The sequence below is a fragment of the Bordetella sputigena genome, assembly GCF_965137885.1.
GTDB classification, from domain to species: domain Bacteria; phylum Pseudomonadota; class Gammaproteobacteria; order Burkholderiales; family Burkholderiaceae_B; genus Bordetella_C; species Bordetella_C sputigena.
On the sequence record NZ_CBCSCA010000002.1, the window covers coordinates 1 to 56,732 of the forward strand.

At 66.1% G+C, this 56,732-nt stretch carries 52 protein-coding genes (1 of these 52 running past the window's edge); 27 read left to right on the forward strand and 25 right to left on the reverse strand.

Features of this window, described 5'->3' with window-relative positions:
* The first annotated feature begins 2,880 nt into the window (after positions 1-2,880).
* Positions 2,881-3,192: a helix-turn-helix domain-containing protein gene (locus ACNA0R_RS03210; RefSeq protein WP_415824474.1), complete on the forward strand. Its 312-nt coding sequence runs from the start codon at positions 2,881-2,883 to the stop codon at positions 3,190-3,192.
* The gene (locus ACNA0R_RS03215) at positions 3,189-4,415 is read left to right on the forward strand and encodes a type II toxin-antitoxin system HipA family toxin (protein ID WP_415824475.1); all 1,227 of its coding nucleotides are present in this window, start codon (positions 3,189-3,191) and stop codon (positions 4,413-4,415) included. The genes ACNA0R_RS03210 and ACNA0R_RS03215 overlap by 4 nt, the downstream gene beginning before the upstream one ends.
* Before the next feature lie 43 nt (positions 4,416-4,458).
* Here ACNA0R_RS03215 and ACNA0R_RS03220 read toward each other — a convergent pair whose 3' ends face one another.
* The 5 genes from ACNA0R_RS03220 to ACNA0R_RS03240 form a co-directional block, all read right to left on the reverse strand.
* Positions 4,459-5,223, reverse strand: coding sequence for a hypothetical protein (locus ACNA0R_RS03220; RefSeq protein ID WP_415824476.1), 765 nt, complete (start codon positions 5,221-5,223; stop codon positions 4,459-4,461).
* Positions 5,224-5,342: 119 nt separating this feature from the next.
* Entirely contained in the window at positions 5,343-6,494 is a 1,152-nt protein-coding gene (locus ACNA0R_RS03225) for a VWA domain-containing protein (RefSeq protein WP_415824477.1), read from the reverse strand.
* A gap of 12 nt (positions 6,495-6,506) precedes the next feature.
* Positions 6,507-7,544, reverse strand: a complete 1,038-nt coding sequence (locus ACNA0R_RS03230) for a DUF58 domain-containing protein (protein ID WP_415824478.1) — start codon at positions 7,542-7,544, stop codon at positions 6,507-6,509.
* Positions 7,522-8,535: an AAA family ATPase gene (locus tag ACNA0R_RS03235; protein WP_415824479.1), complete on the reverse strand. Its 1,014-nt coding sequence runs from the start codon at positions 8,533-8,535 to the stop codon at positions 7,522-7,524. The genes ACNA0R_RS03230 and ACNA0R_RS03235 overlap by 23 nt, the downstream gene beginning before the upstream one ends.
* Before the next feature lie 12 nt (positions 8,536-8,547).
* Positions 8,548-9,627 carry a S1C family serine protease gene (locus ACNA0R_RS03240; protein WP_415824480.1) on the reverse strand — a complete coding sequence of 360 codons (1,080 nt, stop codon included), beginning with the start codon at positions 9,625-9,627 and terminating at the stop codon, positions 8,548-8,550.
* Positions 9,628-9,700: 73 nt separating this feature from the next.
* On the opposite strand from ACNA0R_RS03240, the gene ACNA0R_RS03245 reads away from it, so the two are divergent.
* Positions 9,701-10,765, forward strand: coding sequence for a VWA domain-containing protein (locus ACNA0R_RS03245; RefSeq protein WP_415824481.1), 1,065 nt, complete (start codon positions 9,701-9,703; stop codon positions 10,763-10,765).
* 55 nt (positions 10,766-10,820) lie between these two features.
* On the opposite strand, the gene ACNA0R_RS03250 is transcribed toward ACNA0R_RS03245, so the two are convergent.
* The gene (locus tag ACNA0R_RS03250; protein ID WP_415824482.1) at positions 10,821-11,786 is read right to left on the reverse strand and encodes a bestrophin family protein; all 966 of its coding nucleotides are present in this window, start codon (positions 11,784-11,786) and stop codon (positions 10,821-10,823) included.
* Positions 11,787-11,965: 179 nt separating this feature from the next.
* Between ACNA0R_RS03250 and ACNA0R_RS03255 the strand changes: the two genes are divergently transcribed.
* From ACNA0R_RS03255 to ACNA0R_RS03265, 3 genes are all read left to right on the forward strand, one after another.
* On the forward strand, positions 11,966-12,418 hold the full coding sequence (locus ACNA0R_RS03255; protein ID WP_415824483.1) for a hypothetical protein: 453 nt from the start codon (positions 11,966-11,968) through the stop codon (positions 12,416-12,418).
* Between the two features lie 142 nt (positions 12,419-12,560).
* On the forward strand, positions 12,561-14,660 hold the full coding sequence (locus ACNA0R_RS03260; protein WP_415824484.1) for a TonB-dependent receptor: 2,100 nt from the start codon (positions 12,561-12,563) through the stop codon (positions 14,658-14,660).
* Between the two features lie 242 nt (positions 14,661-14,902).
* The gene (locus tag ACNA0R_RS03265; protein WP_415824485.1) at positions 14,903-15,490 is read left to right on the forward strand and encodes a C40 family peptidase; all 588 of its coding nucleotides are present in this window, start codon (positions 14,903-14,905) and stop codon (positions 15,488-15,490) included.
* An 88-nt stretch (positions 15,491-15,578) separates the two neighbouring features.
* On the opposite strand, the gene ACNA0R_RS03270 is transcribed toward ACNA0R_RS03265, so the two are convergent.
* On the reverse strand, positions 15,579-16,352 hold the full coding sequence (locus tag ACNA0R_RS03270; RefSeq protein ID WP_415824486.1) for an SDR family oxidoreductase: 774 nt from the start codon (positions 16,350-16,352) through the stop codon (positions 15,579-15,581).
* A 215-nt stretch (positions 16,353-16,567) separates the two neighbouring features.
* Here ACNA0R_RS03270 and gmk point away from each other — a divergent pair, with 215 nt between their 5' ends.
* From gmk to ACNA0R_RS03285, 3 genes are read left to right on the forward strand one after another with little or no spacing between them, the layout of a single operon-like run.
* Complete coding sequence (gene gmk, locus ACNA0R_RS03275) at positions 16,568-17,173, forward strand: guanylate kinase (protein WP_415824487.1); 606 nt, start codon at positions 16,568-16,570, stop codon at positions 17,171-17,173.
* Positions 17,174-17,229: 56 nt separating this feature from the next.
* Positions 17,230-17,433 (forward strand): DNA-directed RNA polymerase subunit omega, encoded by a 204-nt coding sequence (rpoZ, locus tag ACNA0R_RS03280; RefSeq protein ID WP_415824488.1) that lies wholly within the window; start codon positions 17,230-17,232, stop codon positions 17,431-17,433.
* A gap of 20 nt (positions 17,434-17,453) precedes the next feature.
* Positions 17,454-19,754, forward strand: a complete 2,301-nt coding sequence (locus ACNA0R_RS03285) for a RelA/SpoT family protein (protein ID WP_415824489.1) — start codon at positions 17,454-17,456, stop codon at positions 19,752-19,754.
* 36 nt (positions 19,755-19,790) lie between these two features.
* On the opposite strand, the gene ACNA0R_RS03290 is transcribed toward ACNA0R_RS03285, so the two are convergent.
* The 11 genes from ACNA0R_RS03290 to mltG form a co-directional block, all read right to left on the reverse strand.
* On the reverse strand, positions 19,791-20,327 hold the full coding sequence (locus tag ACNA0R_RS03290) for a putative adhesin (protein WP_415824490.1): 537 nt from the start codon (positions 20,325-20,327) through the stop codon (positions 19,791-19,793).
* 405 nt (positions 20,328-20,732) lie between these two features.
* Entirely contained in the window at positions 20,733-21,461 is a 729-nt protein-coding gene (gene glnQ, locus ACNA0R_RS03295) for a glutamine ABC transporter ATP-binding protein GlnQ (protein WP_415824491.1), read from the reverse strand.
* Positions 21,458-22,117 carry a glutamine ABC transporter permease GlnP gene (gene glnP, locus ACNA0R_RS03300; protein ID WP_415824492.1) on the reverse strand — a complete coding sequence of 220 codons (660 nt, stop codon included), beginning with the start codon at positions 22,115-22,117 and terminating at the stop codon, positions 21,458-21,460. Before glnP ends, glnQ begins: the two co-directional genes overlap by 4 nt.
* A gap of 152 nt (positions 22,118-22,269) precedes the next feature.
* Entirely contained in the window at positions 22,270-23,034 is a 765-nt protein-coding gene (glnH, locus tag ACNA0R_RS03305) for a glutamine ABC transporter substrate-binding protein GlnH (RefSeq protein ID WP_415824493.1), read from the reverse strand.
* A gap of 132 nt (positions 23,035-23,166) precedes the next feature.
* Positions 23,167-26,790, reverse strand: a complete 3,624-nt coding sequence (locus ACNA0R_RS03310; protein WP_415824494.1) for a hydantoinase B/oxoprolinase family protein — start codon at positions 26,788-26,790, stop codon at positions 23,167-23,169.
* Positions 26,791-26,943: 153 nt separating this feature from the next.
* A complete protein-coding gene (locus ACNA0R_RS03315; protein ID WP_415824495.1) occupies positions 26,944-27,465 on the reverse strand; it encodes a winged helix DNA-binding protein in 522 nt (173 codons plus the stop codon).
* A gap of 246 nt (positions 27,466-27,711) precedes the next feature.
* Positions 27,712-28,566, reverse strand: coding sequence for an ankyrin repeat domain-containing protein (locus ACNA0R_RS03320; RefSeq protein WP_415824496.1), 855 nt, complete (start codon positions 28,564-28,566; stop codon positions 27,712-27,714).
* Between the two features lie 123 nt (positions 28,567-28,689).
* Positions 28,690-29,460, reverse strand: a complete 771-nt coding sequence (locus ACNA0R_RS03325; protein ID WP_415824497.1) for a TatD family hydrolase — start codon at positions 29,458-29,460, stop codon at positions 28,690-28,692.
* A 3-nt stretch (positions 29,461-29,463) separates the two neighbouring features.
* Positions 29,464-30,522 (reverse strand): DNA polymerase III subunit delta', encoded by a 1,059-nt coding sequence (gene holB / locus ACNA0R_RS03330; RefSeq protein WP_415824499.1) that lies wholly within the window; start codon positions 30,520-30,522, stop codon positions 29,464-29,466.
* On the reverse strand, positions 30,519-31,145 hold the full coding sequence (tmk, locus tag ACNA0R_RS03335) for a dTMP kinase (protein ID WP_415824500.1): 627 nt from the start codon (positions 31,143-31,145) through the stop codon (positions 30,519-30,521). The genes holB and tmk overlap by 4 nt, the downstream gene beginning before the upstream one ends.
* Positions 31,142-32,164 carry an endolytic transglycosylase MltG gene (gene mltG / locus ACNA0R_RS03340; RefSeq protein ID WP_415825008.1) on the reverse strand — a complete coding sequence of 341 codons (1,023 nt, stop codon included), beginning with the start codon at positions 32,162-32,164 and terminating at the stop codon, positions 31,142-31,144. The genes tmk and mltG overlap by 4 nt, the downstream gene beginning before the upstream one ends.
* A gap of 276 nt (positions 32,165-32,440) precedes the next feature.
* Between mltG and ygfZ the strand changes: the two genes are divergently transcribed.
* Positions 32,441-33,439 (forward strand): CAF17-like 4Fe-4S cluster assembly/insertion protein YgfZ, encoded by a 999-nt coding sequence (gene ygfZ, locus ACNA0R_RS03345; protein WP_415824501.1) that lies wholly within the window; start codon positions 32,441-32,443, stop codon positions 33,437-33,439.
* Between the two features lie 62 nt (positions 33,440-33,501).
* Here the strand turns inward: ygfZ and proC are convergent, their stop codons facing one another.
* Positions 33,502-34,335 carry a pyrroline-5-carboxylate reductase gene (proC, locus tag ACNA0R_RS03350; RefSeq protein ID WP_415824502.1) on the reverse strand — a complete coding sequence of 278 codons (834 nt, stop codon included), beginning with the start codon at positions 34,333-34,335 and terminating at the stop codon, positions 33,502-33,504.
* 178 nt (positions 34,336-34,513) lie between these two features.
* On the opposite strand from proC, the gene ugpB reads away from it, so the two are divergent.
* The 4 genes from ugpB to ACNA0R_RS03370 all read left to right on the forward strand — a co-directional run bounded on the left by ugpB (position 34,514) and on the right by ACNA0R_RS03370 (position 38,852).
* A complete protein-coding gene (gene ugpB, locus ACNA0R_RS03355; protein WP_415824503.1) occupies positions 34,514-35,827 on the forward strand; it encodes a sn-glycerol-3-phosphate ABC transporter substrate-binding protein UgpB in 1,314 nt (437 codons plus the stop codon).
* A gap of 162 nt (positions 35,828-35,989) precedes the next feature.
* On the forward strand, positions 35,990-36,871 hold the full coding sequence (ugpA, locus tag ACNA0R_RS03360; protein ID WP_415824504.1) for a sn-glycerol-3-phosphate ABC transporter permease UgpA: 882 nt from the start codon (positions 35,990-35,992) through the stop codon (positions 36,869-36,871).
* 12 nt (positions 36,872-36,883) lie between these two features.
* Complete coding sequence (gene ugpE, locus ACNA0R_RS03365; RefSeq protein WP_415824505.1) at positions 36,884-37,735, forward strand: sn-glycerol-3-phosphate ABC transporter permease UgpE; 852 nt, start codon at positions 36,884-36,886, stop codon at positions 37,733-37,735.
* Between the two features lie 28 nt (positions 37,736-37,763).
* Complete coding sequence (locus ACNA0R_RS03370; protein WP_415824506.1) at positions 37,764-38,852, forward strand: sn-glycerol-3-phosphate import ATP-binding protein UgpC; 1,089 nt, start codon at positions 37,764-37,766, stop codon at positions 38,850-38,852.
* 111 nt (positions 38,853-38,963) lie between these two features.
* On the opposite strand, the gene kefC is transcribed toward ACNA0R_RS03370, so the two are convergent.
* Positions 38,964-40,805, reverse strand: coding sequence for a glutathione-regulated potassium-efflux system protein KefC (gene kefC, locus ACNA0R_RS03375; RefSeq protein ID WP_415824507.1), 1,842 nt, complete (start codon positions 40,803-40,805; stop codon positions 38,964-38,966).
* Complete coding sequence (gene kefF / locus ACNA0R_RS03380) at positions 40,798-41,352, reverse strand: glutathione-regulated potassium-efflux system oxidoreductase KefF (protein WP_415824508.1); 555 nt, start codon at positions 41,350-41,352, stop codon at positions 40,798-40,800. Before kefF ends, kefC begins: the two co-directional genes overlap by 8 nt.
* A 78-nt stretch (positions 41,353-41,430) precedes the next feature.
* Between kefF and rocF the strand changes: the two genes are divergently transcribed.
* The 5 genes from rocF (at position 41,431) to ACNA0R_RS03405 (ending at position 46,015) form a co-directional block, all read left to right on the forward strand.
* On the forward strand, positions 41,431-42,348 hold the full coding sequence (gene rocF / locus ACNA0R_RS03385; RefSeq protein WP_415824509.1) for an arginase: 918 nt from the start codon (positions 41,431-41,433) through the stop codon (positions 42,346-42,348).
* Between the two features lie 136 nt (positions 42,349-42,484).
* The gene (locus tag ACNA0R_RS03390) at positions 42,485-42,889 is read left to right on the forward strand and encodes a DoxX family protein (protein ID WP_415824510.1); all 405 of its coding nucleotides are present in this window, start codon (positions 42,485-42,487) and stop codon (positions 42,887-42,889) included.
* 271 nt (positions 42,890-43,160) lie between these two features.
* The gene (locus tag ACNA0R_RS03395) at positions 43,161-43,301 is read left to right on the forward strand and encodes a hypothetical protein (protein ID WP_179283369.1); all 141 of its coding nucleotides are present in this window, start codon (positions 43,161-43,163) and stop codon (positions 43,299-43,301) included.
* Positions 43,302-43,474: 173 nt separating this feature from the next.
* Complete coding sequence (locus ACNA0R_RS03400) at positions 43,475-45,424, forward strand: YXWGXW repeat-containing protein (protein WP_415824511.1); 1,950 nt, start codon at positions 43,475-43,477, stop codon at positions 45,422-45,424.
* Between the two features lie 42 nt (positions 45,425-45,466).
* Entirely contained in the window at positions 45,467-46,015 is a 549-nt protein-coding gene (locus ACNA0R_RS03405; protein ID WP_415824512.1) for a peroxiredoxin, read from the forward strand.
* Between the two features lies 1 nt (position 46,016).
* On the opposite strand, the gene arsC is transcribed toward ACNA0R_RS03405, so the two are convergent.
* From arsC to ACNA0R_RS03420, 3 genes are all read right to left on the reverse strand, one after another.
* Positions 46,017-46,370, reverse strand: coding sequence for an arsenate reductase (glutaredoxin) (gene arsC / locus ACNA0R_RS03410; protein WP_415824513.1), 354 nt, complete (start codon positions 46,368-46,370; stop codon positions 46,017-46,019).
* 88 nt (positions 46,371-46,458) lie between these two features.
* Positions 46,459-47,907, reverse strand: a complete 1,449-nt coding sequence (locus ACNA0R_RS03415; RefSeq protein WP_415824514.1) for a CoA transferase — start codon at positions 47,905-47,907, stop codon at positions 46,459-46,461.
* Between the two features lie 405 nt (positions 47,908-48,312).
* Complete coding sequence (locus ACNA0R_RS03420) at positions 48,313-48,633, reverse strand: tetratricopeptide repeat protein (protein ID WP_415824515.1); 321 nt, start codon at positions 48,631-48,633, stop codon at positions 48,313-48,315.
* Positions 48,634-48,733: 100 nt separating this feature from the next.
* On the opposite strand from ACNA0R_RS03420, the gene ACNA0R_RS03425 reads away from it, so the two are divergent.
* Together ACNA0R_RS03425 and ACNA0R_RS03430 are read left to right on the forward strand one after the other, a co-directional pair.
* Positions 48,734-49,219, forward strand: coding sequence for a glutathione peroxidase (locus ACNA0R_RS03425; protein ID WP_415825009.1), 486 nt, complete (start codon positions 48,734-48,736; stop codon positions 49,217-49,219).
* A gap of 60 nt (positions 49,220-49,279) precedes the next feature.
* A complete protein-coding gene (locus tag ACNA0R_RS03430) occupies positions 49,280-50,938 on the forward strand; it encodes an amidase (RefSeq protein WP_415824516.1) in 1,659 nt (552 codons plus the stop codon).
* 41 nt (positions 50,939-50,979) lie between these two features.
* Here the strand turns inward: ACNA0R_RS03430 and ACNA0R_RS03435 are convergent, their stop codons facing one another.
* Positions 50,980-51,447, reverse strand: coding sequence for an Lrp/AsnC family transcriptional regulator (locus tag ACNA0R_RS03435; RefSeq protein WP_415824517.1), 468 nt, complete (start codon positions 51,445-51,447; stop codon positions 50,980-50,982).
* A gap of 192 nt (positions 51,448-51,639) precedes the next feature.
* On the opposite strand from ACNA0R_RS03435, the gene ACNA0R_RS03440 reads away from it, so the two are divergent.
* From ACNA0R_RS03440 to ACNA0R_RS03465, 6 genes are all read left to right on the forward strand, one after another.
* Positions 51,640-52,548 carry a DMT family transporter gene (locus ACNA0R_RS03440; protein ID WP_415824518.1) on the forward strand — a complete coding sequence of 303 codons (909 nt, stop codon included), beginning with the start codon at positions 51,640-51,642 and terminating at the stop codon, positions 52,546-52,548.
* Between the two features lie 126 nt (positions 52,549-52,674).
* Positions 52,675-52,950, forward strand: a complete 276-nt coding sequence (locus ACNA0R_RS03445; protein ID WP_415824519.1) for a biotin--protein ligase — start codon at positions 52,675-52,677, stop codon at positions 52,948-52,950.
* Positions 52,947-53,723: a lipoate--protein ligase family protein gene (locus ACNA0R_RS03450; RefSeq protein WP_415824520.1), complete on the forward strand. Its 777-nt coding sequence runs from the start codon at positions 52,947-52,949 to the stop codon at positions 53,721-53,723. Before ACNA0R_RS03445 ends, ACNA0R_RS03450 begins: the two co-directional genes overlap by 4 nt.
* Positions 53,724-53,869: 146 nt before the next feature.
* A complete protein-coding gene (locus ACNA0R_RS03455; protein WP_415825010.1) occupies positions 53,870-54,661 on the forward strand; it encodes an RsiV family protein in 792 nt (263 codons plus the stop codon).
* 302 nt (positions 54,662-54,963) lie between these two features.
* Complete coding sequence (locus tag ACNA0R_RS03460) at positions 54,964-56,391, forward strand: aldehyde dehydrogenase family protein (protein ID WP_415824521.1); 1,428 nt, start codon at positions 54,964-54,966, stop codon at positions 56,389-56,391.
* 2 nt (positions 56,392-56,393) lie between these two features.
* Positions 56,394-56,732: the beginning of an alpha/beta hydrolase gene (locus ACNA0R_RS03465; RefSeq protein WP_415824522.1), read on the forward strand. It continues 582 nt past the right edge of the window; the window shows 339 of its 921 coding nt (coding positions 1-339); the start codon lies at positions 56,394-56,396; its stop codon lies off the right edge, out of view.

The window sequence follows — 56,732 nt, forward strand, 5'->3', positions numbered from 1 at the left end:
CGATGGCGCCGCCNCCACCGCCGCCGGGAACGGGCGGCGCCATGCCGTTGGCCGGTGGATCCTGCACGTTCGGGTTGTCGTTGTTGTTATTGTTGTTGTCCTCCACCGTGTACGGATGCGTGACCGTATTGAAATACCGCCCGTCCACATACTCATCGACCGTGAATGCGCGCGCGCCCTCTTCCAGCACCATCACCTGGCAGCGCCACGTGCCATTCGCCGACACCGTGACCGGCCCGCTGGTGCATAGCGCCGCGTCCTTCACCAGCGCCGCCGGCGGCAGCGTCGGCGATGATCCCTTGTCGCTGATCTTCAGCGTCGCTCCGGGCTGGCCCGTGCCCGTCGCGACCAACAAGCCCTTCTCCTCGGTCGCGCCGCTTTGCGGCGTAGTCACATCCGCCAATGCGGCGATCTTGAATTCGCGCGTCAGCGACTGATACACCTTCGTGGCGTCGTTCGGATCACGCAGCTCCGCGAGCAACCAGTAGGTCGCCTGCGCCTTATTGCCAAAATCAGGACATTTCCACGAACCATCGTCCGCAACATTCGTGTCGCAGGTGTATCCGCCCTCGATCTTCCGCTTGTCTTTATCGACCTGGTCGACATGGGCCTTGAGCCTTGGACTACCGGTGCCCGATACATTGACATCCTCGTCCGGCTTATAGGCGCCGTCGCTTGCGGCGCGCGGCGCGCTAATGGAAAACTCCGTACCGGGTTGTAGATATACGAATACCTGGTCGGAATCGATCGGCAGCCCATTGGTAAACTGCCGCACGCGCAGAGGCGTGGAACTCCTGATGTTCAGCATTGCGGCATAGTTCGCCGGGTCCTTAATGTGAGCGAGTGCTGCAAGGCGCGCGGACACCTCCACAGCGGAATCGGCCCCCGAATCGCCGTCGAGCTTCACCGGAGACCACGCGGCCACTATGCTGTTGTCCTGCGGCGTGATTATTTTTACCGGCGTAATGTCCCGGCTGTCGGCAAGATAATCGGTCTGCTCCGTCCGGGACACAATCTGGCCCGCTCCTGTAGCCAAGCGTTGGCGTGCCGTCAACCAGTATGCATCTCCATCAGACCCGATCTGGAACGGGCAAGTCCACATCCACATATCGGTTGGCGCAGTATCTCTACATGCCCACGCGGAACTACCGCTGCTCTTCTTCGTGCTGATGATATTGAGCGAAGACGTGGCGGCGCCGGTTCCTCGAACGGTAAAGTCTCGCACCACGAGATGCCGGCCCTCGGTTGCATAATTGCCAGAAGTGGCGGTCGGCGCGGAGAACTGCACAACACCCGAATCACCGTAGAACAGGTGCACCAGGTCCACCGCCAGATAAGGCGGACCTTCTATCGAAGCCTGAATATATGTCCCTTCAGCCGGACTTCCAGGCCGCGGCATCGAAGGCGCGACTATCCAGCACTCCCAATGGCCCATAGCGTCGGCCTGTACCACACCGCCGGGCCCCAGGCACCACAGGTCGTCCATCCAGACGTGCAATGTCGCGCCAGGCGGGCCCATGCCTCGCACATCCAGGTAGGCAGGCTGCCCGACAGCGATATATCGTCCCGGGGCAGGCTCGGTAATGAAAACGCTCGAAGCTTTTCTCTGCACCCAGTACGGATTCACCAATGACGCCTCGACCGAGGCGATCTGGGCATTTGTTAGATCTGGCCGCACCCCCGTAGAAGATATCAGCGCGAGACTGTAAAGATCGTGGTAGACGATGGGCCCACCGGACCCGCCGGCCACGATTCCCGATGTGGCCGGTCCCTCCATGCCGATACCGTCGCCGCTCAATGCGTCAAAGATCTTTCCCAAGAACGTTATAGTCATTTTCCCTCGGGTCAGAAAATAAGGCACTCTGTCCGGCAAAGAAAAGCCGTATCCGTACACCTGAACGCTTCCCACCTCAAGCGGCCGCTCAAGGGGCAATTCACCGCGCGCCAACGGCCATATATTGCTTAGGTTGGTTAGGTCATCTTTGGGTTCGCTTATCAATAACAGCACATCGCTCCCATAGCCATCCTGCTGGGGCTGCCGGCATATCGAAGAAACCAATGTGTTGTGCCGACGCCTATCCGTCCGATAGTCGATACGAATATTCCTTATCTTCGGGTTCGACTGGGCATCCACGCAGGCATCTTGGGACGCCGGAATCTGGATGTCCGATGGCAAACAGTGATACGCCGTAAGAACATAGTCACGCGTCTTGGACGAATCGTGGCTGTCAGCGGCCTGCCATGCAACGAAGCCGGTACATGAAAATATCCAGCTTCCGGTAGACTGGGGATCGGCTACTTCGATGCCGACTATGCCCGCGCCCTTCTCTTCTGGTACAAGCGGCTCGCGTAATGGAGGAGGACCGAAGCGTGCAGGCCATCGCTCGCCGGACATGATGTGGCCGGGGCTCGGGATACTGCCGGGCGCGGCCGTGGATGCGACGACCGATCCCGCCACCATGATCAGCGCCATGGCCAGACACGCGCGCGCAACCAGGCGCCTTTGGCACCATGCCCCAGTCCAGCGACAACACATGCGTGTGCGCAATCCGACTCCCTACGATATGCAAACGAAATGCGAGGCGCTGCGATGACCTTGCATTGTTTCGGCAACAAGTACCTGGGGTATGCATCCGCTGCGCTGTATGTACCAACATATCGGAACGGGCCGATCACCGGTTTTAGTTGGCGGAAAAATGTTTTGATTTACGTTGCATCCCACTGACTGAAGCATCGACCCTAGGGGTTGCGCGTGCGGTGCTACGCATCCCGGCTCGCGAAGACATTCCGACGGCACACAGAAAACTGACCTTGCCCCCGCCACTAAAGATTCATTAAAATATTCATTAACATTGATTTAGCCAGATAAATCACATTATTATGACTTTTAAATTGGCCACCACAGGAGAGATTCTGCACGCTTTAGGCCTTCGCCTGCGCGCGCAGCGGCTGGCTCAAAGCCTGTCCCAGCGGGAGCTGGCCGAAATGGCGGGATTGTCCTTGGGGGCGCTGCGCAAGCTGGAAGACAGCGGCCTGTCCTCCATGGAAACCATGGTGCGCACGGTGCAGGCATTGGGACTTGCGGGCGATCTGGAAGAGCTGTTCACGCTCAAGCGGCAGTCCATCGCCCAGATGGAACAAGCCGAACTCGCCAGCCAACGGCAACGCGCGCCGCGCCGCGGACGCCCATGAAGCGACTGACTATTCACTACTGCGGTTGGGGCGAGGAATGGCCTCTGGGACGGCTGGCCGACGATGGGACCACGCTGCTGTTCGAGTATTCCTCCGAAGCATTGGCGCAGGGCCTCGAATTGTCGCCCTTGCATCTGAAGTTGCGCGCGCCAGCCTACGGCGGCTTCCCACCGTACCTGCATCGCTTGCCTGGCCTGATCGCCGACAGTCTTCCCGATGGGTGGGGTCTGCTGCTGATGGACAGGCTGTTTCGGCAGCGGGGGATGCGTCATCCGGGACCGCTGGACCGCCTCGCCTTCATTGGCGACCGCGCCATGGGGGCCCTGCGTTTCGCTCCTGCGGAGGAACCCGAGGCGCACGCACCGGACTGGAATCTGCTTGCCCTGGCCCAGGAAAGCCAGCGTGCATTGAGCGGAGAAGCCGGCGTTGCCTTGCGCGAACTGGTGCTGACAGGGGGTTCACCACAAGGCGCGCGCCCCAAGGCATTGGTTCAGTACGATGCCGCGACTGGGCACATAAGCACGCGTGGGGATGCCCCGGGCGAACCCTGGCTCGTGAAGTTTCCCGCCCAGGACGAACACAAGGAAGTCTGCGCCATAGAACAGTTGTATGCGGAATTGGCTAAAGCATGCGGCCTGGATGTTCCGGACAGCGCCTGGTTCGACTTGTCGCCCAAACTGGCGGCATTCGGCACGGCCCGCTTCGATCGCCTACAGGCGCTGCGTGTGCCCGTGCACAGCCTGGCCGGCCTGCTGCAAGTCGATTTCCGTCTTCCCGGCAGCGCGGATTACACCGCTTTCCTGCGAGCCACCCGGTTGCTGACCCATGATGAACGCGAAGTTCGCCAGGCGTATGCGCGAGCAGTCTTCAATGTGGTTTTCCACAATCGTGACGATCACCCCAAGAATTTTGCGTGGCGGCTCGGCAAAAACCGGCGGTGGCGCGTGGCGCCGGCTTTTGATTTGACTTTCAGTGTAGGGCCGATGGGCCAGCACCATATGGACATTTGCGGCGAAGGCGATGCCATCGAGCGCGGCCATCTGCTGCGTCTGGCCGCGGATGGTGGCTTACCGCTGAAAGCGGCCGGAGCCATCATCGACCAAACATTGGAACAGGCTGGGACGTTCGAGCGTCGGGCAGCGGATTTTCCCATCCGCCGATTGACGGTGCGGCAAATGAAGGTGGCGATCGAATCCTGCCGTCGGCGTCTCGCGGCGGAATGATTACCGGGTTCGATTGGCGTGATGTATTTCAGTCCGGCAAGCGTCAGTTAAAGGTCACCACGCCATAGACAGTGATGGTGTGCTCGTTGATCTTCTGCCCGCCGTAATACTCCGTGGCCATCACCGTGCCCGGGTCGCTCTTGCAGGCGCTGTGGTTGCGCGTGCAGTGCTGCGCATCGTTGATCGGCGGCGGCGGCGTAAAGATCGCGCCGGTGTTCCAGTTCCCGCCCTCGTCCACGTCCACCGTCACCGGACCGCCCTGCCGGCCCTTCTGCGACACCGTGACCTGGCCGCCCGCCGCGGCCGTACCCATCACCGGGTACAGCCGCCCGCCGTTGGTGCGCAACTCCGCGCCGTCCTGCGGGAAGGTAATCAAGGCCGCCGGCGCCGGTCCGGCCACCAGCGTGAAGTTCCTCGGCGGCGTCTGGCCCGTCTGCTCGCTGCCCGCGTATTGCGTCGCCACCGCCGCGCGCGCGCCCGGCGGGTTCGGATCTTCATTGGCGGTGTAAATCAACGACCATGTCCCGTCGCCCAACACCGGCGCCGAGCGCGGCGAGATCCCCGCGATCTCCACCTTCACCGTGTCCCCCGCCGTGCCCGTGCCGCTGATCGTGTATGGCAGATACACGTTCTCGCCTTCCAGCGGCGCATCGATCGCCACGCTCACCGTGCCACCCACGTGGTACGGCACCGGCGTGGAGCTGCCCAGGCTCTGCGTGCCCCCGTACTGCGTGGCCTGGATCGTGAAGTCCCCTCGCGTGGGCGTGCCATCGCCATACACCTGGAACCACACGCCCTGTTCGCTCACCGGGATGTTCGCGTAGGTCGGCAGCCCCGCCCCAAGGCAAAAAAGCCCCTCTTGGGGGCCAGCAAGCCGGGTTACTGGCGCGGCGTGGGGACTTTTTTGTGTCGTGCTCGATCGGCTTCTTAAAGCACGCGTCCAAACCACCATAAGGAAATCAAGCCCGCGCACGTGGCCAGTATCGCCCCCAATGCGGCGAACAAGGCCGTGATCTCGACCATGTCCTGCTTGTCGAAGGCCAGCCGCGCGCTGAGTATGCCGTAGACCTTCTTCAGCCCTTCCGCGTCTTCCGCGCGAAAGTATTCGCCGCCGGTGACATCGGCGACTTTCTTCAATACGGCCTCGTCCAGGCGCACGCGAGAGGACCAGCCGTCGACGGTGATGACCACGCCTTCCGGCGTGCCTATGCCGACCGTGTAGATGCGCACGCCATGCTCGGCCGCGACCTGGGCGGCCTGGATCGCTTCCGGGCCGGTGTTGCTTTCGCCGTCGGACAGCAGCACGATGGCGCCGGAATTGTCGGGCGCGGATCCGGCATTGGGGCCTTCTCGGGGCAGCGCCTGGCCATTGGCGGCCCCATTGGAGGCGCCATTGGACGTCCCATTGGACGCCTGACCCGCCGTACCACGGGCCGCATTGCGCGGCCCCTCCGCCCGCAGCGCGGGCTTGTCCTTGTCTTCCTTCATGCTCTCATTCATGAAACGATCAACATCGATGCCCGCCTTGGGCAGCAGCGTCACTAGCGCGATGATGAGTCCGTTGCCCAGCGCCGTGCCGCGCTGCGGCTGCAGGCGATCCAGCGCGGCGGCGACGTCTTCCTTGCGGCGGCTGGGCGCCTGCGCCACCGACGCCGTACCTGCCACGGCGACGACGCCGATGCTGACGTCCGCCGGCTGCGCCTCGACGAACAGCTTGGCCGCCTGCCGCGCGGCCTGGATGCGGTTGGGCTTGATGTCCTCGGCCCGCATGCTGCCGGAAGCATCCATGGCCAGGATGATGGTCTGCAGCCGCGACGGCAGCATCATCAAGGCCTGCGGCCGCGCCACCGCCAGCAGGAATGACGTCACCGCCAGCAGGATCAGCACGGCGGGAAAATGCCGCCGCCATCCCGCGCCGCCCTGGGCGCGCAGCCCGCTGATCCGCAATGCCGGATAGCGCGCCGCCGCGCGGCGCCGGCGCCTATCGTGCCACACGTAAAGCACAACCAGTAGCGGGACGAGGACCAGCAGCCACAGCATGCGCGGCCACATAAAGCTGATGGTGGGCAGGGCGTTCATGGCGGCTCAGGCCTACGACCGATCGGGCGGGACGGCGCCATCGCCGCCCGGGCGGCGGCGATGCTGGGCGAACTTCAGCAACGCCAGGTCCAGCCGCTCATCCGTGGCCAGCGACAGGCAGGCCACGCCGGCACGCGCGTAAGCGTCGCGCAGCTCGGCTTCGCGCACGGCGGCGGCCTCGATGAAACGCTTGCGGAATGCCGCATCGTGGGTATCCACCAGCAATTGCTCGCCGGTTTCCGCGTCCTGCAGCACGACCAGCCCCAGATCGGGCAAGGCCGATTCCAAGGGATCGACCAGGCGCACGGCAACCACGTCGTGCTGCCGCGCCAGCAATCCCAGCGATGTTTCCCAACCGGGCGCGCTGATGAAGTCGGAGACGACGAACACGGCGGAACGCCGGCTGACCACGCCGCGCGCATGACCGAGCAGATCGGCCAGGCGCGTCTCGCCCCGCGCCGCCGCGGGAGCCGCATGCATGCGGTCGAGCAGATGCAGCAGATGCCGCCTGCCCGCCCTGGCGGGCACGACCGACGGCCGCGCGCCTTGCGCACCGGTATAGAGCATGGCGCCCACGCGGTTGCCGTGGCGTGTCAGCAGACGTGCCATGACCGCGGTGAAATCGCCCAGCAAGGTTCGCTTGCGCACGTCGCCCGAACCGAAATCCACCGACCCGCTCAAGTCCAGCAAGAACCAGGCGGCGATCTCGCGGTCTTCCTGGAACTCGCGCACATAAGGCGTCTGCAGCCGCGCCGTCACATTCCAATCGATGTAGCGCACGTCGTCGCCGGGCTGGTACTCCCGCAGGTCGGCGAAGTCGATGCCGAAGCCGCGAAACAGCGTGCGGTAATCGCCTTGCAGCAAACCATCCAGACGGCGGATCACCGTCCACTCCAGGCGCCGCACCAGCGCGTCCGCGCGCCGCGTGCGAGCGGCGGACGCGGACGCGCCGTCGTCCGGCGCGCCGCCGGATGCGCCATCCCCCGGCGCGTCCGACGCCGCGCCATCGACGCCCTGGGCGCGCCGGCTAGGCTTCCGCCACCCGAACATGGGATTCCAAGGGGCGCTCGGGCGCCGGCATGGCCTGCAGAATACGCACGATCAGTTGATCGGCGGTAACGCCGTCGGATAAGGCTTCGTAGGAAAGCACCAAACGATGGCGCAGGACGTCGGGCACCAGGTCGATCACGTCCTCCGGCAGCGCGTAATCCCGGCCCCGCAGAAAGGCCAGCGCGCGCGCGCCTTCGATCAGCCCTATGCTGGCGCGCGGGCTCGCGCCGAACGACACGTAGCGGTCCATGCCCGCGAGGCCGAAGCGCCCTGGCGTACGCGTGGCGGCAACGACTCTTACCGCGTACTGGATCAAGCCGGGATCCACATACACGCGGCGGCATTCTTCCTGCAGGCGCGCCAGCTGCGCCGGCGTCGCGACGGGGTTCACGCCTATCGACGATCCGGTGAAGCGGTTGACGATGACGACCTCTTCCTCTTCGGTCGGATAGCCGACCAGGACCTTCATCATGAAGCGGTCGATCTGCGCTTCGGGCAAGGGGTAGGTGCCTTCGGTTTCGATCGGGTTTTGCGTGGCCATCACCAGAAAAGGCGCGGGCACCGGGTGCGTCTCGCCCGCGATCGTCACCTGCCTTTCCTGCATGACTTCGAGCAGCGCGCTCTGCACCTTGGCCGGCGCGCGATTGATCTCGTCGGCCAGCAGCAGATTGGCGAACACCGGCCCGAGCACGGTGGAAAACTCGCCGGTCCGCTGGTTGTACATTCGCGTGCCGACCAGGTCCGCCGGCAGCAGGTCGGGCGTGAACTGAATGCGCTTGAAGGAGCCGCGCATGGTGCGGGCCAGGGTATTGACCGTCAGCGTCTTGGCCAGGCCCGGCACGCCTTCCACCAGCAGATGACCGCGCGCCAGGATGGCGACCAGCACCCGCTCCAGGAAGTGGTCCTGGCCGACGACCACGCGCTTCACCTCGTACAGCAGGCGCTCCATCAGATTGGCGCTGTCCGCCGCGCCCATGGGTTGGTCGTTCATATGCCTCCGCGTCTAGAAGGGAGAAATGCCGACGGCGCTGCCCGCGCTTTCTATCGTCGTGGCAAAGCCGATGCCGAGGAAAGTCTTGCTGTTGGTGGGATTGAGGATGGCAGTCACGATGCCCACCACCTCGCCATCCATATTGACCAGCGGTCCGCCGGAGTTGCCGGGGTTGGCGGCCGCGTCGAACTGGATCAGGTGATCGAGATCCTGCTTGCTTTCGGGGGATACGAACTGGCGGTTCAGTCCCGAGACCACGCCGGCCGATACCGACGGGCCGATGCCGAAGGGGAAGCCGACCGCGACGACTTCGTCGCCCGGCGCCAGATTGCGGCTGGAGCCGAGGGTGGCGGCGGGCAGATCATCCGGCAGCGATGCCGCGCGGATGACGGCCAGGTCTTTTTCGGGCTGGGCGCCCACCACCGTGGCGTCCGATTCGTGGCCGTCATAGAACCGGACCTTGAGACGACGGGCGCCGGCGATGACGTGGAAGTTGGTCAGGATGATGCCCTGGTCGGTAATGACCACGCCGGAGCCGATGTTGACCGCCTCCTCCTTGTCTTCCGGGTCGTCCTTGTCGCCTGGCTTGTCGGTGCCTGGCTTGTCGGTGCCTGGCTTGTCGGTGCCTGGCTTGTCGCCTTTCGGAGCCGCGCTCGGCGGGGCGGCATCCGCGCGCCGGCTGTCGGCGCGGCCGGCGTCCGGGTTGCTCGCCGGGCCATTGGCCGGAGCGTTCGCCGGACCGTTCGCAGCCGGGTTGTTGCCGTCCGGTTTGCCGGCCTCGGGCCTCTTCGCGTCCTGCTGGCCCTGCGGCTTCGCGGCATCCGCCGACTTATCGTCCGGCGCCGCGCCGGTTTTCTCGTCGACCTGCGGATAGCCGATGATTTCGACCACGGACGGCCGCACGGCGTCCGCCGCGCGCGCCGTACGCGAAGGCAGGCTTTTGGTTTCCAGGGTGTGCAGGACAGCGGCGTCGATGTCCTTCTGCGTCAACACACGAAGCTTGGGCTGCATCAGCCAGGCTGTGCCCAGGCCGGCCACGAAAACCGCCGCGACCGCCGCCGCTACCCATCCGTATATCGCAACCCTTTTCATCGTTGCCACCGGAATTCCGCCTCGTCGTGGAAGTACAGTACCATCGTCGCATCCATGCGCCAAGGAGAACTGTATGAGGTTTCTCTGGCCCGAATTGCTCTGGCTGCTATTGGTGCTGCCCTTGCTTGCCGCCGCTTACTTCTACGTGCTGGCGCGGCGCAAGAAAGCCGCCGTGATCTACCCCAGCCTTGCCATCGCGCGCACCGCAATGGGGCCTGGCCAGCGGCTTCGAAGACACGTCCCTCCTTTCCTGTTCTGGCTGGCGCTGGGCGCCGCCCTGCTCGCATGCGCGCGTCCCAGCGCGACCGTCACGCTACCCGCCGACACGCTGACGCTGGTGCTGACGATGGACGTATCGCGCAGCATGGAAGCCGCCGACGTGCAACCGACGCGGCTGAGCGCCGCGCAAGACGCCGCGCGCGGTTTCATCAAGGACCTGCCGGCCAGCGTACGCCTGGGCATCGTCGCCTTTGCCGCGGCGGCCACCGTGGTGCAGCCGCCCACCGACAATCGCCAGGACATGCTGGATGCGATCGACCGGTTCGAATTGCAACGCGGCACGGCGACGGGCAGCGGCCTGATCGTGGCGCTGGCCACGTTGTTTCCCGAAGAGCGGATGGAGTTCGATTCCCTGCTGCTGAACGACCCGGCGTCGCGCTTCGGCCCCTACGCGGCGCCCCTGGGCAGCGCGGGCGCGGCGAACGACGCGCTCAAGCGCGAGCAGGAGCGCCCCGCCAGGGAGCCGGGCTCATACCGCAACGGCGCGATCATCCTGCTCAGCGATGGCCGCCGCACGACCGGACCCGATCCCATGGAAATCGCCCGCATGGCGGCCAAGCGCGGCGTACGCATCTACACCGTGGGCTTCGGCACGCAGCAAGGCGCCAGCATCGGCGGCGAAGGCTGGTCATATTTCATGCAGCTGGACGAGACCACGCTGCGTGCCGTGGCGAAACTGACGGGCGGCGAATACTTCCAGGCGGGTTCGGCCGCGGACTTGAGCCAGGTGTACAGCAAGCTGAGCACGCGGTTCTCGCTGGAGCGGCGCGAGACGGAGATCAGCGCCTTGCTGGCAGCGGCGGCGGGCGTGCTACTGGCCATCGCATGCATACTTTCGGTGCTGTGGTTCCGGCGATGATCCGCCGTCGTATCGTGGCCCGGGCTTGAGAGGCGGCCCAGAACGGGATCGAGGGCTAGTCCAGGCGGTAGCGCGCGTCCGGCACCGGCACGGGACGCAGATCGGTATCGCCCACCGCTTCCCGCATGGAGCGTTCGATATGGATGGCCAGGGCGTCCAGCGGCAGGTCGTTGGCATCCTGCCCGAAGGGATCTTCCAGCTCGCCGGCGATGGTGTGCAGCGCCAGGAAAGCGTAGGAGATGAATACCGCGATGATAGGCGTCGCCCAGCCTACGCTTTCCACCAGCCCCAAGGGCAGCAGCACGCAGTAGAAATAGGTGGTCCGGTGCAGCAGGACTTCATAGGGATACGGTACCGGCGTGGTTCTGATGCGCTCGCAGGCGCCGGCCGCCTGGGTCAGCGTGTCGATATGCGCCAGCGCCGCGGCCAGCAGGACGTCGCCGATACGCCGCTCATGATGCCAGGCGACGATCCGCCGCTGCACCAGCGCCAATAAGCCATACGGGCGATAGGCCAGGCCCAGGATTTCGCGGGCCTGCGTCTCGCCGACGAGCGTGCGCAGGACTTCGGCGGGATCCGAGTCGCGCAGTTGGTGCTTGAGAACTTGCACGAAGGCGGTGAGCAGCGCGACGACCTGGCGGGCATCCTGCGTCGCGCCACCGGCGTGCGCCTGGGTATCGGCCGCGGCCGTCGGAACACCGGCAGGCCCGGGCACCGTGACCGCAAAGCGCACCAGATCGCGCGTGGTCGCCGTGAGCGTTCCCCACTGTTTGCGTCCTTCCCAATACCGTTCGTAGCAGGCGTTATTGCGGAAGCTGGCGAAGATGGCCAGCGCCACCCCGATCAGGGAAAACGGCACCGGACTCAGGGCGAACAGGAATGCGTCGCTGCTTCGATATCCCCACAGGGCCGCGAGCGAAAGCACGAAGATGATGGCCAATGGGGCCAGGATGGTGTTCTGCACTGAGTTTTCCCAGGCGAACAACATGCGGAACCAGCCGGTTTTAGGGCGCACGATCATGGGGTCGCATCATACCGCCGGTCGTGCCGGGTGCGAGGGCCGTTTCATATTTCACCCGAATCCTATTTGAAATAATATATCATTACAAAAAGGGTGAAAAAACCGCGCCGAGGCTTCCGTCCCAAAGGGCGCGGCCAGCCGCCTGGAAGCCCTCCAGCGGCCAGGCGAACACCCTCTTCATGTCGAACCGGGGAAAGCAGTTGTCGCAGGTGCACCGTCCTTTCACGTCCCTAGCAAGGCGTCCGACCGTACGCGTCGCCGCCCTGCTATGGCTATGGCTGACGGTGATGTTCGGGCCCGTGGGCGCGACCTTGCATGCCATGTCGCACCTGGCGTTGGCCGCGGAAACGCGCATAGCCTCGCCCGGCATGAAGGGGGATCACGAATTCGATCGCGATGCCGCGCCGGATCGGGACGACGACCGCCATGGCGCGGCGGCGCACTGCCATGTGTGCGATGAATGGCAGTTCCTGGATAAGGTCCTGCCCGGCGCGACATGGGCGCAGGCTGCCCCCGCGGCGGCGGATTCTCCCGGTCCTTTGCCGCTGGCAATGCGCCTGGCCACCGAGACGCCGTGGATCCTGGCGCGAGCGCCGCCGGGGCGCGAACCCCGCTTCGCCGCTTCGCATTGAACGCCGAGGCCTGAGCCGTCGAGCCCGCGGCCCGAGGGCTCGGGCGTCAGGCCCGAGCTCGAACCCGAGCCGTCTCACATATCGCCCTCTCACCTGACCGCCTTGCGGTCCGGCGCGTCCTCTCTTCGTCCACGAAAACATAATGTCCCAACATTCCCACGCCTTTCCGCTCGCCTTGTCGCTAAGCGCCACGCTCGCCATTTGCGCCGCGTCCGCCGCGCGCGCCCAGGACGCCGGCGCTCCGTCGCCGAGCGCCAACCCGAGCGCACCACCGCCCACCGTGACCCTGCCCACGGTCATCACGACCGGCAACCCGCTGGGCAGCGCCGAGATCGCGGCGCCGACCACCGTGCTGGAAGGCACCGGGCTGGATCTGCGGCGCGCCGACACCCTGGGCCAGACGCTGAACGGCCTGCCCGGCATATCCACCACCACCTATGGTCCGATGGTGGGACGTCCCATCATTCGCGGCATGGATGGCGACCGCATCCGCATCATGAACAACGGCCTGGGCTCGGTGGATGCCTCATCGCTGTCCTTCGATCACGCCGTGCCGCTGGATCCGATGAGCGCCAGCCGCATCGAAATCGTCCGCGGTCCGGCGGCGCTGCTCTACGGTGGCAACGCGGTGGGCGGCGTGGTCAACGTCATCGACGACCGCATCCCGACCGAACCGGTGCAGGGCATCCATGGGCAGATGCAAGGCGATTGGGGCGGCGCCAACGACAGCCGTTCGGGCGCGGTCCAGCTGGAAGGCGGCGACGGCAAGTTCGCGATCCGCGCCGACGCCTTCGGCCGCACGACGGACGAGCTGCGCATTCCCGGCTACGCCCGATCGTCCGCCTTGCGCGCGCAGGACAATCCGGACATGGACCAGCCGCGCGGCCACCTGCCCAACAGCGATGGCTCCGTGCATGGCGGCGGCGTGGGAATGGCGTGGACCGGAGACAGCGGCTATGCGGGGATCTCCTATAGCGGCTACGACTCCGACTACGGCTCGGTGGCCGAAGACGCCGTTCGCTTGAAAATGCGCCAGGAACGCTTTGGCGCCACCGGCAAGATCGACGACCTGGATGGCCCGTTCAAAAGCCTGAAGTTCGACTTCGCGTACACCGACTACAAGCATCGGGAAGTGGACGACGGCGTCACCGGGACCGTGTTCAAGAACCATGGCTACGAAGCCCGCGTCGAGGCGCAGCATCGCGATCTGGGTCCGCTGCATGGCGCGCTCGGCCTGCAGGTCAGCCAGACGCGTTTTTCCGCGCTGGGCGACGAAAGCCTGGTGCCGACCACCGCCACCGATTCCTTCGCGCTATTCGACGTCGAGCAGTGGGACGTGACGGACAGGCTGAACCTGAGCCTGGGCGGCCGCGTCGAATACACCCGGCTGTCGCCGTCGGCCGGCGGCATCGAAAAATTCGACGCGGCCTCCAAACGCGACTTCACCGCCGGCAGCCTGGCGCTGGGCGCGGTTTACAAGCTCGACAGCGTCTGGTCGCTGGCGGCCAATGCTTCCTACACCGAACGCGCGCCTACCTTCTATGAGCTTTACGCCAATGGCCCCCATGATGCGACCGGGCAATACCTGATAGGCGACCCCTCGCTATCCAAGGAACGTTCGTTCTCCGGCGACCTGGGGCTGCGGTTCAAGAGCGGCCCGCACCATGGCAGCGTCGGCGTGTTCTACAGCCACTTCCGCAACTACATTACAGAAGTGAATACGGGGCTGTTCGCCGACGATGAAGGCGAAATCGTCCCGCGCGGCACGGACGATGCGCTGTCGCAGGCCGTCTATCGCGGCGTGCCGGCGGACTTCTACGGCTTCGAGGCGGAAAGCACCTTCCGCGTGCTGGATCATGGCGCGCACACGCTGGATCTGCTGCTGTCCGGCGACTACACCAATGCCCGCAACAGCGACACCGGCGAGCCGCTGCCCCGCATCCCGCCGCTGCGCCTGGGCTTCGGCCTGGACTACAGCCATGGCGCCTGGGGCGCCGGCGTCTCGTTCACCAAGGCTTTTGCCCAGCATCGCCATCCGGACAATGACGACAGTACCGACGGCTACTACAAGCTGGACGCGGACCTGACTTATTCGTTCAAGGTCGACAAGACGCAATGGCAGGCCTACCTGCGCGGCACCAACCTGACGAACCAGGAAATCCGCTATGCGACGTCGGTGCTGCGGGACGTCGCGCCGGAAGGCGGACGCGCGGTGATGGTGGGGCTGCGCGCCAGTTTCTGAGGATTTGTCATGCGCCGGGGCCGGTTGCCTACGCACATCGCCCCGGCGGCTGTTACGGCCCGATTTCACCCTCCCACAGGGATGTCACTAATTGCCGCCAGGATGCGCGAGATAGCAAGATCTTCCCCGCAGATGTAAGAAATATTTCCGTTATATAATCCGATTCGCGAACTATTTCCGCATCCGCCGGCTTGAACGCAGTTGAAGCCACGCCATTCCACTCCGATTTCCTGTAGTGATCCATGACGCCGCCGACGAGACGCTCTACCTTTTCCCGCGCTTTTCTTCCCGCTGCCCTACTGACCATCGCCCTCTCCAGCCTGCCCGGCACCGCCGGCGCGATGATTTCGTCAGACGCCCTGGCTACACTGAAGGGCCTTTCCCCCACCGATCTTCCTACCGTCCCCTCGCTGCGCGACCGCGTGGTTGCCGCCGGGCTGGACGCACTGGGCACCCGCTACCGCTACGGCGGCGACGATCCGGACACCGGTTTCGATTGCAGCGGCCTGGTCAGCTTCATCTATAAGGAAGTGGCCGGCATGGATCTGCCGCGCCGCGCGCGCGACCAGCGCGCCGAAGGCCGCGCGGTGAAGACCGCCCAGTTGCAGCCCGGCGACCTGGTGTTCTTTGGCATCCGCCGCCAGAACCAGACGTCGCACGTCGGCATCTATATCGGCAACAACGAATTCGTGCACGCGCCAACGCGTGGCGAAAAAGTCCGTATCGATACGCTGGACAGCGCCTACTGGTCCAAGCGCTTCAATGGCGCGCGCCGCTATATCACCCCTGGCAATGCCGGCGGTGTGACCGTGGCATCGAACTCCCGATAGCGCCGCGCCGGACGCGCCGCCGCCGCACAGCCGCGGCGGCGTGCCCGATCGCGCACACGGCCGCCGGCCCGGCTCAGCCCGGTCGTCGTCAGCCTCTGCCCAGGAAAGGCATCTTGGTCGCCATGATGGTCATGAATTGCACGTTGGCATCCAGCGGCAGCGCCGCCATGGCCGCCACGGCGTCGCCCACGTGGGCCACGTCCATGCGCGGCTCCGGCCGCACCGTATGGTCCGGTTGCAGTACCCCCGCGACCATGCGGTCGGTCATGGGCGTCGCCGCGTTGCCGATATCGATCTGCCCGCAGGCGATGTCGTACTGACGGCAATCCAGCGAGATGGATTTGGTCAGGCCGGTCACCGCGTGCTTGGTCGACGTATAGGCAATGGAATACGGCCGCGGCGTGTGCGCCGAGATAGAACCATTGTTGATGATGCGGCCGCCGCGCGGCTGCTGGTCCTTCATGATCCGTATCGCCGCCTGCGCGCACAGGAACATGCCGGTCAGGTTGGTATCGACCACGCTGCGCCAGGTCTCCACCGGCAGTTCCTCGATGGGGACAGCGGGTGCGCCGCGGCCGGCATTGTTGAACAGCACGTCCAGGCGGCCATGGGCCGACCTGGTCTGATCAAACAGATTGCGCACCGAGTCTTCGCTGCAGACGTCCGTCGGCACCGCCAGGGCGCGCTCCGCGTCGGCGCCGGCCGCCGCGCGGGTTTCTTCCAGCGGTTCCGCGCGCCGTCCGGCCAGGACTACCCGATAGCCTTCGGCCAGCAACTGCAGCGCAACGGCCCTGCCTATGCCGCTACCCGCGCCCGTGACCACCGCAACCTTGCCCTCGCCGCGCCTGCCGTTCGGATTCATCCTAGTCTCCTGTAGGAAAATACCGCGCATCCTACTCCATGGCGCCGCACTGCGACGATTTGTTATCCTTTACGTCCCGTCCGCAGACCGCCTGCCCCGGGCCCGCCACCAGCGCCAGCCGCGCCGGCCGGCCCAGGCGGCGCGCCCGAGCCACCGAACCGTCGACTGAAATGCCCGCCTCCGCCGGAAATCCTGCCTCGCCTGGAAACGTTTTTATGGTCGTCGCGCCCAGCGGCGCCGGCAAATCCAGCCTGGTACGCGAATTGTTGCAACGTGACCCGGCGATCCGCCTGTCGGTTTCGTGCACGACCCGCCCGCCGCGGCCGGGAGAGCAGGACGGCCGCGAGTACCGCTTCGTCAGCGTCGCGGAATTCGACCGCATGCGCGAAGACAACGCCCTGCTGGAATGGGCGGAGGTCCATGGGAACTTCTACGGAACGCCGGTGGATGGCATTGCGCGGAGCACCCGCGACGGCCATGACGTGCTGCTGGAGATCGATTGGCAGGGAGCGCGCCAGGTGCGGCAGCGGTTTCCGGGCGCCATCGGCATTTTCATATTGCCGCCGTCCATCGACGAACTGGAAAGCCGCCTGAAGGCGCGCGGCCAGGATTCGGATTCGGTGATCGCGCGCCGGCTGCTGGCCGCCGGGGGCGAAATCGCCCATGCGCCTGAGTGCGAATATGTTATTATTAATCAAGAATTTAGCGTCGCATTGCAAGAACTAACGCAGATTGTCAATGCGGCCAGGTTGCGCTTCTCCTCTCAAGCCGTCCGCCACGCTCAGCTTTTTTCCCAACTGGGTATCTCGGCGCCCCACTGAGTCCAGGGCGCAGCCTTCGGTATTTCATCAATTTGTCGTATTTCAGGTGACCCACTATGGCTCGCATTACCGTTGAAGATTGTCTGACCAACATTCCGAATCGTTTCACGCTGACCCTGGCTGCCACCTACCGCGCGCGCGAACTGGCTCAAGGCCACGCTCCCCGCCTGGATAGCAAAAACAAGCCGACGGTGACCGCGCTCCGCGAAATCGCCAGGGGGATGACCGGCGCTGAAATGCTGCGGAAAGTGCCGACCTGATCGCGGCCGGGAGGTGGCGCATGGCCTTCCCCGCACTGAAATACGCCTCTACCGGTCTGCTGGCCGCGCTGCGCGCGGGCTCGCGCCTGGGCCGGCGGCCCGGCCGCAAATCCGGTAAAACCGCGCCCTCTCCCATCGCGGCGGCAATTCAGCAGGCCGCGGAAACCCCGGCGTCCCCGCCTGTCGCATCGCTGGCGCCGCTGACTGAAATCATCGGCACGTACCTGGAACCCAAGGACGTGGAACGGGTACGCGAAGCCTATCGCTTCGCCGACCAGGCGCACCTGGGCCAGTTCCGCGCCAGCGGCGCGCCGTACATTTCCCACCCCATCGCCGTCACCGAAATCTGCGCGGGCTGGAAGCTGGACGCCAATGCGCTGTCCGCGGCCCTGCTGCACGACGTCATGGAAGACCAGGGCGTCACCAAGCACGAGCTGGCCGAACGCTTCAGTCCCGAAGTCGCCGAACTGGTGGACGGCCTGTCCAAGCTGGACCGGCTGGATTTCGCCACCAAGGCCGAACAGCAGGCGGAAAGCTTCCGCAAGATGCTGCTGGCCATGGCGCGCGACGTCCGCGTCATCCTGATCAAGCTGGCCGACCGGGTGCACAACATGCGCACCCTGGACGCCGTGGCGCCGGAAAAGCGGCGCCGCATCGCCCGCGAAACGCTGGACATCTACGCGCCGATCGCCCACCGCCTGGGCCTGAATCTGCTGTTTCGCGAACTGCAGGATCTGTGCTTCGCGGCGATGTATCCCAATCGCTACCAGGTGCTGTACAAGGCCGTTCTGGCCGCGCGCGGCAACCGCCGGGAAGTGATCAGCAAAATCGAGGACGCCGTGCGCGCCGCCCTGCCCGCCGCCGGCATCGAGGCGGAAGTCAGCGGCCGCGAAAAAACCCTGTACGGCATCTACCGGAAAATGGTGGACCAGAAAAAGACTTTCTCGGAAGTCCTGGACATCTACGGGTTTCGCGTGATCGTGCACACCCTGCCCGAATGCTATCTGGCCTTGGGCACGCTGCATCAGCTGTATCGACCGGTGCCGGGCAAGTTCAAGGACTACATCGCCATTCCCAAGGTGAACGGCTACCAGTCGCTGCACACGACGCTGGTCGGCCCCTACGGCACGCCGGTGGAGTTCCAGTTCCGCACCCGCGACATGCACCACGTGGCGGAAGAAGGCGTGGCCTCGCATTGGCTGTACAAGAGCGCCGATGTGTCGCTGAACGACTTGCAGAAGCGCACGCACCAGTGGCTGCAATCGCTGCTGGACATTCAAAGCCAGACCGGCGACTCCAGCGAATTCCTGGAACACGTCAAGGTGGACCTGTTCCCGGATGCCGTCTATGTGTTCACGCCGCATGGCAAGATCATTTCGCTGCCGCGCGGCGCGACGCCCGTGGACTTCGCCTACGCCATCCATACCGACATCGGCAACCAGGCGGTGGCGGCCAAGGTCAACAACGAGTTCATTCCCCTGCGCACGGAGCTCTCCAGCGGCGATACGGTGGAAATCATTACGTCACCGGCGTCGCGGCCCAATGCGCAGTGGCTGAATTACGTACGCACCGGACGCGCGCGGTCCGAAATCCGCCATTACCTGCGTACGGTCAAGTATGCCGAGTCGGTGGCCTTTGGCGAACGGCTGCTGACGCAGGCGCTGCAGGAGCTGCATCTATCGTTGCCGCCGGCCGACGATCCCGAATGGGAAAAGCTGGCGCGCAGCACCGGCGCCAGTTCGCGCGACGAAATCCTGGCCGATATCGGCCTGGGCAAGCGGCTGGCGGCCGTGGTGGCACGGCGCTTCGCGCCGGAACATGAATTGATCGCCACCACCGCGGCCGCGGTGGACGAGATCACCGCCGCACGCAGCGCCCCCATCCTGATCCAGGGCAACGAAGGCCAGGCCGTGCAACTGGCGCCATGCTGCGGCCCCCTGCCCGGTGACCCCATCATCGCCGGCATGCGGCTGGGACATGGGCTGGTCGTACACACCGCCGATTGCCCCGTCGCGGCACGCCAACGGGCGCGCGAACCGGAACGCTGGATCAATGTCGCGTGGGATACGCAGACCGCCAAGCATTTGTCCACCCGCCTGGACATCGTTACCCGCAACGAACGCGGCGTGCTGGGCAGGCTGGCCGCGGAGATCACGGCCACGGATGCCAACATCGTGCATGTGACCATGCACGACGACGCCGTGGCCACGGTGTCGCTGCACGTGACCGTGCAGGTGGATAGCCGCAAGCACCTGGCGCAGGTGATACGGGCCATACGACACGTGCCGCAGGTACAAAAAATCGTCCGGGTAAAGGGCTGACGCCACGCCGTGGAATGGGCTGCCGGCCCGGCCACATCATCGGACCACGTACGCGGGCCTGACGAACTGCTCCAACGAAGGATGGCGCCTGAGATCGCTGGCGCGCAGCGAGCGGCAGAAAAAGCAATGTATCCGGGAATACCGGTGCCCCTTGGCAACCAGGTGGGTGATCAGCTCGGATAGCAATATATGCTCGTACGGGCCGTCGTCGTCCAGCTGTTCTATGGTCACAAGGTCATAGCCTGACAGACACTCGATGATGTGGTTATAGGTTTCGCCCTTTCCTTTCCCGGGCCGCACCTGGATCTTGCTCAGCTCGTAATCCAGGTAGGCCTGGCCGGCCGACCTGATTTCATAGGGATGGGAGGCGACGTTCTCCCTTATGAAGGCCTGGTCGACCAGATGGGTGTTGATGGCCGCGTAATCGGGCCCATAAAAATGCAGGGCCATGCGGGACGGAACGATATGCCTGCGGTTATCGCCCACGACGTGACTGCCGTGCGAGGAAATCACCAGCTCCGAGTTTTTCCGGCCCTGCCAAAGCACATAGCGGCCGTAATGCGTGCTGGACACATATTTCTTCTCTTCGCGCGCGGGCGCCGGCGCAGCGGGAAAATGGGTGCTGGCCGCGGGCCGGCGCGCGATGGGCGCGAGCGGCGCGATCGGACGGGGCCGGGGCGCGATGGAAGGCGCGGGCGGCTGCGGATACCGTTGGGGGCGTGGCGCGGCGGATGAGGGGAAAGCGCTGGTCAGGCGCGGCTTGAAGACAAAATTCCCGGGCATTTCGAAAGCGATCCGTATAAGCAATGGAAGCGCTTATATTGCTGGGCCTTCACATTCTTCAAAATGCGAAGATTCTGGGATATGCCTTCGATACGCCGGCGGCCGGGGATCTCCGCCGAAGAGGCCCCACGCTCGCCGGGTAAAGCAGCTTGCCGCCCCCGGCCTGCCCGAGACGGCGGATCGTGTGCGCCGGCGTCAGGCGACGTGCTGAAGAAAATCCTTCAGGCGCTGGCTGGGCGGATCGGACAACAGCGTTTCCGGCGATCCGTCATGGGCCACCTTGCCACCATCGATGAACAGCAGGCGGCTGCCGACGCGGCGGGCAAACTCCATTTCGTGGGTGACGACCACCATGGTCATGCCCTCTTCCGCCAGGTCGCGCATCACCTTCAGGACCTCGTGCCGCAGCTCCGGATCCAGCGCCGAGGTCGGCTCGTCGAACAGCATCAGCTTGGGCTTGATCGCCAGCGCCCGCGCGATGGCCACGCGCTGCTGCTGGCCGCCGGAAAGCTCGGACGGATAATGGCCCATGCGCTGGTCCAAGCCTACCTTGGCCAGCAGCGCCTCGGCTTCCATCCGCGCCTGCGCGCGCGCGGTGCCGCGCGTATGGACCGGGCCGAACATGACGTTTTCCAGCGCGGTCATCTGCGGGAACAGATTGAATTGCTGGAAGACCATGCCCGCCTCGCGGCGGATCTCCCGTATCTGGGCGGCGTCGCCCTTGACGCTGAGGCCGTCGACCAACAGGTCGCCGTCCTCGATCGTTTCCAGCACATTGATACAGCGCAGGAAGGTGGACTTGCCGGAGCCCGAAGGGCCCACCACTACGACGACCTCGCCGGCCTCGATATTCAGCGTAATGCCGTTCAGGACGGTGGACGCGCCGAAGCGCTTGATGACGTTCTTGAATTCAACCATGCTCATAGGATGCGCATCCTCTTTTCGGCGATTCGCAGGCCCACGGCCATCAGGCCGGTGATGATGAGGTAAATCACCGCGACGGCGGACCAGATTTCGACAGCGCGGAAGTTGCTGGCCATGATCTCCTGCCCCTGGCGGGTCAGTTCGGCCACCCCGATCACGATGAACAGCGAAGAGTCCTTCAGGCTGATGATGCACTGGTTGCCCAGCGGCGGAATCATGCGGCGCACCGCCACGGGCCCGATGATGTGGATAAGGATCTTGTGGAACGGCAGCCCCATGGCCTGGCCGGCTTCCCTGAGCCCCTTGGGCACGGACAACAAAGCACCACGGACGATCTCGGCGATATAGGCGCCGGAGTTGATCATCAGCGTGATGATGGCGGCCAGTTCGGCGTCGATGCGCAGGCCGCTGGCGATCAGCGGCAGCGCGAAGTAGATGAACATGACCTGCACCACGATGGGCGTGCCGCGGATCACAGCGACGTACACCAGCGCGATGGTGGCAAAAAAGCGCGGCGCATAGGCGCGGGTGACGCCGGCCAGCGCGCCCAGCAGAAAGCCGCCGATCAGCCCCCAGGCGGTGATCTTGATCGTCATCACCGTTCCGTCGAGCAAATTGGGCAAGGCGGCCCAGATCACGGACCAATCGAAATTCACATGTTTCCCCTGAGATAGGAACCCGCGCCCGGGATCGGCGTAGCGATCGTGGCAGGCGGCGCAGCCGCGGCGGGTGAATCGGAAGAATCAGCGGATCGCCGGAATGATGCGCGAGCAAGAGCAAGGCGCCCGGCGACCGCCAGGATGGTGGCTTATTGCGGCTTCTTGCCGAACCACTTGGTGTAGATGGCGTCGTATTCGCCGTTGGATTTCAGGGTGGCCAGCGCCTTGTTCACCTCGGCAACCAGCGGGCTACCCTTGGGGAAGGCGATACCGTAGAAATCGCCGCTCTTGACGTTGCCGACGACCTTGACGCGGCCCTTGCCGGCGGTGTTGGCGTAGTACTGGACGTTGGGCGTGTCGTGCACCGCGGCGTCGACGCGGCCGGTGGCCAGTTCCAGATAGGCGTTGTCGATGTTCGGGAACAGCTTCAGCTTGGCGGAGGGGACGTTCTTCTGCATGTAGTCCACCGTGGCCGTGCCCGTCTTGACGGCGACGGTCTTGCCGGCCAGATCGGCGGCGCTCTTGATGTTGCTGTTGTCGGCGTTGACCAGGATGGACAAGCCGCTTTCGTAATACGGATCGGAGAAGTCGATCACCTGCTTGCGGTCGTCGCGGATGGTGATGCCGGCAAGCGCGACGTCGATGTTCTTGGTCTGCAGGCCCGGAATGATGCCGTTGAAGTCCATGGGCTGCAGCTTGTACTTCAGGTTCAGTTGCTTGGCGATGGCAGCCCAGAGATCGACGTCGAAGCCCGTGTAGGTATTGCCCTGCTTGAACTCGAACGGGACGAAGGCCGTATCCGTGGCAACCACCAGCTGCCTGTCGCTGCCGCTTTGCGCGGCGGCGGGCGTGGTCATCGCAAACCAGGCAACCGACACCCCCGCCATCATCGCGGCGAATTTCTTATTGAGCATGTTCGACTCTCCTTTGTTGAGCTGCGCCCGGGATACGGGCTGCGGGGCGTGCCGCGGGTTGGCGGCACGCCGAAGGGAAGGATGTTAACGCAGCACAACGGGCTGTAACCGCCCGGAGTCGTTCCGGCCCCGTTAAATTTTGCCGAAACCCCCTCCTCCCGGGGTTTCGACGACGAAGATATCGCCGGCCTGGAGTTCGGTGCTGTCCTGCGGGCCCAGCGGGTCGATACGGCCATCGGCCCGCTCGACGTAGTTGCGCCCCATCTGGCCCGGTTCGCCGCCGTGCAGGCCGAACGGCGCGTAGCGGCGGTTGTTGGACAGGATCGCCGCCGTCATCGGCTCCAGGAAGCGCAGCCTGCGGATGCCGCCGTCGCCGCCGCGATAGCGCCCGTTGCCGCCGGATCCGTGGCGGATCTCGTACGACTCCAGGCGCACCGGGAAACGCAGCTCCAGGACTTCCGGGTCGGTCAGGCGCGAGTTCGTCATGTGCGCCTGCACCACCGACTGCCCGGCGAAGCCGTGGCTGGTATCGGCGGGGGCATCCACGCGCGCGGGCCCGGCGCCGGTGCCGCCGGAGATGGTCTCGTAGTACTGGTAGCGGGCGTTGCCGAAGGTCAGATTGTTCATGGTGCCCTGGCTGGCGGCCAGCACGCCGAGGGCGCCGTACAGGGCGTTGACGATGCACATGGACGTCTCGACGTTGCCCGCCACCACCGACGCGGGCGGATTCGGACGCAGCATGGAGCCCTGCGGCACGATGATCTCCAGCGGCTTCAGGCCGCCGGCGTTCAGCGGGATCTCGTCATCCACCAGCGTGCGGAAGACATACAGCACGGCCGCGACCGCGATCGCGCCGGGAGCGTTGAAATTGTTGTCCAGCTGCGGCGACGTCCCGGTGAAGTCCACCACCGCGCTGCGCGCCGCCTGGTCCACCCGCACCGCGACGCGTATCACCGCCCCGTTATCCAGCGGGTATTCGTAGCTGCCGTCCTTCAGTACCGAAATGACGCGCCGCACGGCCTCCTCGGCGTTGTCCTGCACGTGCCCCATATAGGCGCGCACGACATCCAGCCCGAAGTGGTCGCACATGCGCAGCAGCTCCTGCACGCCTTTTTCATTGGCGGCGATCTGCGCCCGCATGTCGGCGATGTTCTGGTCGGGATTGCGCGCCGGCCACTTGCCCGAACCCAGGATGGCGCGCGCTTCCTGTTCGCGGAACTCGCCGTCGCGCACCAGTTGAAAATTCGTGAACAGGACGCCTTCGTCTTCAACGGTGCGCGAATCGGGCGGCATGGATCCGGGAGTCGTGCCGCCGATGTCCGCGTGATGGCCGCGCGATCCGACGTAGAACAGGATTTCACGGCCGGCACGATCGAATACCGGTGTGATGATGGTGACGTCGGGAAGATGGGTGCCGCCATGATAGGGATCGTTGACGACATAGGCGTCGCCCGGCTTCATGCGCCCCGCATTCGCCTCCATCACGGTGCGGATGGACTCGCCCATGGATCCGAGGTGCACCGGCATGTGCGGCGCATTGGCGATCAGGTTGCCCCGGTCGTCGAAGATGGCGCAGGAGAAATCCAGCCGTTCCTTGATGTTGACCGAATACGCGGTGTTCTGCAGGCGATAGCCCATCTGCTCCGCGATGGACATGAACAGATTGTTGAACACCTCCAGCATGACGGGGTCGGCCTCGGTGCCCACCGCGCGACGCTGCGGCCGGGCCTCGACACGGCGCAAGACCAGATGATCGCGCGGCGTCAGTTCGGCGCGCCAGCCCGGCTCGACCACCGTGGTCTGGTTTTTCTCCGAAATGATGGCGGGGCCGTCGACCTCGTCGCCCGGCGTCATATCGTCGCGTACATACAGCGGCGTGTCGCGCCAGGCGCCGCCGCTGTACATGTGGACCACGCGGCGCGCCTGCAGGGGGCCGGCGCGCCGCGCGGGCACGGGGGCTTCCGTCACGGGCTCGCCGCCGCCGGTGGCCTCCACCGAAATGGTTTCGACGACCAATTCGCGTCCGGGCATCAGGAAGGAATAGCGCTGGCGATAGGCGGCCTCGAAATCGGCGCGCGCCTGGGCGGTCGACGTGAACGGGACCTCCAGCGCGGTATCGGTGCCGCGATACTTCAGGTGCAGGCGGCGCTGGACGGCAATCGCATCCTCCGCGACGTGCTGGCGCCGCAGCTCGGCGACGGCGTCTCCGGCCAGCGCATCCAGATCTTCGGCCAGGACGGCGAACAGCGTCTCGTCCAGCACTTTTTCGACGGTCTTCTGGCGCATCTCGGTCTGGTCGGCCAGACCCATGCCGTAAGCCGACAGCACGCCGGCCAAGGGATGCGCGAATACCGTGGTCATGCCCAGGGCATCGGCCACCAGGCAGGCGTGCTGGCCGCCGGCGCCGCCGAAGACCGTCAACGCGTATTCCGTCACGTCATGGCCGCGCTGCACGGAAATGCGCTTGATGGCTTCGGCCATATTGCCCACGGCGATTTCCAGGAAGCCTTCCGCCAGCTGCTCGGGCGTCATGTCGCGCCCGGCTTCCGCCTTGACCCGCGCGGCCATTGCGCGAAAGCCCTGCTCCGCGGCGTCGCGATCCAGCGGCTGGTCGGCCCGCGGACCGAAAACCTTGGGGAAGAAGTCCGGCTGGATCTTGCCCAGCAGCACATTGCAGTCCGTCACGGCCAAGGGTCCGCCGCGCCGATAGCAGGCCGGGCCGGGATTGGCGCCGGCCGAATCCGGCCCGACGCGCAGGCGCGCGCCGTCGAAGTGCAGGATGGATCCCCCGCCGGCGGCCACCGTATGGATACTCATCATGGGCGCGCGCATGCGCACGCCGGCCACGCGGGTTTCGAATTCGCGTTCGAATTCGCCGGCATAGTGCGACACGTCGGTGGACGTCCCGCCCATATCGAAGCCGATGATTTGCTTGAAGCCGGCCAGTTCGCTGGTGCGCACCATGCCGACGATGCCGCCGGCCGGGCCGGACAGGATGGCGTCCTTGCCGCGGAAGCGATGAGCGTCGGTCAAGCCGCCGCTGGACTGCATGAACATCAGGCGGATGCCCGGCAATTCGCCGGCGACCTGCTCCACGTAGCGGCGCAGGATGGGCGACAGGTAGGCGTCGACCACCGTGGTGTCGCCGCGCGAGACGAATTTGATCAGCGGGCTGACCTCGTGCGATACCGAGATCTGGGTGTAGCCGATCTCGCGCGCCAGCTCGGCGGCGCGCTGTTCATGGCGCGGCTCGCGCCAGGCGTGCATGAACACGATGGCGGCGGCCCGTATGCCTTCGTCGTAGCGGGCTTGCAGGTCGCGCCGCAGCGCGGCTTCGTCCAGCGGGGTAACGATGTCGCCATTCGCGGCGATCCGCTCGGCCGCTTCGACGACGCCGTCATAGAGCATCTCCGGCAGCACGACGTTGCGGTCGAACAGCCGGGGGCGGTTCTGGTAGGCAATGCGCAGGCCATCGCGGAAGCCGCGCGTGGTCACCAGCAGCGTCCGTTCGCCCTTGCGTTCCAGCAAGGCGTTGGTGGCCACCGTGGTGCCCATCTTGACGCAGTCGACCTGATCGGCCGGCACCGGTTCACCCGGCGCCAGGCCCAGCAGCCTGCGTATGCCGGCCACCGCCGCATCGCGATATTGCTCGGGGTTTTCGGAGAGCATCTTGATGGTGGTGGTCGAACCGTCGGGACGACGACCCACGATGTCCGTGAACGTGCCGCCACGGTCTACCCAGAATTGCCACTTCATAGCGAGTCCTATGCTGTTTGGCCGGGACGGTGCCCGCCGCCAGGATTGAAACGGTGAGAAGGATGCGGAGCCCACGGCGCCGCGTATGCGTCCATGCCGGATCGCGCGTCCGATTCGTGCCGCCGGACGACGGCAGACCGGCCGCGATCCGGGTTAAAGCGAGGTGGCCGCGCGCGCGGCCTGGTCGTATACCCCCGACAGCCCGCGCAGCAGGTTGGCCAGGTCCTGCGAGAATTCCAGGCCGCTGCTGGCCGCGGGCAAGCCGTCGATCAGGCAGCGTTCGCGCACTTCGACATAGCGGCCGATGACTTCGCTGCCCTTGGCCGTCACGGAATAGATCACTTCCTTGCCGCTGCGCTGGCCCTGCACCACGCCCAGCCGCTCCAGCTTCTTGAGCGAGTAGTTGACGATGTGCGTGTCTTCGATGTTCAGCGTGAAGCAGATGTCCGCCAGCTTTTTGCCGCGCTGCCGGTGATACACATGATGCAGGACGATCACGTCGATCGCGGTCAGGTCGGGCAGGCCGGCCGCCGCCATGCAGCGCACGATCCAGCGGTTGAAGGCGTGCCCGGCGATCATCAGGCCGAACTCGACGGCCGACAGATCGGGCGCGCGGTCCGATACCAGATGGGAGGAGGCCGCGATCAGCGGCTTGGGGGCTTGGGAGGCGCTCATATGCAGGCCTGTAAAAGGACGGAACGACGCCCCGCGGCGATGGAGTCCATACAGAGCCGGCCAAGTGGCCGGGCAACCTGCGCACGCATGCACGCCGCGATGCGATCACGGCGTGATATTAGTATTTCGTTGATAATTTATCAACGAAATATCAAACAAATCGGGTTTACCCTAGACCCGCCGGCATATCCCCGCCGGCTCATCGGTCCGCACCGAGCCGTCGATGAGCGGCGACGACGTCGCGCCTTACTTGCGCGTTCCGCCGTCCGGGTCCAGCCGTATCCCTTCGACGCCCTTCAGGGTGGGCGGTGCCGGATCGGGCGCCGGAGGCCGCGGCGCCGTTGCCGGGACAGCCGTAGCGGGCGCGGCCGGCGCAGGAGGCGTGGGGGGCACGGCGTCGTTCGGGGAAGCCGGGCCGCCCTTTGCGCGCAGCTGCGCCAGCCGGGCGGACGCCGCCTGCCGCAAATCAGCCGCCAGGTCCTGGTGCTTGGCCGATTCCGCCCATGCCGCCGCATCCAGCCCCTGCGAATTACGCATCGTCGCGTCCGCGCCGGCTTTCAGCAGCAGGTCCACCATGTCGCGGCTGCCGGAAAGGCCCGCCATCATCAGGGGTGTTGTCCCATCGGGACCGGGCGCGTTGACGATGGCCTTGTGGCCAAGCAGCAGCCTGGCCATGTCCATCTGGCCCTTGGAGGCGGCGTAGTGCAACGGCGTCCAACCCAGCCGGTTGACCTGGGCGCCGCGGGCGATCAAGAACTTGGCCCGGTCGAGCTGGCCCTGGATCGCCAGGTACATCAACGGGGTTTCGTCGTGATCGTTGGCGACATTGACGTCGGTACGCTTGTCGGCGGCGAGCACGTCGTACACATGCCAGGCGCCATCGCGCACCGCCTGCATGATGGCGGGCTGGCCCTTGATGCGGGTGTTCGGATTCCAGCCCTGCGCCAACAGGGCGCGCATGTCGTCGGCACGATCGTTGGCGACGATCACGGGGGCGTTGGCGGGGTTTTCCGCGTGCGATGCAGCGGGCGCGGCCATGGCGATCAGCATCGCCGCGCAAACCGCGGCCGAGCGCCGGTGCGAAATAAACTTTCTTTTCATATCAGCTCCTTACCTGGGTATTTGAAGGTCGCCTCTTAACTTACGACAGGTCCCGCCCGGCCATCCGGCGCCTGGCGTCGCGGCGAGGCGGCCTGCCTGGCCCAAGCTCGAGCCAATTCGAGCTTAACGCTCTATCTTGCTGAAAAGACGGAAGAAATTTTCGGTGGAAGCGTGCGCGACGTCGGCGACCGCCACCCCTTTGAGGTCGGCGATCTTTTCCGCGACGTGGATGACCTTGGACGGGTCGTTCAGCTTGCCACGATAGGGCACCGGCGCCAGATAGGGTGAATCGGTTTCTATCAGCAGGCGGTCCAGCGGCAGGCGGGACGCGACGTCGTGCAGGACGGCGGCGTTCTTGAATGTGACGATGCCAGAGAGCGAGATATGAAAATTCAGATCGATCGCGGCCTGCGCGACCTCCCAGGTCTCGGTGAAACAGTGCATCACGCCGCCGACGTCTTCCGCCCTTTCCTCGCGCAGGATGCGCAAGGTGTCTTCCGCGGACGAGCGCGTGTGGATGATCAGCGGCAGGCCGGCGTCACGCGCCGCGCGGATATGGGTGCGGAAGCGGTCGCGCTGCCAGTCCAGGGGCTCGCTGAGCCGGTAATAGTCCAGGCCGGTCTCGCCGATCGCGACCACCTTGGGGTCGGCGGCCAGCGCCACCAATTCGTCGGACGACGGGTCCTGGGTAGCCTCGTAATCCGGATGCACGCCCACCGACGCCCATAGGTTGCGATGCGGCCGGACCAGCGCCATCAGCCCGGGCCAGTCGGGCATGGCCACGCTGACGACCAGGGCGTGGGTCACCTGGTTGGCGGCCATGCGGTCCAGGATGTCGGGCAGGTTTTCGGCCAGCTCGGGAAAGTTCAGGTGGCAATGGGAATCGACGTACATGGCTCAAGCCTGGCAGGAAAGCACCACGCGCTGCAAGGCGGCGTGGGCGAATAATTTGGCATTCAGGGGATGGCCGGCCAAGGCGCGCTGGCGGGTCAGCCAGCGGGCGGTCTCGGCCAGTTTGGCGGCGTCGGCGCGTGCCGCCGTTCGCGCCGACGTGGCCGCCAGCGCCGGGAAATAGCGCGATGGGGCGCCCGCGCCGTTCAGCATCAGATCCACGTAATAGCGTTGCAGCGCGTCAATCCATTGGGCCGCCGGCAATTTGTCCAACTGGTCGGCCAGCGCGCCGATGTCGGGCGATTGCCCTTGCGCCAGCGGCCCGGCCAACTGTTCCAGCCAGGGCGGGCAGGCGCTTTCCTCGGTCTGGGAAAGGCGCAGCGCGCCCAAGGGCGCGCCGCCGGCGGCCGCCATCCAGGAAGCGGCATCGCGCACGCCCTGCTCCTGCAGCCATTGCAGCGCCCGATCCGGCGCCGGCGTGGCCAGGGGCAGGCGCCGGCAGCGCGACAGCAGGGTCGGCAACAGGCGGTCCGGCGCGTCGGCCACCAGCAGAAAAACGGTGTGCGCCGGGGGCTCCTCCAGCACCTTGAGCAAGGCGTTGGCGGAAATCACGTTCAAGGCCTGCGCCGGGTACAGCAGCGCCACCCGCCAGCCGCCGCGGTGCGTGGCCGTGTTGAACCAGGACTCCAGCCCGCGGATCTGATCCACCCGGATGTCCTTGGACGGCGCCCGCTTGGTTCCGGCGCCGGCTCCGGCGGGGGCTTCGCCGTCTTCCGATTCGGCGGCCGCTTCGGCGCCCTCTTCCAGCGCGACGGCCTCGGGGCGGATGCGCCGCAGGTCGGGATGGTTGCCACTGGCGACCCAGGCGCAGGCGGCGCATGCGCCACAGGCCAGTCCGTCCCTGGGCGATTCGCACAACAGGCTGGCGGCGGCGGCCGCGGCGAATTGCAGCTTGCCGATGCCGGCCACCCCATGGATCAGCCAGGCGTGGGCGAAACGCTCGCGCTGGGCCAGCCAGGCGCGCGCGGCGTCGGTCTGCCAGGGCAGGAATTGCGCCAGGCTCATCGTGCCCCGTCCACCAGGGCGCGGATCTCGCTTTCGAGCTGCGCGCGTATCGCCGGAATATCGCGGGCGCCGTCGACGATATGGATGCGCGCCGGATACCGCGCGGCGCGCGCCAGATAGACGTCACGGGTGCGCTGGAAAAAGGCCGCGCCTTCGCTTTCGAAACGGTCCGGACTGCGGGCATCGGCCAGCCGCGCGCGGGCGATTTCCAGCGGCACATCGAACAGCCAGGTGCGATCGGGCTGCAGATCGGGATGCACCCACTGCTCCAGCACCGCCACGCGTTCCACGCCCAGTTGCCGGCCACCGCCCTGGTAGGCATAGGTGGCGTCGGTGAACCGGTCGCATACCACCCAGTCGCCGCGCGCCAGGGCCGGCTCGATGACCTGCCGCACATGCTCGCAGCGCGAGGCGAACATCACCAGCGTTTCGGTCTCCAGGGACATGGGCTCGTGCAGCACCAGGTCGCGCAGACGCTCGCCCAGGGCGGTGCCGCCGGGTTCGCGCGTCGTGACCACCGACAGCCCGTGGCCGCGCAGCGTCGCCGCCAGCCAATCCGTGTGGGTGCTTTTGCCGGCGCCGTCCACGCCTTCCAGGGTGATGAATTTGCCGCGTATCGTCATGGCGCGCGATCCTTGCCCAATATGTAGCGCGAGACGTTGCGATTGTGGTCGGACAGCGTCGCGGAAAACTCGCTGGTGCCATTGCCCCGCGAGACGAAGTACAGGAAATTGTGATGCGCCGGACGCACGGCGGCCAGCAGCGCGGCGCGGCCCGGGCTGGAGATGGGCGTGGGCGGCAGGCCGGGCCGGGTGTAGGTATTCCACGGGGTATCGGTCTGCAGATCGCGGCGCCGGATACGGCCTTGATAGGTGTCGCCCATGCCGTAGATGACGGTGGGATCGGTCTGCAGCGGCATGCCCTCGCGCAGCCGGTTCATGAAAACGCCCGCGATGCGGGTCCGATCCGCCGTATCGCCGGTTTCCTTTTCGATGATCGATGCCAGGATCAGGGCTTCGTACGGGGTGGCCAGCGGCACGTCGGGGTTGCGTTCCGCCCACGTGCGGGCCAGGATGCGCTGCCCTTCCTGGTAGGCGCGCCGCAGCAGGTCGAAGTCGGTGCTGCCGGGCGAGAACACATAGGTGTCCGGGAAGATCAGGCCTTCCATGCTGGGCGCGTCCGAGCCCAGGCGGCGCAGGATTTCGGCGTCGTCGACACCGCCCAGGGTCTGCTTGACGTCGGGGTTCTCGCGCAAGGCCTGGCGGATCTGCTTGTAGGTCCAGCCTTCCACGAAGGTGATCTGGCGCATGGTCATGTCGCCGCGCGCCAGGCGTTCCAGCAGGCGCCACGGGGTGTCGCCCTGGATGGCCTGGTAGCCGCCGGCCTTGATGAGCTTGTCGCGTTCGCTCAGGCGCGCCATCCAGACGAAGCCGTCTTCCCACACCGGTACGCCCGCGGCGTTCAGGATGCGCGCGACCATGCGCGGGCTGCTGCCGGGGTCGACCACGAAGTCCACGCGTTCGGCGGGCAGGCGCAGGCTATGGTGCATCCAATACCACGCGCCGGCGCAAGCCGCGGCCGCGGCCAGCACGAGGACGAGCAAAAACGCGAGAAAGAAGGTTAAGGCGGATCGCTTCTTCATGAGACCCAGCAGTTTAAAGGATTCGTCCGTGGGCATCCTGCCGGCCGTGCCGGCGGCGACGCGGCGCGGCGGCGGCGGTTTTTCCACGCGTTCCACGACGGCCGCCGGCCCGGCGTGAGACCGCCGCTACGCCAGCAGGGCGGCGCCGGCGACGATGCCCCTGTCGCGCACGCGCCCGGCGCCCGGCGCGCAAGCCGCGAGCGGTATCATCGATGCTTTCGGCGCTCCGCGGCCGCACGGCCGCCCTGCTCCGCACCCCATGTTTCGCCGCCTGCCATGACCGACTCGTCCACCGTCACCCTGCCGCCTTCTTCTGTCATCGCCAACTATGCCGAACTGCCCGAGCTGCGGCTGATCTGCGCCGGCGGCGCGGACGCCATCGATTTTCTCCACGGCCAATTGACGCAGGACGTCCAGGGACTGGGCGATGACGCGGCGGCGCTGGCGGGCTACTGCACCGCGAAGGGCCGTTTGCTGGCGACCCTGGTCATGTGGCGTCCGGCCGTCGCGGCGGACGATGCCGCCGCGACGCGCTGGCAGGCCCTGGTGCGCGCCGACGCCGCCGAAGCGCTGCTGAAGCGCCTGCGCATGTTCGTGCTGCGCGCCAAGGTTACGTTGTCGGCCACGCCGGCGCACGTCGCCGGCGTGTGGACGGAGGGCGACCCGGCCGCGCTGGAAGCCGCGGCTGGCGGCGCCCTGCCGCGGCAGTCGTGGCGGCGCGCGGAACTGGCCAGCGGAACATGGATCGCGGCCCCGTCCGCGCATGGCCTGCGCTGGTGGTGGATCGCGACGGAGGAGCAGCGCCATACCAGCCCGGCCTTGCGGGACGTGCTGGCGGCTGGCGGCGCGCAGCACTGGCGCGCCGATGAGCTGGCCGCGGGGTTGCCCTGGGTAGGCACGCCGACGCAGGACCTTTTCATCCCCCAGATGGTGAATCTGGATCTGATCGGGGGCGTCAGCTTTACCAAGGGCTGTTATCCCGGGCAGGAAGTCGTGGCCCGCAGCCATTATCGCGGCACCGTGAAGCGACGCATGGCTTACGGGGTCGTGGCCGGGCAGGCCGGCTCCGCCATCGCCCCGGGCGCGGATGTGTACGACGCGAGGGACGCGGGCGAGCCCTGTGGCAGGGTGGTGGACGCGGCGGGCGAACCGGATGCCGCGGTCCTGTTCGAGACGACCTTGAGCAGCCTGTCGGCCGGCGATCTGCGACTGGGTAGCGCGGACGGGCCGGCGATCCAGGTGCGGCCGCTGCCCTATCCGCTGGAACCGGCCTAGGCTGGAGCCGACCTCGCTGCGCGCGGCCGGTGCGGGTGCGGCCGGCCAGGCAGCCAGCCAGCCTAGGCCTTGCCGAACTCGTCCGCCAGTTCGCGCGAACGCTGGGCGGCGGCCTGCATCGCCCGGCTTACCAGCCCCATGAAGTCGCCTTCCTCGAATACCTTCAAGGCGGCGGCCGTCGTGCCGCCCTTGGACGTCACCCGGTCACGCAGCACGGCCGGCGGATCGTCGGACTCCCGCGCCAGGCGCACGGCGCCGTACAAAGTAGCCAGCGCCAGCTCGCGCGCCTGCCTGGCGTCCAGGCCGACCTGCTGGCCGCCTTCGATCAGCGCCTCTATAAATCTGAAGACATAGGCCGGCCCGCTGCCGGACAGCGCGGTAACGGCATCGATGGCGGCATCGTCGGCCACCCATACCACCCGGCCCACCGAAGCCAGCATGGATTCGGCCAGGCGCCGTTCCTGATCCGTAACGCCCGGCATCGCCAGCATGCCGGTCACGCCTTCGCCGACCAGCGCCGGCGTATTGGGCATGCACCGCACCAGCTTGGGCCAGGGCGCGCCAGCCCCCAGCCATCCCGCCAGCACGTCGCCGCGTATGCCGGCCGCCACGCTGACGACCAGCGTGCCGTCGCGCAGGAACGGCCGCGATGCCTCCACCGCATCGCGCATGAACTGCGGCTTGACCGCATAGAACCAGACCTGGCACTGCGCCAGCCGGTCGTCCGGCCGCGTCGCCGCCGTGGCGCCGCGCGCCGTCCACGCCGCATGCGCGTCCGTATTGATATCGATGACGTGGAAGTTTTCCGGCGGGCAGATCTTGCCGGCCATGCCGGCGCCCAGGGCCGAAGCCATATTCCCGCCGCCGATGAAAGCAATGTGCAGATTTGTGTCCATGGGAAGGATTGTAGACGGCCGTTCCGTTGAGCATGCCAGTAAAGCGTAGGAGAAGTCCTATTTGACAGTGAGGGGACGCGGTGTAACAGTCACGAGTTCGTCACAAACAATTCATATGGTGTCGGGCTGCTTGCCCCTATCCGGGCTACAGCCATCGCAATCCACGGAGGAAACATCCATGCGATCCCATCGCCTCGCGCTCGTCGCGGCGTCCCTGCTTACCGCCTTTGCCGCCGCGTCGGCGAACGCGGCCACCGAAATCCAGTTCTGGCACTCCATGGAAGGCGCGCTGGGCGACCGCGTCAACGAACTCGTCAACGACTTCAACAAGAAGAACCCGGATTACCAGGTCAAGGCGGTCTACAAAGGCAACTACGGCGAATCCATGAACGCCGGCATCGCCGCCTTCCGCGCCGGCAATGCGCCGGACATCCTGCAGGTGTTCGAAGTCGGCACCGCGACCATGATGTACGCCAAGGGCGCCATCAAGCCGGTGCAACAGATGTCCGAGGAAGCGGGCGACCCCATCGATCCCAAGGATTTCATCGGCGCGGTGGCAGGCTACTACTCGTCGCCGGACGGCAAGCTGGTCTCGATGCCGTTCAATAGCTCCACCGTGGTGTTCTACTACAACAAGGACGCCTTCCAGAAAGCCGGCCTGGATCCGGAAAAGCCGCCCAAGACCTGGCAGGAACTGGCCGACGACACCAAGAAGCTGAAGGCCGCCGGCCAGGAATGCGGATACACCACCTCCTGGCCGTCGTGGACGCAGCTGGAAACCTTCTCGGCCTGGCATAACGTGCCCTACGCCACCAAGGACAACGGCTTCGGCGGCCTGGACGCGCGCCTGGCGATCGATTCGCCGTTGCACGTCCGCCATCTGGAATTCCTGGCCAATCTGGCCAAGGACGGCGAGTTCATGTACGGCGGCCGTGGCGACGATCCCAACGCCCTGTTCATTTCCGGCAAGTGCGCGATGATCACCGGCTCCAGCGGCCTGCGCGCCAACATCATGAAGAACGCCAAGTTCAAGTTCGGCACGTCCACGCTGCCCTACTATGCGGACGTCAAGGGCGCCCCGCAGAACACCATCATCGGAGGCGCGTCGCTGTGGGTCTTCGCCAACAAGAAGCCCGACGTCTACAAGGGCGTGACGAAGTTCTTCAAGTACCTGTCCAGTGCCGAAGTGGCGGCCAAGTGGCACCAGCAGACCGGCTACGTGCCGGTGACCAAGGCGGCCTACGAACTGACGCAGAAGCAAGGCTTCTATGATCAGAACCCCGGCACCGACGTCGGCGTGAAGCAGCTGAACGTCCAAACCACCGCGCAGTCGCGCGGCGTGCGCCTGGGCTACCTGCCGCAGATCCGCGAAATCGAGGACGCCACGATCGAACAAATCGTCTCCGGCAAGGTCGGCGCGCAAGCCGGCTTGAAGGACGCCGTCAAGCGCGGCAACGACCTGCTCGAGAAATTCGAAAAAAGTGTAAAGTAGCGCCCTTTTCAGGCCGATGTAGGACCAAGTCGCGGCCTGGCCGCGACTTGGAATCCAGTGCCAACGGCTCGTCCGCCGGCGATGCTTCCGGGAATCGCCCCGCCTGAATGTTTCACGTTTTTTATGCGTCCGCGGCGATCCCGCGCGCATGCGCTGGCAAACATGGAAAAACGCGTCGTCTTCGGACATAAGCTCCTGCCCTATCTGCTGCTGTTGCCGCAGCTCGCCATTACGGTGGTGTTTTTCTTCCTGCCCGCCGGCCAGGCGATGTGGCAATCGCTGCACGTCGAAGACCCCTTCGGCTTGTCTTCCACCTTTGCCGGCCTGTCCAATTTCTCCGACCTGTTCAGCCAGGCGACGTACATCGATTCCTTCAAGGTCACGGCGATGTTCTCGATCCTCGTCGCGGTCGTCGGCCTGTCGGTGTCGCTGCTGCTGGCCGTCATGGCCGACCGCGTCATAAAAGGCGCCGGCCTGTACAAGACCTTGCTCATCTGGCCCTATGCCGTGGCGCCCGCCGTGGTCGGCGTGCTCTGGCTGTTCCTGTTTTCCCCCGCCGTCGGCATCCTGGCCGTGGCCCTGACCAAGATGGGCGTGGCCTGGAACCCGCGCCTGAACGGCACCGAGGCCATGATCCTGGTGCTGATCGCTTCGGTGTGGAAGCAGATTTCCTACAACTTTCTGTTCTTCCTGGCCGGACTGCAGTCCATCCCGCGCTCCCTGATCGAGGCCGCCGCGATCGATGGCGCCGGCCCCACGCGCCGCTTCTGGAGCATTGTTTTCCCGCTGCTGTCGCCGACCACTTTCTTCCTGCTGGTGGTCAACGTCATCTATGCCTTCTTCGACACCTTCGCCGTCATCGATACGACGACGCAGGGCGGCCCGGGCACGTCCACCGCCATCCTGGTCTATAAGGTATACAGCGACGGCTTCCGCGGGCTGGACCTTGGCTCTTCCGCCGCGCAGTCGGTAGTGCTGATGTTCATCGTGGTGGCGCTGACCGTTATGCAATTCCGCTATATCGACCGCAAGGTCCAGTACTGATTCAGAGGCTATATGGTTGAGCGCCGCCCCTGGCTGGATATCCTGGCCCACGTGATATTGCTCTGCGGCGTCGCCGTGGTGGCCTTCCCGCTTTACGTGACGTTCGTCGCATCGACGCAGACCGCGCAGGAAGTGGCCAACGCGCCGATGTCGCTGCTGCCCGGCTCGCATTTCGTCAGCAACTACCTGCAGGCCCTGTTCGCCGGATCCGGCGGCGGCTCCAGCGGCGCGCCGGTGGGCCGCATGCTGTGGGTCAGCCTGGTGATGGCGCTGAGCATTTCGATTGGCAAGATCCTGATCTCGCTGCTGTCGGCCTTCGCGGTGGTGTACTTCCGCTTCCGCGGCCGCATGTTCTTCTTCTGGATGATCTTCGTCACGCTGATGCTGCCGGTGGAAGTGCGCATCGCGCCCACCTACAAGGTCGTCGCCGACCTGGGGCTGCTGAACAGCTACGCCGGCCTGACGCTGCCGCTGATCGCCTCCGCCACCGCGACTTTCCTGTTTCGCCAGTTCTTCCTGACCGTGCCGGACGAACTGGTGGAGGCGGCGCGCATCGACGGCGCCGGCCCGCTGCGTTTTTTCCGCGACGTGCTGCTGCCGCTGTCGCGCACCAGCATCGCCGCGCTGTTCGTCATCCAGTTCATCTACGGCTGGAACCAGTATCTGTGGCCGCTGCTGATCACGACGCAGGAAGACATGTACCCCATCGTGATCGGCATCAAGCGCATGGTCAGCGGGGGCGACAGCGTCACGGAATGGAACATCACCATGGCCACGGCCATGCTGGCAATGCTCCCGCCCGCGCTTGTCGTGATCCTGATGCAGAAGTGGTTCGTCAAGGGCCTCGTGGACACTGAAAAGTGATCGCCGCCGCAACTCACCGAATCTTCACATGGCTACTCTAAGCTTTCGCAACGTCAAGAAAACCTACGCCGGCAATATCCCCGTGATCCACGGCATCGACGTGGATATCGCCGATGGCGAGTTCGTCGTCATCGTCGGGCCATCCGGCTGCGGCAAATCCACGCTGATGCGGATGGTGGCCGGGCTGGAAACCGTGACCAGCGGCGAAATCCAGATCGACGGGCGGACGGTGAACAACCTGGAGCCGGCCGAACGCGATATCGCGATGGTGTTCCAGAACTACGCGCTGTATCCGCACATGAGCGTGTTCCAGAACATGGCTTATGGATTGAAGATCCGCAAAATGTCCAAGGACGAGATCCGCCGGCGCGTCGAGGCCGCCGCGCAGATCCTGGAACTGGGCCATCTGCTGGAACGGCGGCCGCGCCAGTTGTCGGGCGGCCAGCGCCAGCGGGTGGCGATGGGCCGCGCCATCGTGCGCGAACCCAAGGTATTCCTGTTCGACGAACCGCTGTCCAACCTGGACGCCAAGCTGCGCGTGGCGATGCGCCTGGAATTGCTGAAGCTGCATCGGCGCCTGGGCACCACCAGCCTGTACGTGACGCACGACCAGGTGGAAGCCATGACGCTGGCGCATCGCATGATCGTCATGAACAAGGGCGTGCCGGAACAGATCGGCACGCCGATGGAAGTGTTCGAACGCCCCGCTTCGACCTTCGTGGCGGGCTTTATCGGATCGCCGCCGATGAACCTGCTGCCGGTGAACGTGCAGGGCGACGGTACGCTGAAGACCCCGGCCGGCCTGGACCTGGCCATCGCGCCCACCGATGTGCCGTCGACCGTGCGCGGACGCAGCGTGATCCTGGGCGTGCGGCCGGAACACATGGTGCTGAATGCGCCGGGCATGCGCGTGGAAATCGAAATGGTCGAGACGCTGGGGTCGGAGCAGCTGGTGCATGGAAGCTGCGGCGACGCGGACCTGGTCGTTCGCTGCACGACGCGGCAGCTGCAGGAAGCGACCATCAAGCCCGGCGATCAGATGAACATCGGGCCGGATGGCCGGCATCCGCTGCACTGGTTCGATCCGGACGGCGGCAAGCGGATCCAGGGCACCTGAGCGTTTGCCCCGCGCCGGGTGGGACCGGAGCCGGGGCTGGCGCCAGGCCAGGGCCGCCAACGCGGCGGCAACCGGCAGCCTTCGCGACTCCCGGCTTCCCGCCAATTATCCCTAAGCGGCCTGATCCTCTTCCTGCCGTCGCGGCTCGGCCTCGCCGCCCCAGGGCACCCGATGCGCCGTCCGCGACAACTCCCTATCGCGCGAGATCGACTTTTCCAGCGTATCCTGCGCACGCCGCGCGACCGTGATACGGAAGCCGTCATCCTCGAACCGCGGCGCGGTCTCTTCCAGCATGGCGATGTTGTTGACGCGAAACGCATCCGCCACTTCCTTGGCCTCGTACGCGCCCATCCCGAGCGCTTCCAGCGCCTTGCGGCCAGCCAGCAGCGAGGACTCGAACAATTCACGTTCGACCACTTCGATGCCGCGCTTGCGCAGCTGGAAATAATGCACGGCGTCCCGCGCCCGCGCGACCACGCGCAGGTTGGGAAAATCCCGCTGCACCACGTCCACCAGGCGCAGGCTGTCCGAAACGTTATCGATGGCGTTGACGATGACTTCCGCGCGCGCGGCCCCCGCGGTTTCCAGCAGATCCGACCGCGTGGCGTCTCCGTAGAACACCTTGGTGCCGAACTTGCGCACCGTATCGATGTTGTCCGGATCGTGATCCAGGATCACGACCTTGACGCCGTTGGCCAGCAGCAGGCGCCCGGCGATCTGTCCGAAGCGGCCGAAGCCGGCGATGATCACGCGCGCCCCATCGTCTTCGATCTCGTCGGTCGCCCGCGTGCTCTTGGGCTGGCGGCGTTCCAGCACGTCCAGCAACGCCAGGATCACCGGCGTCGCCGCCATCGATAGCGCGACCACCAGGGTCAGCACGCGCGACCAGTCCTCCGGCAGCACGTCGGCCGCCCGCGCCGTGGAAAACACCACGAAAGCGAATTCGCTGCCCTGCCCCAGCAAGGTGGCGAACATCAGGCACCGGCCGCGCTGCGCGCCGAACAGGCGCCCCAGCGCGTACAGCACGGCGAATTTCAGCACCAGGAAACCCGCCAGCACGCCCAATATCAGCAGCGGCCGCTGCAGCAGCGTGCCGAAGTCGATAGCCATGCCCACGCCCATAAAGAACAGGCCCAGGAGCAAACCCTTGAACGGCTGGATGTCGCTTTCCAGCGCATGCCGGTATTCCGAGCTGGCCAGCAGCACGCCCGCCAGGAATGCCCCCATGGCCATGGATAGCCCGGCATGCTCCATCAGCTCTCCCACGCCGATGACCAGTAGCAGCGCCACCGCGCTGAAGACCTCGCGCAGGCCCGAACGGGCGACGAAGCGCAGCAGCGGCCGGGCCAGATAACGGCCCATCACCACCGCCGCCGCGACCGCGCCGATGATCTTCAGCGTCGCCATCCCTATGCTGTCGCCGCCTTCGCCAGCCTGGCCGCCGGCCAGCAGCGGGATCATGGCGATCAGCGGGATAGCCGCCAGATCCTGGAACAGCAGCACCGAAAAAGAACGTTCGCCCAGGGTGGTCTGCAGCAGGCTGCGTTCGCCCATCGCCTGCATGGCCACCGCGGTGGAGGACAGGGCCAGCGTCAGTCCTACCAGCGCCGCGACCGGCCAGTCCAGGCCCAGCCAGGCCATGAAAGCGGCCAATGCCGCGCCGCACAAGCCGACCTGCAGCGCGCCGCCGCCAAACACCGGTACCCGCATATGCCATAAGCGCCGCGGGTCCAGCTCCAGCCCGATCAGGAACAGCATCAGAACGACGCCGATCTCCGCGAAACCCAGGATCTGCTCCGGGTCTTCCACCACGCCCAGGCCCCAGGGCCCGATGACGCAGCCCGCGATCAGGTATCCCAACACCGAGCCCATGCGGGCCCGCATCGCCAGCGGCACGAAGATCACCGCCGCGGCCAGGTATTCCAGGACTTCCAGCAGGAATGCCTTATCCATGTCCCGCCTCCGTCACGGCCGGGCCGATATTCGAGGCATGCCGCGCCAGCACGTCGCGGTATCCCGTCGCCACCGTGGCCAGCGCCATGGCGTCCAGCGTCACGGCGCCATGCACCGCATAGGGCGGCAGCCACCGCATGCCGCACAGTTCGGCGGCGCTGCGCAAGGGCTGCGCCAGCACGCCGAGGTCGGCGTCGGCGCAATGCGCGAAGTCATCCGCCGCGCCGCCCGTCGTCACGGCCCACATCAAGGCCTTGTCGCGCAGCGCGGTCCCGTCCACGCCGTACGCCCACCCGTGTTCCAGTACCCTGTCCATCCATTGCCGGAACAAGGCCGGCGCGCCGTACCAATGCAAGGGATGCTGCCAGACGACCATGCTGGCATCGGCCAGCGCCGCCTGCTCGGCGGCCACGTCGATATGGAAGTCGGGATAAAGGTCGTACAGCGAACGTACGCGCACGTCGGACACGTCGTCCAGTGCTTCCAGCATGGCACGATTGGTGCGTGAATGCCGCGGGTAGGGATGGGCGTATACGATTAGGATCATGAAAATGTCCTGCCGGAATGGCGATATGGCTTTACCCTTCGCATCTTAGCCGCGGCCAGGACGTTTCAGGAGCAGACGATGAAGGAAACGATCGATCTCATCGGGGCGCCGACCGACGTCGGCGCGAGCATACGCGGCGCGTCGATGGGTCCCGAAGCGCTGCGCGTGGCAGACCTGCAACAGGCGCTGGCGCGGCACGACCTGGCGGTCAACGACACCGGCAACCTGGCGGGGCCGCCGAATCCGGCCAGCGGCGCGCCGGCCGGCATCCGCAACCTGGACGAAGTCGTGCAATGGAACCGCGCGGTCTATCAGGCGGTGCTGGCGTCGCGGCGCGCCGGGCGCTTTCCCGTTCTGCTGGGCGGCGATCATTGCCTGGCCATCGGATCCATCAGCGCCATCGCCCGGCATTGCCGCGAAATCGGCAAGCCGCTGATGGTGCTGTGGCTGGACGCGCACGCGGATGCCAACACGCATATGATCAGCCCGACCGGCAATATCCATGGCATGCCGATCGCCTGCCTGTGTGGCGACGGTCCCGATGAACTGACACGGCTGGCGAACATCCACCCCGCCGTGCCCGACCCCGCCGCCATCCGCCAGATCGGCATCCGCAGCGTCGACGCGGAGGAAAAGCGCCAGTTGCGGGCACTGGGGATCAAGGTGTTCGACATGCGCTATATCGACGAAAACGGCATGCGCCACACCATGGAAATGGCCCTGGCGGACCTGACCGACGACACGCATCTGCACGTCAGCTTCGACGCCGACTTCCTCGATCCCGTCGTGGCGCCGGGCGTGGGCACGCCGGTGCTGGGCGGGCCGACGTACCGCGAGGCGCAGCTGTGCATGGAAATGATCGCCGACACCGGCCGCCTGTCGTCGCTGGACCTGATGGAATTGAATCCGGCCAGGGATATGCGCAACCAGACCGCCGAAGTGGTCGTGGACCTGGTGGAAAGCCTTTTTGGAAAATCCACGCTGATCCGGCCCTAGCGCCGGTGATGCTGATCGGGACAGCAAGATTTGCCATAATTGCGGGGCTCGTTCCAGCGCCGGATGGAAAGCCATCGCGGGCATCCCCGCCGGCGCAGGTGATTGCCTCCCCATACACCCCCTTGAGAAGAAAACAATGAACCGACACGACGACGCAGCCAAGCTTATCCTCCGACTGGTGCTGGGCATCCTTATCCTGCTGCACGGCATATCCAAGATGACCCATGGCGTGGGCGCCATCGTCGGCATGGTGCAGGCGCACGGGTGGCCGGCCTTCACCGCCTATTTTGTCTACGTCGGCGAGGTGATCGCGCCGATTCTGATCATCGCCGGCATCTTTACGCGTCTGGGCGCGCTGTTGATCGCCATCAACATGCTCGTGGCGTTCTCGCTGGTGCACACCGCGCAACTGTTCCAGCTCAATGGCCAGGGCGGCTGGCAGCTGGAATTGCAAGGCATGTACTTGTTCACCGCGATCGCCATTGCGCTGATGGGCGCGGGGCGCTTCAGCGTCGGCGGGGCCGGCGGGCGTTTCAACTGAGCGCGCGGCTTCTCGCCATCCACCGGGGATAGCTGTTCGACGGCCTCGCGCATCCAGCGCGGGGCCGTCGCGCTTTCGGCGCCCGGTTATTACCGCTGTCATGCGCCTCACGCCTGGAAGCACTTCCGTGGCCGCCGGACACAGGCTGTACGCGGCGTAGGAATTGGTAACCCCGCGGGCATTTCAAAACGGTTTCAAAGCGGCCCGGATCAAGACAGCATATCTACACTGGTTCCATGTACCGCGGCGCGGTGCATTACAGGAGTCAGAGATGAAGAAGCTCTTCGCGGTCTTGGCGGTAACCAGTACCTTGAGCGGTTGCGTGGTGGTGCCGGCGCGCCCGGCCTATTACCATCGCCCGGCGCCGGTGTATTACTACCCCGCGCCTTATCATTATTACTACGGTTATTGACGGGGACGCGTGACCGATGTGGGGGTGTCATGGATACGATCTATCCTCCGCGCATCCGGCGTCTGGCAATCGGGGCGCTGCTGGTTTCGGCCGGCATGTCAGGCATAACACCGCTGCGCGCGCAAACGAATTATTCGTCATCCGTCCCGGCCGATGCGGCCGCCCGCGGATCCGTGCAATATTCCACCGCCGCGCCGGCGCCGGCCGGGACGACGGTGTATTCGACGTCCCAGGCCGGCGGCAACGGCACGGTGGCGCCGGTGGCGCCGCAGGCGCCCGTCTATCAGGATCAGGGGGCGGTCTACCCGGCCCAGGCGCCGGCCGATAGCGGCGCGGCCTATCCTGCCGCGGCTGGCAGCGGGAATGACCAAGGCTATGCCGCCGGCGGCGCGGCGGATGGCGAAGACCCGGCCGATGCCAATCTGGCGGTGGCGGACACGTCCACCGAACCCCCTCCCCCCTTGCCCGCCTATGAGCAGCCGCCGTCGCCCGGTGACGGCTACCTGTGGGTCCCGGGGTACTGGGCGCGCAATGCCTACGGCTTCTACTGGGTGCCGGGCGTGTGGGTCCTGGCGCCCTATGCAGGCGCGCTGTGGACGCCGGGATATTGGGTATACGTGGCGCCGGTGTATCGCTGGCGCGGCGGCTACTGGGGGCCCCACGTCGGCTACTACGGCGGCATCGACTACGGCTATGGCTATACGGGCCGCGGATATGTCGGGGGTTATTGGCGCGACCGCCACTTCTACTACAACCGGGAAGTGACACGCATCGTGCCCGGCAGGTCGCGCTACGTGTACAGCCATCCGGTCGCCATTCCGGCGCCGAAGGGCCCGCGTATCAGCTATTACGGCGGCCCGCAGGGCCTGCGCCGGGGACCGGATGCGCGCGAGCAGGCGGCATCGCATGAAAAGCATACGCCGCCGTTGCGCCCGCAGGTCGACCTGGATCGCCACGCCGGCCGCGACCGGCAGCAATACATGTCCGTGAATCGAGGCCGGCCGCCTCAGGCCGCGTTCGCGCACCCGGCGGGAAGCCCGGACAATAAATGGTCGCCCGGGGGGGCGAAGTGGGACAGGCCGGCCGGTAACCCGGGCGCGGCTTCCAGGCCCGACATGGGTGGCGCGCCGTGGCCTGGCAAGAACGGCCAGGTCAGGCAGATGGAAATGCAGCAACGGCAGCTGGACCAGCGCCTGACGAGCCAGGAACGGCAGGCCGACAACCAGCGCCAGGAAATGCGGCAGCGCGCCGACTCGGAACACGATGCGGCGGCGCAGGGCGCGCAGGGGCCGCGGCAAAGCATACCCGGACGACCGCGCCTGGCCCAGGCCAGCCCCAATTACGCGCAGCAGCTTCAGCAACAGCAGCAGACCCAGCAGCAACAGCTGCGTCTGCAACAACAGCTGCAGCAACAACAATTGCAGCAAAGAGGCGAGCAGCAACAGCTGCAGCAACGCCAGCTCCAGCAGCCCGGTCCGCAGCCCGGCCAACTGCCTGGCGATACGCAATTCCAGCAGCAGTTGCGCCAACAGCAACAGCGGCAGCAACAGCAATTGCAGCAACAGCAGGCGCAACAGCGCCAGCAGCTGCAACAACAGCAATTCCAGCAGCGGCAGCAGGAGCAGTTCGATCAGCGCCAGCAACTGCAGCGCGACCAATACCGGCAGCAGTTGCAGAACGACGCCCGCCAACAACAGCAGTATCGCCAGCAGCAATTGCAGCAGAATCAGCAACAGCAGCAATTCCGCCAGCAGCAGCAACAGCAGCAGCAATTTCGCCAACAGCAACTGCAGCAGCAACAACAACAGCAGCAGTATCGACAGCAACTGCAGCGAACCAACCAGCGCGAGGGCGACGCGCGACAGCAGGCGGTGCGGCAGGAATACGACCGGAACCAGCAGGCGGTCACGCGCCAGCTGGCCGCGCAGCAGCGCCAGATGCAGCAGCAGGAGCGCCTGCGCCAGCGCGAACAGCAGCAGTCACGCCAGCAATGGCAGACTCAAAGCCGCCAGGCGCAACGCGAGATCAACCGCCACGACAATGCACAACAACGTGAGATCCAGGGCCGGCAGAACGTCCATCGAGAACCGCGCCAGCAATACATACGCGAGGCACAGCGATAAAATCGCCTGCACCCGTTGTCCTCGTTGTCGCGTGAGGTCGCCATGAAGAAAACCGCCGCCATGCTGTCCTTGCTCGCCGCCCTGGCCACCACGCCGGCCGCGTGGAGCGCCCTCCCCGTCGGCGCGCCGGCCCCCGACTTCTCGACATCGGCGGCGATGGGTGGGCAGGTATTCCAGTTTTCCATGGCGGCGGCCCTGCGCGAAGGGCCGGTCGTGCTGTATTTCTATCCGGCCGCCTTCACGACGGGATGCACCCTGGAAGCCCATAACTTCGCCGAAGCCACCGACCAATACCGCGAACTCGGCGCGCGCGTGGTGGGCGTGTCGGCGGACGGCATCGACGTGCTGCAGCGGTTTTCCGTCAGCGCCTGCCAGAGCAAATTCGCGGTGGCGGCCGATGCGGACCAGCACATCATGAAGACCTACGACGCGGTGCATGACCGCAACCCCGAGCGGGCGCAACGTATTTCCTATGTCATCGTCCCGCCCGGACGGGTCATCTACTCATACACGGACAGCAATCCGGAACACCACGTCGCCAATACCCTGGAAGCGCTGCGGCAATGGCGGCGTGGGAATGCGCGGCAATGAATCACGCCGGCAGGATTTCGCGCACGACTTCCGCGGGCCGGCAGAGGCGCGCGCCCATGGGCGTCACGACGAAAGGCCGGTTGATCAGGATGGGATGTTCGATCATCGCGTCGAGCAGACGCTCGTCGCTGACATCCGCGGCGTCCAGGCCCAGCTCCTGGTAGATCGGCTCCTTGGCGCGGACGGCGTCACGCACGCTCAGCCCGGCCTGGGCGATCAGCGACTTCAAGGTATCGCGTGACGGCGGCGTCTTCAGATATTCGATGACGGTGGGCGTGACGCCCGATTCCTGCAGGATCTCCAGGACCGTACGGGACGTTCCGCAGCGCGGATTGTGGTAGATGGTGGTGGACATGGCTGGACCTGTATGGAAAACGCGCCGTGGCGCGGGGCCGCAAGTCTACTGCGCGCACGATGCGGATGCCAGCATGCCCCCGGACAGCCTAGCTGAACGGCCACACCGTCGGATTGGTCCCCGGCGGCACCGAGGGCCGGGCCCATCTGGCCGGCGTGGCGGAAAACCGCGCCGCGTGGCGCACCGCGACGAGCTGGCCGAAGCCCGACGCCGTTTCCTCCAGATAGCCATCCAACTGCGGCATGGGGCAGGACAGGCCATTGGGCACGCGCGGCAGGCCGCGAAGCCACCGGGCCGTCTGCGCCAGCGACACGCGCACGTGCCAGCTGCCGCCTTCCGTCGCCTGCCGCGCCAGCGCGACCTGCGCGCCGAAGGCCATCAAATACCCGCTGGCATAGTCCAATATCTGGACCGGCATGGGCCGCGGCGCCTCCTGGCCGGCGGCCTGGGCTTCGGCATGGTTGAAGCCGCTGGCCGTCTGCACCAGCGAATCGAAGCCGCGGCGGCGCGCCCAGGGGCCGACATGGCCATAGGCGGACAGGGATACATAGACGATACCCGGACGCAGGCGCGCGACATCTTCGGCGCCGAAGCCTTGCGACTCCAGCGCGCCGGGCCGGTAGCCTTGCACGAAGACGTGCGCGCTGCGCAACAGATTGCCCAGCGTGATGCGCCCGGTGGCGGTCTCCAGGTCCGCCAATACCGACAGCTTGCCGCGGCTGGTTTCGGCGATGGCGTTGATGTTGGGCAGCTCGGGGGAATTCATGAGCATCACGTCGGCGCCGTAGGCGGCCAGCGTGCGGCCGCATACCGGTCCGGCGATGATGCGGGTCAGGTCCAGGACCCGGATACCCTGCAATGGGCGCGGGTCGTCGCCGTAGCGCGGCAGCGGCCGCTCCGGGCCGTCCCCGATGCGCTCGATGGAGACAAGCGGCAATTGCGACACGGCGATGCCCTGGGGATGGCGGTCCCATTCATCGAAGGTCCGCAAGGCGGCGACCACCAGGCCGGCCTCGGCGGCAGCCTGTTCGAACTCCAGCGCGGTCCAGCGCGACAGCGCGCGTTCGACGGCGCGGCGCTCCACCGTGGCGCCGGTGGGACAGCCCAATAGCGCCAGGGCCCCATCGCGATGGTGTTCGAAGTTGGCATGGATGCGAACCCAGTTGCCGTCACCGCAGCGGTACACGCCCGTAATCTTGTCCCAGACATTCGGCTGCACGCCGTCCACAGTGAAGTAGCCCCGCGTTTCCTGGACGGCATGACGCATGTCCACGGAGACCCGCTGGCGGCGGCCGCCACGCATGTGCCAGAGTTCGCCGGCGGCCAGCGCGGCGGCCGCCATGCTGCATTGGGCCGCCATGCCGACGGAAAACGAAGATGGAAGGACAGGATCCGCTCCCGGCAAATCGACATAGCCAAGCGCTTCTTCGGGCATGTCGGCCATCTGCCACAACGCCGTGAGCGCGCCATGCGTCGATTTACGACTCGAAGAAGCGCCCTTGAAGAAGGGCGGACGTAGATCCATCAAGTATCCCATTGCGTCTGGCCGTACTTATCCCAGCGCATTACAAATCCGGGACAACCAGAGCGTCAACATAGTACGAGGCAATGCGTGTTTCACGGTTTGACGGCGCGCTGCCGACGCGCGCGGCGCCCGCTAGGCATCGATGTTTTAAGCGGCAAGGCAGCGGTCACATCTGTTTTCGTTTTGCAGCTCAAACCTACGCAGAGATGCGTGCTGCTGTGACGCCGTTCCAACAGTCCTACGCCGTGCATGGCCGGCCGGGCGCGTCGTGTATCGGCACGCGAGCGCCGGCCCTGGGCGCCATGCAATAGAGCGCAACCTACCGCAATAGTGATGAAGCCATATGGCGGTATTGCTGCAAAGGGAGCAAGCGTTTGGCCGGGCAAACGCACGCGCGCACGGCGCGGCGGCGCATGCCTATCGATCCAGACGGCGCAGGAACACGGCGACTTCCTTGACGACCTGCGCATCGCCATGGGCGCTGGCGACGGCGGATGCACGTTCCCATGCTTCGCGTGCGCCCTCGCTATCGTGCTTGCCCAGGCGGGCCTTACCCAGCCATTTCCAGGCGACGGAATAGTCGGGGTCGTAGGCGACCGAGGTCTCCAGGTGTATGCAGGCCTTGTCGAAATCGCCAGCTTCCGCATAGGCCTTGCCCAGCGTGTATCGCAGCAGCTTGTCATCCCGGCCCGAGGCCAGCATGGATTCCAGACGTTCCGTCATCGATGGCGGGGTCATGGCGGTCCCTCCTGTATTTGGATGGAACGATACCGCGTTCCAGGCAGGCTTTCCCGTGCCTCTACAATCGTCGTTCCATACGGACGATGCCAGGACCATCATGACCACTCTTGCCGATTTTTCCGCTGTCGATATCGACGGCGTGCAGCGATCGCTGCGCGAGTATGAGGGACGCGTAGTGCTGGTCGTCAACGTCGCATCGCGCTGCGGATTCACGCCGCAGTATGCGGGGCTGGAAGCGCTGTATCGCGAACATGGCGACGCGGGTTTCACGGTGCTCGGTTTTCCCTGCGACCAGTTCCGCCATCAGGAACCTGGCGATGAAGCGGAGATCAAGCGCTTCTGTACGCTGCGGTATGACGTGACCTTTCCGCTGTTCGCCAAGATAGACGTCAATGGCGAGCATGCGCATCCCTTGTACCAGTGGCTGAAGCGGGAACGGCCGGGCTTTCTTGGCACGCCGGGCATCAAGTGGAACTTCACCAAATTCCTGGTGGGACGCGATGGACTGCCGATCCGGCGCTACGGCCCGGGCGATAAACCGGCTGCCATCGCGCCTGCGATCGTGGCGGCCTGCGCGGCGTAGGCCCCGCTTCGCGCGACGCCGCGGGCATATCGAATTTCGATGCAGCAGTGAATTGAGCAGATGAATCAAGCAGATGAATCCGGCGGCGATGGCCTGCCTGAAATGCAATCGGCGGTAGCCGCCATGACGCCTCGGCTGCATGGGTTGGTGTCGCGCACGGACCCTGGGCAGGTGGCCGCCGAAGTCATGCGACTGAACGATGCGGTGCGCGCCGGCGTGCGGGACCGGCTGGTGCCGGGGATGCATCCGCAGGACTATCCCGGCTTGATGATGCGGATGCGCGATGGGGCGATGAGCGGCGATGTCGCGGCGCCGGCCGAGATGCGGGAGCCGGTGGACGCGACGACGTCGGCCTATGCATCGCTCGCGCAAATGTCGGCGCGGATCCGCGCCGGTGAAATCAGCGCTGAATCGTTGACGCGCCAGGCCCTGGCGCGCGCCGCCGAGGTGCAGCCCATCCTGAATCCCTTCATCGCCATCTGGGCGGAGCGCGCCCTGGAACAGGCGCGCGAACGCGACCGCGAGCTGGCGCAAGGCCGCTGGCGCGGGCCGCTGCATGGCATCCCCTTGGCCCACAAGGACTGCTTCACGCGCGCCGGCCTGCCCATGACGGTGGGCTCGAAAGTGTTTCCCGACACGCCGGGCGACGCCGACGCGGCGGTGCTGGAGCGCCTGGACGCCGCCGGCGCGGTGGACCTGGGGCCGCTGAACCTGAACGAGATGGTGTCGGGACCGACCGGGCAGAATCCGCATTGGGGCGATTGCTGCAATGCGCACGATCCCACGCGCGTCGCGGGCGGTTCGTCCAGCGGATCGGCGGTGGCGGTCGCGGCCGGCGCCGTGTTCGGATCGCTGGGATCGGACACCGGCGGGTCGATCCGCACGCCCGCCTCCATGAATGGCGTGTATGGCTTGAAGACCACCTATGGCCTGGTGTCGCGGCGCGGCTGCTTTCCGCGCGCCTGGTCGCTGGATTGCATCGGGCCGCTGGCGCGCAGCGCGCTGGATTGCGGGCTGATCCTGCAGGCCGTGGCGGGCCATGACGCGGGAGATCCGACCAGCGTGGACGCGCCGGTGCCCGATTACGCGGCGGCGATCGCGGCCGGCGCGCAGGGTACGCGGGTGGCGCTGCTGGACGGCCTGGAGCCCTATGACGATGCCATCGCCGGCGCCCTGGACGCGTTCATGCAACGCGCCGCCGGCGTGTTCGGCGCGACCGGACGCGCCCGCTTCGACGACCTGCCGGCCTGCTACGCGATGGGCGACGTGATCGCCAAGGTCGAAGGCGCGACCATCCATGCCGAATGGATGCGCCGCGCGCCGGAACGTTATTCGCAGGCGGTGTATTCGCGCACGGAAGCCGGCCTGCATCTTCCCGCGGTCCGCTATGCGGAAGCGCTGCTGGCCCGCGCGAAACTGGTGCAAGCCTGGCTGACCGGACCGATGTCGCGGGCGGACGTGCTGGTGTGTCCGACGATACCGATCCAGGTGCCGAGCCGCGCCGAGGCGGACATGGAAGGCAAGGGCCGGGTGTTCGGCGTGGTCGCATCGATTACACGCCTGACCCGCGCTTTCAACTATCTGGGGCTGCCGGTGCTCAGCATGCCGATCGGCAAGGACGACAACGGGATGCCGATCGGAGCCCAACTGATCGGCCGCCCGCTCTCCGAGGCCCGGCTGCTGGCGGTGGCGGACACGCTGGCGCGGGCCCTGGTGTAGTCGCGCGATGTCGACCTTGGCGTGGCGGCGCCGCCAGGGCGTCACGCCAGCGGCGGCAGGCGGCGGCGCAAGGTGGCGTCCTTGATCATGGCGGTGTTGGTTTCGGCGTATTCCGTGACGCGTTCCAGGATCGGGTCCAGCTGCCCGATGGACCGCAACACGACCCGGGCAACGAAGCAGTCGTCCCCGGTGACCTTGTCACACTCGATGAACTCGGGAATTTCCTTCAACAGGGTCTCGACGTGCCGCAACTGGCCGGGCATGGGCCTCACGCGCACGATGGCCTCCAGGGTATAGCCGAGCGCCGCCGGATCGACGTCCACCGTATATCCCCGGATGACGCCGGATTCCTCCAGGCGGCGCAGGCGGTCGGCCACGCTGGGAGAGGACATGCCGACGGCCCTGGCGAGCTCCGCGACAGGGGCGCGCGCGTTCGCGCAAAGCAGCGTGATCAGCCGTCGGTCGACGGCATCCAGGCCGCTCTCGCGACTATTAAGGGAAACTGGCATTTTTTCCTCCATAACGCAGGCTGAGCCGGAAAAACCGCGCAATTTATCTATGTAGTTCGGTTGATCCGCCTGGGATAATTTCCACCAGACCTTACTTCGATGCCGGCCCGCCTTGCAAGTCCCGCGCGCGCCGGCGTACGAGACGGCGGGCGCATGTGGATGACGCCCGTGATTCAACCGAGGATCGCCATCATGGCTACACCGATCGAACGCATGGGCATCGCGCAAATGAGCACGGCGATGGCCCTGTCAGGCACGCTGGGCTACTTCGTGCTGGCCTCCGGGCAGACGCCCTTCAATGTCGTGTTTTTCCGCTGCGTATTCGGCGCCCTGGCGCTGCTGGTCTATTGCCAGGCGGCCGGCTTGTTGTCGCGGCGCTATTTCACCCGCACGAGCCTGCTGATGGCGGTGGCGGCGGGCGCCGCCCTGGTCATGAACTGGGTGCTGCTGTTTTCGGCCTATCGGCTGGCGTCGATCTCGTTGTCGACGGCCGTCTACAACTTCCAGCCGTTCTTTTTGATGGGGCTGGGGGCGGCGTTCCTGGGCGAACGCCCCAGTGTCAGCAAGGTGGCCTGGGCGGTGGTCGCCTTTGGCGGGCTGTTGCTGCTGCTGGACCTGAATAGCGCGCAGGCGACACCGCGCGAAGGCCACCTGCTGGGATTGGCGCTGGGCTTGGGCGCGGGGGCGCTATACGCCGTCACGGCGATCATCGTCAAGCGGCTGGCCCATGTACCGCCCCATCTGCTGGCCCTGGTGCAGGCGGTCGTGGGGATCGTCATGCTGGCGCCGCTGGCGGACTTCTCGGCGTTGCCGGCCATGCCCTCGCAATGGGCCTGCCTGGTGGTGCTGGGCGTCGTGCATACCTGCCTGATGTACATCCTGCTGTATTCGGCGATCCAGAAGCTGGCGACCTCCATGCTGGCCGCGCTGTCCTTCATCTATCCCGCCGTGGCCATCCTGGTCGATTACGCCTTCTTCGACCAGCGTCTGGATCTGGCGCAGGCGCTGGGTATATCGCTGATCCTGCTGGCGGTGGCCGGCGTGACGCTGAACTGGCGGCTGTGGCCGGACGCCCGAGGCAAACGCGGACTGGCGCGCTGAACCTCCCGGGACCCCGCAAAAACGGCGCGCCCCGCATGGCATCGGCAGCGCAAAGCCCAGGCATGGCTTAACATCGACGCACGCGCCCGCCGCCCGCCGGCCGGGCGCCCGTTTCGAGGATTTCCCATGCATGGCGAATACAAAGTGCCTGGCGGCAAGCTGGTGGTGGCCGATGTGCAGGTCGACGGCGATGCGCTGTCCCAGGTAAGCATCAGCGGCGACTTTTTCCTGGAACCACCGGAGGCGCTGGCGGAGATCGACCGCGCCCTGACCGGGCTGTCCGCGCGCGCCAGCGAGGCCGAGATCGCGCTGGCGGTGGCCCTGGCCCTGCCGCGCGGCACGGAGATGTTCGGCTTTTCGCCGGAAGCGGTGGCCGTGGCGGTACGGAGGGCGCTGGCATGACTCGCACGGACTGGCGCGATCACGACTGGCAACTGATCCGGGAAGGCCCGCGCACCCCCTTGCAGCACATGGCGCTGGACGCCGTGCTGTGCGATGAGGTCGCCGCCGGACGCCGGCCCCCTACCCTGCGCTTCTGGGAATGGGCGGCGCGCGCGGTGGTGATCGGCCGCTTCCAATCGCTGAAGAACGAAGTCGACCCGGAAGGCGCGCGGCGCCATGGCGTCGAAGTCGTGCGCCGCGTCAGCGGCGGCGGCGCGATGTTCGTGGAACCCGGCAACACCATTACGTATTCGATCTACGCGCCGCTATCGCTGGTCCAGGGCATGAGCTTTCAGGAGTCTTATGCCTTCCTGGATCAATGGACGCTGGAAGCGCTGCAGTCGCTGGGCATCAAGGCGTGGTACCAGCCCCTGAACGACATCACCTCGGAAGGCGGCAAGATCGGCGGCGCTGCCCAGGCGCGGCGCGGGCAGGCGGTACTGCATCACGTCACCATGGCGTACGACATCGACGCCGACAAGATGGTGCAGGTGCTGCGTATCGGGCGCGAGAAGCTGTCCGACAAAGGCACGACCAGCGCGAAGAAACGCGTTGATCCGCTGCTGACCCAGACCGGCATGCCCAGGGAACAGATCATCGATCGCATGATCCAAGTGTTCCAGGACCGGCACGGCTTGCGCCCCGGCGCGATCACCGACGCCGAACTGGCCGAAGCCGACCGCCAGGCGCGCGAGCGTTTCGCCAGCGAGGCCTGGCTGACGCAGGTGCCGTAAGACGCCCGTACGGTGAGACGTACGGGCGGTGAAATGGATTTAACGGAGTCATGATGGCCATCCCCAGTTCCGCCACCCGCGGTGCCCCCGCCCGCGAACGTCGACACGCAAGGCCGGTGAAACCCGGCCGCCCCTGGGCCGCGCGCATGGCGCGCCTGGGCGCGGGCGGCATGATGGCCTGCGCGCTGGCGCTGCTGGCGGCCTGCGGCAGTTCGCCGCCGGCGGACATCAGCCTGGCGTCCCCGGGCGCGCCGGCCGCCGATGCCGGCGACGTGAAGGTGGAAAGCGTCAAATGGACCAAGACCAAGCCCGGCTGCAGCGGCGACTGCCCCCGCATCGAGGTCGACTCCGTCGCCTTTCCCGGCATACCCAAGCTGACCGCGCTGGTGGACCACGTGCTGGCCTACATGACCGGCCTGGACCGCAACCGCCGCGGCCAGTACGAAACGCTGAACGAATACGCGCAGTACTTTTTCCAGACCGCCCAGTCGCGCGACCAGACCTGGTTCAAGGCCAGCGTGAAGGATACGGTAGGCGATATCATCGCCATCGAGCTGCACACCGGGCAGTACGTGACCGGCGCGGCCCATCCCATACCGGCCACGCAATACATGAACTGGGAACGCAGCAAGGGCCGCGTGCTGGCCCTGGGCGAGGCCATCCTGCCCGGCCGGGGGCCGCAATACGTCGAGGCCCTGAAGGCCGCGCACGCGCGCTGGCTGAAGACCAACGACGACTACAAGCGCGATCCGGCCGCCTACAACAAGATGTGGCCCTATGAACCCACGGACAACTTCGCGCTGACGCGCGACGGCATGGTGGTCAAGTACGACGCCTATTCGATTGCGCCCTATTCCTACGGCGAACCCGAATTACTGATCCCCTACAAGGATCTGGTGGGCATCCTGCGGCCGGAATTCATCCCCACGCGGAATTGACGGCGGGCGCGCCCGGGGCGGGATCCGCGGTTGCCCCGGCGGGCCTGGCGCGGCCCAGGCCCGCGGCGCATCCCCCATCACAGCTTCGCGTCAGTTTATTGACTATTTAGTCACCTTTACGTCCTCGACCCAGCCCTTTACGTCCACTGCCCGTGCGAAACGCCGCGCACAGTGGGCATGCACGCCTGCCAGCCTAGGGTAATCCCTTTCCCACCTTGACATGATTGACTAACTAGTTAAACATTCATGGCCATAGACAGACGCCCGGCAGCGGCGTCCAGACCACACAGCAAGGGGTTCGGGTGGCCAAGATCCAGAGTTATATCCATGGCGCGAGCGTGGACCATGCGGGCGAGGTCCTGCCCTTTATTTCACCGGTCGATTCCTCGTCCGGCGGCGACCTGATCGACGCCCCGGACGAGGTCGTCGCGCGCGCCGTGGGCGACGCCGCCCACGCCTTCGAAGCCGCCCGCAAACTGTCCACCGCCGACCGCATGGCCTGGCTGTCCAAGGCCGCCGAAGCCATTGAAGCCAATGCCGCCGCGCTCGTCGACCTGATCATCCGCGACATCGGCAAGCCGCGCCGGGCCGCGACCTTCGAAGTCGGCCGCGCCGCGCAGTTCATCCGCGCCACCGTGGCGCAGGCGCAGACCTTCGGCGGCGAATCCTTGCCGCTGGACGTCACGCCGGCCGGCGCCGGCCGCATCGGCATCACGCGGCGCGTGCCTTATGGGGTGGTGGCGGCCATCACGCCGTTCAATGCGCCGATCAACCTGCTTATCCAGAAGGTGGCCCCTGCCCTGGCCGTGGGCAACGCGGTCGTCGTCAAGCCGCATCCGGCCGGCACGCGCGTCGCGTTGAAGGTGGCCGAGCTATTCAGCCAGGCGGGCCTGCCCGCGGGACTGTTCAACGTCGTCACCGGGGACCGCGGCCCCGCCCTGGCCCTGGCAGGCGCGCGGGAAGTGTCGGTGGTCACCTTCACCGGCGGCACGCGCGCCGGCGAAGCGCTGATCCGCGCCGCCGGCGCGCGCAAGTTCGTTGCCGAACTGGGATCGAACGCCGCCAACATCGTGCTGGACGATGCCGACCTGGCGGACGCCGCCAACCGTATCGCCGCCGCCGGCTTCGAAGCCAGCGGCCAGCAATGCGTCTCCGCGCAGCGGGTCATCGTCGCCGCCGGCGTGTATGAAGAATTCCTGGCGCATTTCGTCCAGGCCGCCGCCGCGCTGCGCGCCGGCGATCCGGACGACGCCAAGGCCGACCTGGGTCCCATGGTGTCGATCGCACAGGCCGAGCGCGTCATGGCCATGGCGCGCGACGCCGTCGCCGGCGGCGGCCGTTATGCGCTGGAGCCCCGGCAGGACGGCTGCATGGTGACGCCGGGCATTCTGGTCGACGTGCCGCGCAGCGCCAGCATCTGGTGCGACGAGGTCTTCGGCCCGCTGGTGGTCGTCGAGCGCGCCGCCGACGTCGAAGAGGCCTTGCGTCTGGCCAACGATTCCCCGTTCGGCCTGCAGGGCGCGGTGTTTACCCGCGACATCGCGCGGGCGCTGCGCTTCGCCGACGATTTCCAGGTGGGATCGATGTGGGTCAATGAAGCCAGCCGCTTCCGGCTGGACACCTATCCCTTCGGCGGCGTCAAGCAATCCGGATTCGGCCGCGAGGGCGTGCGCTATGCGATGGAAGAGCTTTCGCAGTTGAAATTCATCGGCATCCGTCCGGTGGCCTGAACATGGAACAGGCCCCGCGGATTCCCGACGCCCTGCGCCAGTTGCTGGCCGAGATCGGCCCGCGCTGGGGCCAGGACGTCGCCGCCAACGTGCGGCGCATGGTGGAGGCGTACAGCCCCATTCTCGCGGCCGCGCCCAAGCATGGCGTGGAAGTGGCGCGCGATCTGGCCTATGGCCGGGACGAGCGCCAGGTGCTGGACGTCTACACGCCCGGACGCGATGGCGCGCGGCCCGTCGTGCTGTTCCTGCATGGCGGCGCGTTCGTCGACGGCCATCGCGACCGCAGCACCGAAGTCTATGCCAACGTGCTGTATTACTTCGCGCGCCAGGGCTGCGTGGGC

Excerpts from the sequence above, each read along its gene's own strand:
- ACNA0R_RS03255 (WP_415824483.1), top strand. The coding sequence starts at position 11,966 with ATGTCGAACCGGGGAAAGCAGTTGTCGCAGGTGCACCGTCCTTTCACG.
- mltG (WP_415825008.1), bottom strand. The coding sequence starts at position 32,164 with ATGAAGAAGCGATCCGCCTTAACCTTCTTTCTCGCGTTTTTGCTCGTC.
- ACNA0R_RS03450 (WP_415824520.1), top strand. The coding sequence starts at position 52,947 with ATGACTCGCACGGACTGGCGCGATCACGACTGGCAACTGATCCGGGAA.
- ACNA0R_RS03390 (WP_415824510.1), top strand. The coding sequence starts at position 42,485 with ATGAACCGACACGACGACGCAGCCAAGCTTATCCTCCGACTGGTGCTG.
- ACNA0R_RS03270 (WP_415824486.1), bottom strand. The coding sequence starts at position 16,352 with ATGAATCCGAACGGCAGGCGCGGCGAGGGCAAGGTTGCGGTGGTCACG.
- ACNA0R_RS03440 (WP_415824518.1), top strand. The coding sequence starts at position 51,640 with ATGGCTACACCGATCGAACGCATGGGCATCGCGCAAATGAGCACGGCG.
- ACNA0R_RS03415 (WP_415824514.1), bottom strand. The coding sequence starts at position 47,907 with ATGGGATACTTGATGGATCTACGTCCGCCCTTCTTCAAGGGCGCTTCT.
- ACNA0R_RS03235 (WP_415824479.1), bottom strand. The coding sequence starts at position 8,535 with ATGAACGACCAACCCATGGGCGCGGCGGACAGCGCCAATCTGATGGAG.
- ACNA0R_RS03265 (WP_415824485.1), top strand. The coding sequence starts at position 14,903 with ATGACGCCGCCGACGAGACGCTCTACCTTTTCCCGCGCTTTTCTTCCC.
- rpoZ (WP_415824488.1), top strand. The coding sequence starts at position 17,230 with ATGGCTCGCATTACCGTTGAAGATTGTCTGACCAACATTCCGAATCGT.
- ACNA0R_RS03430 (WP_415824516.1), top strand. The coding sequence starts at position 49,280 with ATGAATCAAGCAGATGAATCCGGCGGCGATGGCCTGCCTGAAATGCAA.
- ygfZ (WP_415824501.1), top strand. The coding sequence starts at position 32,441 with ATGACCGACTCGTCCACCGTCACCCTGCCGCCTTCTTCTGTCATCGCC.
- ACNA0R_RS03230 (WP_415824478.1), bottom strand. The coding sequence starts at position 7,544 with ATGTTCGGGTGGCGGAAGCCTAGCCGGCGCGCCCAGGGCGTCGATGGC.
- kefF (WP_415824508.1), bottom strand. The coding sequence starts at position 41,352 with ATGATCCTAATCGTATACGCCCATCCCTACCCGCGGCATTCACGCACC.
- ugpA (WP_415824504.1), top strand. The coding sequence starts at position 35,990 with ATGGAAAAACGCGTCGTCTTCGGACATAAGCTCCTGCCCTATCTGCTG.
- ACNA0R_RS03425 (WP_415825009.1), top strand. The coding sequence starts at position 48,734 with ATGACCACTCTTGCCGATTTTTCCGCTGTCGATATCGACGGCGTGCAG.
- ACNA0R_RS03215 (WP_415824475.1), top strand. The coding sequence starts at position 3,189 with ATGAAGCGACTGACTATTCACTACTGCGGTTGGGGCGAGGAATGGCCT.
- ACNA0R_RS03240 (WP_415824480.1), bottom strand. The coding sequence starts at position 9,627 with ATGAAAAGGGTTGCGATATACGGATGGGTAGCGGCGGCGGTCGCGGCG.
- proC (WP_415824502.1), bottom strand. The coding sequence starts at position 34,335 with ATGGACACAAATCTGCACATTGCTTTCATCGGCGGCGGGAATATGGCT.
- glnH (WP_415824493.1), bottom strand. The coding sequence starts at position 23,034 with ATGCTCAATAAGAAATTCGCCGCGATGATGGCGGGGGTGTCGGTTGCC.
- ACNA0R_RS03245 (WP_415824481.1), top strand. The coding sequence starts at position 9,701 with ATGAGGTTTCTCTGGCCCGAATTGCTCTGGCTGCTATTGGTGCTGCCC.
- kefC (WP_415824507.1), bottom strand. The coding sequence starts at position 40,805 with ATGGATAAGGCATTCCTGCTGGAAGTCCTGGAATACCTGGCCGCGGCG.
- ACNA0R_RS03260 (WP_415824484.1), top strand. The coding sequence starts at position 12,561 with ATGTCCCAACATTCCCACGCCTTTCCGCTCGCCTTGTCGCTAAGCGCC.
- arsC (WP_415824513.1), bottom strand. The coding sequence starts at position 46,370 with ATGTCCACCACCATCTACCACAATCCGCGCTGCGGAACGTCCCGTACG.
- ugpB (WP_415824503.1), top strand. The coding sequence starts at position 34,514 with ATGCGATCCCATCGCCTCGCGCTCGTCGCGGCGTCCCTGCTTACCGCC.
- ACNA0R_RS03405 (WP_415824512.1), top strand. The coding sequence starts at position 45,467 with ATGAAGAAAACCGCCGCCATGCTGTCCTTGCTCGCCGCCCTGGCCACC.
- ACNA0R_RS03250 (WP_415824482.1), bottom strand. The coding sequence starts at position 11,786 with ATGATCGTGCGCCCTAAAACCGGCTGGTTCCGCATGTTGTTCGCCTGG.
- ACNA0R_RS03225 (WP_415824477.1), bottom strand. The coding sequence starts at position 6,494 with ATGAACGCCCTGCCCACCATCAGCTTTATGTGGCCGCGCATGCTGTGG.
- ACNA0R_RS03420 (WP_415824515.1), bottom strand. The coding sequence starts at position 48,633 with ATGACCCCGCCATCGATGACGGAACGTCTGGAATCCATGCTGGCCTCG.
- ACNA0R_RS03315 (WP_415824495.1), bottom strand. The coding sequence starts at position 27,465 with ATGAGCGCCTCCCAAGCCCCCAAGCCGCTGATCGCGGCCTCCTCCCAT.
- ACNA0R_RS03285 (WP_415824489.1), top strand. The coding sequence starts at position 17,454 with ATGGCCTTCCCCGCACTGAAATACGCCTCTACCGGTCTGCTGGCCGCG.
- ACNA0R_RS03210 (WP_415824474.1), top strand. The coding sequence starts at position 2,881 with ATGACTTTTAAATTGGCCACCACAGGAGAGATTCTGCACGCTTTAGGC.
- ugpE (WP_415824505.1), top strand. The coding sequence starts at position 36,884 with ATGGTTGAGCGCCGCCCCTGGCTGGATATCCTGGCCCACGTGATATTG.
- glnQ (WP_415824491.1), bottom strand. The coding sequence starts at position 21,461 with ATGAGCATGGTTGAATTCAAGAACGTCATCAAGCGCTTCGGCGCGTCC.
- ACNA0R_RS03435 (WP_415824517.1), bottom strand. The coding sequence starts at position 51,447 with ATGCCAGTTTCCCTTAATAGTCGCGAGAGCGGCCTGGATGCCGTCGAC.
- ACNA0R_RS03395 (WP_179283369.1), top strand. The coding sequence starts at position 43,161 with ATGAAGAAGCTCTTCGCGGTCTTGGCGGTAACCAGTACCTTGAGCGGT.
- ACNA0R_RS03310 (WP_415824494.1), bottom strand. The coding sequence starts at position 26,790 with ATGAAGTGGCAATTCTGGGTAGACCGTGGCGGCACGTTCACGGACATC.
- ACNA0R_RS03320 (WP_415824496.1), bottom strand. The coding sequence starts at position 28,566 with ATGAAAAGAAAGTTTATTTCGCACCGGCGCTCGGCCGCGGTTTGCGCG.
- ACNA0R_RS03325 (WP_415824497.1), bottom strand. The coding sequence starts at position 29,460 with ATGTACGTCGATTCCCATTGCCACCTGAACTTTCCCGAGCTGGCCGAA.
- holB (WP_415824499.1), bottom strand. The coding sequence starts at position 30,522 with ATGAGCCTGGCGCAATTCCTGCCCTGGCAGACCGACGCCGCGCGCGCC.
- rocF (WP_415824509.1), top strand. The coding sequence starts at position 41,431 with ATGAAGGAAACGATCGATCTCATCGGGGCGCCGACCGACGTCGGCGCG.
- tmk (WP_415824500.1), bottom strand. The coding sequence starts at position 31,145 with ATGACGATACGCGGCAAATTCATCACCCTGGAAGGCGTGGACGGCGCC.
- gmk (WP_415824487.1), top strand. The coding sequence starts at position 16,568 with ATGGTCGTCGCGCCCAGCGGCGCCGGCAAATCCAGCCTGGTACGCGAA.
- ACNA0R_RS03455 (WP_415825010.1), top strand. The coding sequence starts at position 53,870 with ATGGCGCGCCTGGGCGCGGGCGGCATGATGGCCTGCGCGCTGGCGCTG.
- ACNA0R_RS03370 (WP_415824506.1), top strand. The coding sequence starts at position 37,764 with ATGGCTACTCTAAGCTTTCGCAACGTCAAGAAAACCTACGCCGGCAAT.
- ACNA0R_RS03445 (WP_415824519.1), top strand. The coding sequence starts at position 52,675 with ATGCATGGCGAATACAAAGTGCCTGGCGGCAAGCTGGTGGTGGCCGAT.